At 47.8% G+C, this 40921-nt stretch carries 62 protein-coding genes, 1 tRNA gene and 1 pseudogene (1 of these 64 running past the window's edge); 3 read left to right on the top strand and 61 right to left on the bottom strand.

The window, feature by feature from the left end:
- Positions 1-206: 206 nt before the first annotated feature.
- The 3 genes from LQ247_RS20275 to LQ247_RS20265 all read right to left on the bottom strand — a co-directional run bounded on the left by LQ247_RS20275 (position 207) and on the right by LQ247_RS20265 (position 1965).
- Positions 207-1007 (bottom strand): hypothetical protein, encoded by an 801-nt coding sequence (locus LQ247_RS20275; protein WP_065643785.1) that lies wholly within the window; start codon positions 1005-1007, stop codon positions 207-209.
- Positions 1008-1094: 87 nt separating this feature from the next.
- Positions 1095-1583, bottom strand: a complete 489-nt coding sequence (locus LQ247_RS20270) for a hypothetical protein (protein ID WP_231006534.1) — start codon at positions 1581-1583, stop codon at positions 1095-1097.
- Positions 1576-1965 (bottom strand): sigma factor-like helix-turn-helix DNA-binding protein, encoded by a 390-nt coding sequence (locus LQ247_RS20265; RefSeq protein WP_231006533.1) that lies wholly within the window; start codon positions 1963-1965, stop codon positions 1576-1578. Before LQ247_RS20265 ends, LQ247_RS20270 begins: the two co-directional genes overlap by 8 nt.
- 178 nt (positions 1966-2143) lie before the next feature.
- On the opposite strand from LQ247_RS20265, the gene LQ247_RS20260 reads away from it, so the two are divergent.
- Positions 2144-2530: a hypothetical protein gene (locus LQ247_RS20260; protein WP_231006532.1), complete on the top strand. Its 387-nt coding sequence runs from the start codon at positions 2144-2146 to the stop codon at positions 2528-2530.
- Here the strand turns inward: LQ247_RS20260 and LQ247_RS20255 are convergent.
- The 27 genes and pseudogenes from LQ247_RS20255 to LQ247_RS20125 all read right to left on the bottom strand — a co-directional run bounded on the left by LQ247_RS20255 (position 2519) and on the right by LQ247_RS20125 (position 21764).
- Positions 2519-2905, bottom strand: a complete 387-nt coding sequence (locus LQ247_RS20255; RefSeq protein WP_231006531.1) for a hypothetical protein — start codon at positions 2903-2905, stop codon at positions 2519-2521. The genes LQ247_RS20260 and LQ247_RS20255 overlap by 12 nt on opposite strands.
- Positions 2906-3879: 974 nt before the next feature.
- Positions 3880-4038 (bottom strand): annotated as a pseudogene (locus LQ247_RS20250) (hypothetical protein); the annotation flags it as partial.
- Positions 4039-4233 carry a hypothetical protein gene (locus tag LQ247_RS20245; protein WP_231006530.1) on the bottom strand — a complete coding sequence of 65 codons (195 nt, stop codon included), beginning with the start codon at positions 4231-4233 and terminating at the stop codon, positions 4039-4041.
- A gap of 15 nt (positions 4234-4248) precedes the next feature.
- A complete protein-coding gene (locus LQ247_RS22235; RefSeq protein WP_231006529.1) occupies positions 4249-4827 on the bottom strand; it encodes a 3D domain-containing protein in 579 nt (192 codons plus the stop codon).
- The gene (gene thyX, locus LQ247_RS20235) at positions 4797-5582 is read right to left on the bottom strand and encodes an FAD-dependent thymidylate synthase (protein WP_231006528.1); all 786 of its coding nucleotides are present in this window, start codon (positions 5580-5582) and stop codon (positions 4797-4799) included. The genes LQ247_RS22235 and thyX overlap by 31 nt, the downstream gene beginning before the upstream one ends.
- A 23-nt stretch (positions 5583-5605) precedes the next feature.
- On the bottom strand, positions 5606-5794 hold the full coding sequence (locus LQ247_RS20230) for a hypothetical protein (RefSeq protein ID WP_231006527.1): 189 nt from the start codon (positions 5792-5794) through the stop codon (positions 5606-5608).
- Complete coding sequence (locus LQ247_RS20225; protein ID WP_231006526.1) at positions 5787-6320, bottom strand: dUTP diphosphatase; 534 nt, start codon at positions 6318-6320, stop codon at positions 5787-5789. Before LQ247_RS20225 ends, LQ247_RS20230 begins: the two co-directional genes overlap by 8 nt.
- A gap of 49 nt (positions 6321-6369) precedes the next feature.
- Complete coding sequence (gene nrdF, locus LQ247_RS20220) at positions 6370-7338, bottom strand: class 1b ribonucleoside-diphosphate reductase subunit beta (RefSeq protein ID WP_231006525.1); 969 nt, start codon at positions 7336-7338, stop codon at positions 6370-6372.
- Complete coding sequence (locus LQ247_RS20215) at positions 7339-7506, bottom strand: hypothetical protein (protein WP_231006524.1); 168 nt, start codon at positions 7504-7506, stop codon at positions 7339-7341.
- 19 nt (positions 7507-7525) lie between these two features.
- Positions 7526-9625 (bottom strand): class 1b ribonucleoside-diphosphate reductase subunit alpha, encoded by a 2100-nt coding sequence (gene nrdE, locus LQ247_RS20210; RefSeq protein WP_269146048.1) that lies wholly within the window; start codon positions 9623-9625, stop codon positions 7526-7528.
- A 6-nt stretch (positions 9626-9631) separates the two neighbouring features.
- Positions 9632-9994 (bottom strand): class Ib ribonucleoside-diphosphate reductase assembly flavoprotein NrdI, encoded by a 363-nt coding sequence (gene nrdI / locus LQ247_RS20205; protein WP_231006523.1) that lies wholly within the window; start codon positions 9992-9994, stop codon positions 9632-9634.
- 139 nt (positions 9995-10133) lie between these two features.
- On the bottom strand, positions 10134-10322 hold the full coding sequence (locus LQ247_RS20200) for a hypothetical protein (protein WP_231006522.1): 189 nt from the start codon (positions 10320-10322) through the stop codon (positions 10134-10136).
- Positions 10319-10519, bottom strand: coding sequence for a hypothetical protein (locus tag LQ247_RS20195; RefSeq protein WP_231006521.1), 201 nt, complete (start codon positions 10517-10519; stop codon positions 10319-10321). Before LQ247_RS20195 ends, LQ247_RS20200 begins: the two co-directional genes overlap by 4 nt.
- Positions 10516-10785 (bottom strand): hypothetical protein, encoded by a 270-nt coding sequence (locus LQ247_RS20190; protein WP_231006520.1) that lies wholly within the window; start codon positions 10783-10785, stop codon positions 10516-10518. The genes LQ247_RS20195 and LQ247_RS20190 overlap by 4 nt, the downstream gene beginning before the upstream one ends.
- A complete protein-coding gene (locus LQ247_RS20185; protein WP_026588483.1) occupies positions 10778-11008 on the bottom strand; it encodes a hypothetical protein in 231 nt (76 codons plus the stop codon). Before LQ247_RS20185 ends, LQ247_RS20190 begins: the two co-directional genes overlap by 8 nt.
- A 3-nt stretch (positions 11009-11011) precedes the next feature.
- Positions 11012-11377 carry a hypothetical protein gene (locus tag LQ247_RS20180; RefSeq protein WP_231006519.1) on the bottom strand — a complete coding sequence of 122 codons (366 nt, stop codon included), beginning with the start codon at positions 11375-11377 and terminating at the stop codon, positions 11012-11014.
- Positions 11378-11382: 5 nt separating this feature from the next.
- Positions 11383-11568, bottom strand: coding sequence for a hypothetical protein (locus LQ247_RS20175; RefSeq protein WP_231006518.1), 186 nt, complete (start codon positions 11566-11568; stop codon positions 11383-11385).
- Positions 11569-12093 carry a crossover junction endodeoxyribonuclease RuvC gene (locus LQ247_RS20170; protein WP_231006517.1) on the bottom strand — a complete coding sequence of 175 codons (525 nt, stop codon included), beginning with the start codon at positions 12091-12093 and terminating at the stop codon, positions 11569-11571.
- The gene (locus LQ247_RS20165; RefSeq protein ID WP_231006516.1) at positions 12086-13129 is read right to left on the bottom strand and encodes a hypothetical protein; all 1044 of its coding nucleotides are present in this window, start codon (positions 13127-13129) and stop codon (positions 12086-12088) included. The genes LQ247_RS20170 and LQ247_RS20165 overlap by 8 nt, the downstream gene beginning before the upstream one ends.
- Positions 13130-15961 carry a DNA polymerase gene (locus LQ247_RS20160; protein WP_231006515.1) on the bottom strand — a complete coding sequence of 944 codons (2832 nt, stop codon included), beginning with the start codon at positions 15959-15961 and terminating at the stop codon, positions 13130-13132. It lies immediately after the preceding gene.
- Positions 15962-16166: 205 nt separating this feature from the next.
- Positions 16167-17435, bottom strand: a complete 1269-nt coding sequence (locus LQ247_RS20155) for a hypothetical protein (RefSeq protein WP_231006514.1) — start codon at positions 17433-17435, stop codon at positions 16167-16169.
- A gap of 40 nt (positions 17436-17475) precedes the next feature.
- A complete protein-coding gene (locus LQ247_RS20150) occupies positions 17476-17907 on the bottom strand; it encodes a hypothetical protein (protein ID WP_231006513.1) in 432 nt (143 codons plus the stop codon).
- A 22-nt stretch (positions 17908-17929) separates the two neighbouring features.
- Positions 17930-18685 carry a single-stranded DNA-binding protein gene (locus LQ247_RS20145; RefSeq protein ID WP_231006512.1) on the bottom strand — a complete coding sequence of 252 codons (756 nt, stop codon included), beginning with the start codon at positions 18683-18685 and terminating at the stop codon, positions 17930-17932.
- Positions 18686-18933: 248 nt separating this feature from the next.
- Positions 18934-19458: a hypothetical protein gene (locus LQ247_RS20140; protein ID WP_231006511.1), complete on the bottom strand. Its 525-nt coding sequence runs from the start codon at positions 19456-19458 to the stop codon at positions 18934-18936.
- The gene (locus LQ247_RS20135) at positions 19455-19607 is read right to left on the bottom strand and encodes a hypothetical protein (RefSeq protein WP_165583474.1); all 153 of its coding nucleotides are present in this window, start codon (positions 19605-19607) and stop codon (positions 19455-19457) included. Before LQ247_RS20135 ends, LQ247_RS20140 begins: the two co-directional genes overlap by 4 nt.
- A 142-nt stretch (positions 19608-19749) precedes the next feature.
- Positions 19750-20277, bottom strand: coding sequence for a hypothetical protein (locus tag LQ247_RS20130; protein ID WP_231006510.1), 528 nt, complete (start codon positions 20275-20277; stop codon positions 19750-19752).
- A 302-nt stretch (positions 20278-20579) separates the two neighbouring features.
- On the bottom strand, positions 20580-21764 hold the full coding sequence (locus LQ247_RS20125) for an AimR family lysis-lysogeny pheromone receptor (protein ID WP_231006509.1): 1185 nt from the start codon (positions 21762-21764) through the stop codon (positions 20580-20582).
- Positions 21765-21859: 95 nt separating this feature from the next.
- On the opposite strand from LQ247_RS20125, the gene LQ247_RS20120 reads away from it, so the two are divergent.
- A complete protein-coding gene (locus LQ247_RS20120; RefSeq protein ID WP_224991028.1) occupies positions 21860-22069 on the top strand; it encodes a helix-turn-helix domain-containing protein in 210 nt (69 codons plus the stop codon).
- A 46-nt stretch (positions 22070-22115) separates the two neighbouring features.
- Entirely contained in the window at positions 22116-22343 is a 228-nt protein-coding gene (locus tag LQ247_RS20115; protein ID WP_029326998.1) for a helix-turn-helix transcriptional regulator, read from the top strand.
- Positions 22344-22366: 23 nt separating this feature from the next.
- Here the strand turns inward: LQ247_RS20115 and LQ247_RS22230 are convergent, their stop codons facing one another.
- The 31 genes from LQ247_RS22230 to sdhA all read right to left on the bottom strand — a co-directional run.
- Positions 22367-23380 carry a toprim domain-containing protein gene (locus LQ247_RS22230; protein ID WP_231006508.1) on the bottom strand — a complete coding sequence of 338 codons (1014 nt, stop codon included), beginning with the start codon at positions 23378-23380 and terminating at the stop codon, positions 22367-22369.
- 135 nt (positions 23381-23515) lie between these two features.
- Positions 23516-24901: a DnaB-like helicase C-terminal domain-containing protein gene (locus tag LQ247_RS20105; RefSeq protein WP_231006507.1), complete on the bottom strand. Its 1386-nt coding sequence runs from the start codon at positions 24899-24901 to the stop codon at positions 23516-23518.
- Positions 24898-25101 carry a hypothetical protein gene (locus LQ247_RS20100; RefSeq protein ID WP_231006506.1) on the bottom strand — a complete coding sequence of 68 codons (204 nt, stop codon included), beginning with the start codon at positions 25099-25101 and terminating at the stop codon, positions 24898-24900. Before LQ247_RS20100 ends, LQ247_RS20105 begins: the two co-directional genes overlap by 4 nt.
- Positions 25101-25337, bottom strand: a complete 237-nt coding sequence (locus tag LQ247_RS20095) for a hypothetical protein (RefSeq protein ID WP_231006505.1) — start codon at positions 25335-25337, stop codon at positions 25101-25103. Before LQ247_RS20095 ends, LQ247_RS20100 begins: the two co-directional genes overlap by 1 nt.
- On the bottom strand, positions 25334-25666 hold the full coding sequence (locus tag LQ247_RS20090; protein ID WP_231006504.1) for a hypothetical protein: 333 nt from the start codon (positions 25664-25666) through the stop codon (positions 25334-25336). The genes LQ247_RS20095 and LQ247_RS20090 overlap by 4 nt, the downstream gene beginning before the upstream one ends.
- Positions 25666-26166: a hypothetical protein gene (locus LQ247_RS20085; RefSeq protein WP_231006503.1), complete on the bottom strand. Its 501-nt coding sequence runs from the start codon at positions 26164-26166 to the stop codon at positions 25666-25668. Before LQ247_RS20085 ends, LQ247_RS20090 begins: the two co-directional genes overlap by 1 nt.
- On the bottom strand, positions 26163-26945 hold the full coding sequence (locus LQ247_RS20080; RefSeq protein WP_231006502.1) for a DNA replication protein: 783 nt from the start codon (positions 26943-26945) through the stop codon (positions 26163-26165). Before LQ247_RS20080 ends, LQ247_RS20085 begins: the two co-directional genes overlap by 4 nt.
- A gap of 13 nt (positions 26946-26958) precedes the next feature.
- A complete protein-coding gene (locus LQ247_RS20075; RefSeq protein WP_023856095.1) occupies positions 26959-27105 on the bottom strand; it encodes a hypothetical protein in 147 nt (48 codons plus the stop codon).
- Positions 27096-28103, bottom strand: coding sequence for a hypothetical protein (locus tag LQ247_RS20070; protein WP_231006501.1), 1008 nt, complete (start codon positions 28101-28103; stop codon positions 27096-27098). The genes LQ247_RS20075 and LQ247_RS20070 overlap by 10 nt, the downstream gene beginning before the upstream one ends.
- 14 nt (positions 28104-28117) lie before the next feature.
- Entirely contained in the window at positions 28118-28492 is a 375-nt protein-coding gene (locus LQ247_RS20065) for a hypothetical protein (RefSeq protein ID WP_231006500.1), read from the bottom strand.
- Positions 28476-28634: a hypothetical protein gene (locus LQ247_RS20060; RefSeq protein WP_231006499.1), complete on the bottom strand. Its 159-nt coding sequence runs from the start codon at positions 28632-28634 to the stop codon at positions 28476-28478. Before LQ247_RS20060 ends, LQ247_RS20065 begins: the two co-directional genes overlap by 17 nt.
- Positions 28631-29029: a hypothetical protein gene (locus tag LQ247_RS20055; RefSeq protein ID WP_231006498.1), complete on the bottom strand. Its 399-nt coding sequence runs from the start codon at positions 29027-29029 to the stop codon at positions 28631-28633. The genes LQ247_RS20060 and LQ247_RS20055 overlap by 4 nt, the downstream gene beginning before the upstream one ends.
- Positions 29030-29279: 250 nt before the next feature.
- Positions 29280-29456, bottom strand: a complete 177-nt coding sequence (locus LQ247_RS20050) for a hypothetical protein (protein ID WP_231006497.1) — start codon at positions 29454-29456, stop codon at positions 29280-29282.
- A complete protein-coding gene (locus LQ247_RS20045; RefSeq protein ID WP_231006496.1) occupies positions 29457-29630 on the bottom strand; it encodes a hypothetical protein in 174 nt (57 codons plus the stop codon). It lies immediately after the preceding gene.
- Positions 29627-29875 carry a hypothetical protein gene (locus LQ247_RS20040; RefSeq protein ID WP_231006495.1) on the bottom strand — a complete coding sequence of 83 codons (249 nt, stop codon included), beginning with the start codon at positions 29873-29875 and terminating at the stop codon, positions 29627-29629. The genes LQ247_RS20045 and LQ247_RS20040 overlap by 4 nt, the downstream gene beginning before the upstream one ends.
- Before the next feature lie 39 nt (positions 29876-29914).
- On the bottom strand, positions 29915-30244 hold the full coding sequence (locus tag LQ247_RS20035) for a hypothetical protein (protein ID WP_231006494.1): 330 nt from the start codon (positions 30242-30244) through the stop codon (positions 29915-29917).
- Complete coding sequence (locus LQ247_RS20030) at positions 30234-30398, bottom strand: hypothetical protein (protein ID WP_231006493.1); 165 nt, start codon at positions 30396-30398, stop codon at positions 30234-30236. Before LQ247_RS20030 ends, LQ247_RS20035 begins: the two co-directional genes overlap by 11 nt.
- Positions 30399-30608: 210 nt before the next feature.
- The gene (locus LQ247_RS20025) at positions 30609-31043 is read right to left on the bottom strand and encodes a helix-turn-helix domain-containing protein (protein ID WP_231006492.1); all 435 of its coding nucleotides are present in this window, start codon (positions 31041-31043) and stop codon (positions 30609-30611) included.
- 148 nt (positions 31044-31191) lie between these two features.
- Complete coding sequence (locus tag LQ247_RS20020; protein ID WP_231006491.1) at positions 31192-32244, bottom strand: tyrosine-type recombinase/integrase; 1053 nt, start codon at positions 32242-32244, stop codon at positions 31192-31194.
- A gap of 163 nt (positions 32245-32407) precedes the next feature.
- Positions 32408-32481 (bottom strand) — tRNA-Arg (locus tag LQ247_RS20015).
- Positions 32482-32600: 119 nt separating this feature from the next.
- Positions 32601-33122 carry a YfcE family phosphodiesterase gene (locus LQ247_RS20010; RefSeq protein WP_023855441.1) on the bottom strand — a complete coding sequence of 174 codons (522 nt, stop codon included), beginning with the start codon at positions 33120-33122 and terminating at the stop codon, positions 32601-32603.
- 16 nt (positions 33123-33138) lie between these two features.
- A complete protein-coding gene (locus LQ247_RS20005; RefSeq protein WP_020452485.1) occupies positions 33139-33729 on the bottom strand; it encodes an XTP/dITP diphosphatase in 591 nt (196 codons plus the stop codon).
- Between the two features lie 22 nt (positions 33730-33751).
- Positions 33752-34492, bottom strand: a complete 741-nt coding sequence (gene rph / locus LQ247_RS20000; protein WP_020452486.1) for a ribonuclease PH — start codon at positions 34490-34492, stop codon at positions 33752-33754.
- A 125-nt stretch (positions 34493-34617) separates the two neighbouring features.
- Positions 34618-35727: a GerMN domain-containing protein gene (locus LQ247_RS19995; RefSeq protein WP_023855442.1), complete on the bottom strand. Its 1110-nt coding sequence runs from the start codon at positions 35725-35727 to the stop codon at positions 34618-34620.
- 152 nt (positions 35728-35879) lie between these two features.
- Positions 35880-36698: a glutamate racemase gene (gene racE, locus LQ247_RS19990; RefSeq protein ID WP_020452488.1), complete on the bottom strand. Its 819-nt coding sequence runs from the start codon at positions 36696-36698 to the stop codon at positions 35880-35882.
- A gap of 7 nt (positions 36699-36705) precedes the next feature.
- The gene (locus tag LQ247_RS19985) at positions 36706-37149 is read right to left on the bottom strand and encodes a MarR family winged helix-turn-helix transcriptional regulator (protein WP_003184148.1); all 444 of its coding nucleotides are present in this window, start codon (positions 37147-37149) and stop codon (positions 36706-36708) included.
- A gap of 161 nt (positions 37150-37310) precedes the next feature.
- Positions 37311-37535 (bottom strand): spore germination transcription factor GerE, encoded by a 225-nt coding sequence (gene gerE / locus LQ247_RS19980; RefSeq protein WP_003184172.1) that lies wholly within the window; start codon positions 37533-37535, stop codon positions 37311-37313.
- A gap of 175 nt (positions 37536-37710) precedes the next feature.
- On the bottom strand, positions 37711-38409 hold the full coding sequence (locus LQ247_RS19975) for an SDR family NAD(P)-dependent oxidoreductase (RefSeq protein ID WP_231006490.1): 699 nt from the start codon (positions 38407-38409) through the stop codon (positions 37711-37713).
- 17 nt (positions 38410-38426) lie between these two features.
- A complete protein-coding gene (locus LQ247_RS19970; protein WP_231006489.1) occupies positions 38427-38897 on the bottom strand; it encodes an acyl-CoA thioesterase in 471 nt (156 codons plus the stop codon).
- A gap of 63 nt (positions 38898-38960) precedes the next feature.
- Positions 38961-39725: a succinate dehydrogenase iron-sulfur subunit gene (gene sdhB / locus LQ247_RS19965; RefSeq protein ID WP_020452491.1), complete on the bottom strand. Its 765-nt coding sequence runs from the start codon at positions 39723-39725 to the stop codon at positions 38961-38963.
- Positions 39722-40921 carry the 3' portion of a succinate dehydrogenase flavoprotein subunit gene (gene sdhA, locus LQ247_RS19960; RefSeq protein WP_020452492.1) on the bottom strand. The gene runs 564 nt beyond the window's last position, so the window shows 1200 of its 1764 coding nt (coding positions 565-1764); its start codon lies off the right edge, out of view; it ends in the stop codon at positions 39722-39724. The genes sdhB and sdhA overlap by 4 nt, the downstream gene beginning before the upstream one ends.

Raw genomic sequence — 40921 nt, 5'->3', positions numbered from 1 at the left:
TTTAAGATAGACGATATACAAAAAGAAATGAACAGCGTCTATTCATCGCTTCTCTACAGCTTTGAAGGAAAAGCGCAGCAGGCGCTTGCTCAGCGAATCAGCCAAAGTGCTCAGCAGCTTATTAACACAGAGCAGGACGGAGAGAGCTTTGTGAACGGATTTAAGACGAGATAGAGGCGCCAATTACGGCGCCCTTTTTCATTCATCTACGGCTTCTTAACGTTAAACATCGCAAGCAGCGTCTTGTCTGGCGTCTTGGACTGCCGATAAAACACGTTAGGATTGAACGTATATCGCTCCGGCTCGCCACCAACCTTTATTCGCGCGACAACGAATTCACCGTCGAATTTCATCTGCTTCAGGCGTCGGCCGAGCGTGTCCGGCGTTACTCCGATCGCTGCCGCAAGCTCTTTTTTATTGAACCAACGAATATACTTCGGATTCTTTTCGAAAGGATTCTCGCAAAGAGCGTTTGTTTCGTAGTGGACGAACGGCAGCATTCGGTAGATCAGGCCGATGTCTGTCGCTTTCACTTCGCTGTACACCTTCTTAATCTTCGCGGTATAGAGTTTGACGACGTACTGGCTACCGAAGTTACCTTTGAAATGATAGCGTTCGTTCACCGAGTATATGCCGCCTTCCTCCCGGATAATATCATGCGCAGTACAGGCGCTCAGGAAATCGTAAAACGTTCGCGGCTTTTTCGCGAGTTGTAGAACGGACATCATATCCGCCGTGGTCATCGGAGTTTTGTCGCGGCTGGATTTAACGAGAACACCGTTATAGTCAACGTAGCATTGTAGCAGCATCAGATAGCCGCACTGTGCCGTGGTGAGAGCGTCGTAGACTTCGTGAATATTAGACATATTCGCGTTGGAAAAGTCGCGCCTATCCGTCGTCTGCTTTTGCTGATCCCGGAAGGCTTCGTCCTGGTTCCGATGTCTAAGCGTGTAGTCTGTCGATAGATCTTCGCCTGTTTCTGCGTTAACTACTCGTAATCTTTTCAAAATATCGGCTCCTTTTTCGCAAAATAAAAGAGCGCGGATGTGGCGCCCTCATAACGTATAGACTGCAAAACGGGTAAAATAGGCTGTTTAGTGAATAATTTTTTCTCCTGTTGCAATATTGACTGTAAATTGTCCCGGCGTTTTTCCTTTCACGAAATCCGAATATTTTACTCGTCTCTCTTTATTTTTCGCTTTAGCGCGTCGGTCTATCTGAATACCTTCATAAGTTGAAAGGCGCCTTCGAGCCGGTTTTCCTTGATATTTTCCGAACTTATCGTATTCTTCGGCCATCTTCTCAGAAGTCTCACCGGATCTACGAGTTTTTTCCATACGCTCACTCATAATCGGATACTCATCGTTCTTCATTTTGTTTTTATTCGTGTCCGATAGTTCCTCATAAATTACAAGATTCGCCATGCGTTCTAGCGCGGTAGAATCCGGATGATCCCCGACGGCGTCAAAATAAGCGTCGGCCAGCGCAGTGATTTCCTCGATACGTTGGATTCGGTCAAGCTCTCCGGCCTTTGTTCGTCGTTGTAATTCCGTGATCATTTCGTGCAGTAGCGCCTTATCCATTAATTCGTCCTCCCGTCGAGTATCCTTCGTCATGTCCCGCCCAATAGTAGTAAATATCCGCAAGCTTATTCGCAGCAGCGTCGATATGTTTAAATACGGCATCCTGCCCGATCCCCATCCGTTTCCCCGCCTCGACTTGCGTCAGGTCTTCGAAATATACGAGCCGGATGGCCTCACGCTGCCTATCGGTCAGATCCGCAAGCTCAATCGCGTTGTGCAGATCGAGCAGCACTTCGGTAGCTTCGTATTCTCCGAGTCGTTTGCGGCTGACGAACTTCGGGTAATCGGAGAGCAGCGTTTTTACGCCCTCCGCACTGTCTAGCGCATAAGCCGCCTCAAATTCGCGATCCTTTCGGTGTAGATCGACTTTGACTGATCCCATTAAACCGCCTCCAATTTCGATGTTTTGTCCTTGCGCCTTAGGAATCGCTTTATCAAACGATATAGTTGCGAAAGAATTTTTTCGTTAATAACTTCGTTAACAATTCGCACATCTCTGTTGACTATCGGTAACTATTCCGTCTATACTGAACGTAAATACTTTCGTAAGGAGATTCGTTATGACACTTACGTGGATTTCAAACGACTTTGAGCGCAATACCAAAGCGTATATAACAATCGAAAAGCAACGACGTTTATTTATTTCGGCCGGTGCGCGGCGTGTCATCGGACTGCCTACGGACGGACCGTTTTATTTATCCGTCGCATATGACGCGGCAGAAAAGCGCATTGTTGTCGGCAAACCTGAACTCGTTAAGCAGCCGGACGCCAAACCGTTCAAGTTCGATAAGCGCGGCAATGTTTCGGCATGGCCGTTCTTGCGTAAAATCGGCATTGATTTCAATAAGCTTCCGCAACGATACTATTTGATCGGTGATGGTGAAGCGTCAAAACAACCGTACCTGGCCTATCCGAAAAATACATACGCGTTTCAGTTAGACGACTAGCTCCGCCATAATCGCGTCCAGCTTCTCGTACAACTCTTCCGGCTTGCCTGCGTTCTCAATTTCGTAATCAACTTCGAAACTGTTAACGGCAAGCTCAGTCGGGTGCTCCAAGTCGGCAAGGTCGAATTGATCGCCACGCTTCTTTGCGCGCTCAATACGAATATCTTCCGGCGCAGTAATTCGGATGATCGTAAATCCTTCTTTCCGTACACGGGCGTATTCGATCGGCTTTCTAACGTCAGTAATTAATACCTTTGCTTGTCGGCAGCATTGACGTTTAATATGGTCGTCAATCTGGCGAAATGTGTAGTCAACCCAAACAGACTCGGCTCCCGGAACCGGAAGAGTCGTGATGCCGTCGATAAAATCTCTCATTGGCTGGCGTGGTTTACTTTCGTCTTTCAATTCGGGAAACAGTTCGTAAAAGAACGACTTACCTTTTGCAGAGAACCTATACGGCTGAAAGTCGAACATAGTTACGATGTAATTTACTGCGATATCTTTTCCGGAAGCTAGGCGACCTGTTAGCGCGATCTTGATAGGCGACTTCATGAGCGTTCCCTCATTGCGTTAAGAAGTGCGGCAACCTCTTCGGCAGTGAACAAGCGCATGTCTGAGTCGTCTTCCAGGTGCGCCACCTTTCCGTCCGTTTCCTTTGCGGCATATTTCAGCGCCTCTAACTCTTCGCCGTGCCTCCGGTTGTCTTTGTGCAGCGTGTCGATTTCGTCTTTCATACGCTTCATTTCTTCGTACACATAACTGCCCATCTCCTCGTTTTCCGCGCGATCATGTTCGAATTTTTCCTCTAACGCAGCGATATCGTGACGAATGTCCGAATCGGCATTCCGCAGCTCAGCGATTCTTCCCGGCCCCATTTCGTTCCATCCGAGATCTTCCTTGATCCGTTTATTCTCGCGTTCCAATTCCGCAACACGCGTCGCTAGGTTAGCGATAACGTCGATCGGGTCGGAGGGCTGCGGTTCTTCTTCGGAGGATTCGGCCGGGACGAGGACACGATAGCATCCGTGCGAAAATCCGCATGTAATATCTCCGTCTGAATCTTCGTATTCAATTACGTCGACCATGCCAGCGCCCACACTAGTGACCTCCGTTACTGTTCCATCCGAATACAATTCGCTCAAATGAATAACCTTCTCGCCCACTTCCGCCTCTCGGTCGACCATTTCGTAGCGCTCCGTGCCGTCAGGTCCGTCAATGTGGACGATATTGGTCGGTTCGAGAACGCGGTATTCTCCGAGGTAGATAAGTCCGCCACAGTTCATACCGGATGTGGCTTCGCCGCATTCCACGAAACCCGATCCAGGAGGAGCTTCGCGGTCTACCGTAAAAATATCTCCGTTCTCGTAAATATCGCCCGGATACCTTTTGTCTACGATCACAATCTTCTCGCCTTCCTCCGCCTTCCTATCGACCTCTACGTATTCGCGCTTGATGCCGCCAAGTGATTCGTCAGCCAGTACGTGAATTTTTTCGTTAGTTTTCGTCATTTATTCGTCCTCCTCTAGCGCAACAACCCGCATAACCTTGCCGCGGTGATGTTTCGCGCCTCTTTTAGCACTCGCCAAACTGTCATACGCTTTAATACGTGGGGCCGTAGAACTTCCGCCACCTTTTGGATAATCGATCACATTGCCGTTTTCATCAACGGTTGCCAAAATGTATAATTCCGGAATTTCTTTCATCCGACCGCCCTCCCGTTATTTAATAACCCGCAATTCTACCGACTGCCGGCCGAACTGTAATGCGTCGGCTTCATTTGCGACCAACAGATCGAGTCGTGCGCCTTTAATCGCGCCTCCCGTGTCGATCGCCTTCGCCCGAAAGCTCGAACCGTCAGCGAGCCGGACTTCAACCGTAGAGCCAAGCGCAATCACAGACGGATCGACCGCTATGACGCGTGCGCCTTCGTAATAGATCGAATGGCTGACGTCGACTCCCGTTTTGGTGATTCCGGTGCAGCCTTCCGCACAGAATGCGGTATAAGCTGTCGCGGTGAAAGTCCGCCAGGCTGACGCTGTTTTCTTCGTTTGCGCCGGCTTCTTCAGCGCCTCGATTTCGTCCTCAAGCGCCTGTATCTTCGCGTCCTTTTTCGTTAGCTCTTTCGTTAATTCCTCGTTGCGCGATTCGGCCGATTGGATGGCGGCCTGCTCTGGCGTTATCCTTGGCGGTTCTGGCGTCTGATCTGCCGGACAATGGCCGGAGAATAGCTGCGCTGTTAGCGTGAAATTCGTTAGGATTCCGATGCTTACACCTCCTCGAAGAATTGCGCGGTCCACGGCTCTACATTAACGACTTCCTGGCGCAGGGCTTCCGCTAGATCAGCGATCTCCTTTTGCGCACCTTTGCCCGGCTTACGTTTCGAATAGAATTCGAGTAACGATCGTAGATTCGCAGTCATTACGAGATTAGTTGCGGCTGCTTGCGGGAGGACGGCGCGAGCATCTTCGGCGGCGACACCTGCACTCCTTAAAGCATCGTAATATTCTTGCGCAGATATCATCGCAGTTTCGAAGATTTCTTCCGCACTATGGTCAGTTACTCTCGATTCAGCAACGTTATAAAATGGCGTTTCCTTTTCGTTGTTTTTAACAGTATCGGGCATAACGAAATCAAAGCCGCCAGATCGATCGCCACTCCCCATCCGCACATAACGTTGTGACTGGACGCTGAAACTAAAGCCGACTCTGTGCCGTGTAAGTTGCGCCAATAACGCCCGGCTGACGCCTTCAATCGCAAAGGTGAACGTTATATGCTCAAGCGTCGACGTGTGTTTGGACGCGAAGATATGTCGGAACAATCGGTCGGCATCCGTTCCTGTACCGCCATCTGACGCTTTGGAGCCGAAGTACTTTTCGCCTTCCTTTGCGACGATTTCGGTCGGCTTGTTGGCGCTATAGCACGTTCTAATTGCGGTTAGGGCGATCGCTTGACCGTTTGTATAGATTACATCGCTGGATAGATTATCGTAATCAAATTTCCAACTCGTTTGCGTATGCGCGATTAACTGTACGCTCATTTTGGTTTCCGCCATTTAATCGTCCTCCTTAAAAATGGTTACTCTTCTTCTTCTTCGATCGTCCATCCGTTTAATCTTGCATACTTTAATTTTCTTGAATATCTACGCTTCCACTCGTCCCACCTTTTCGTTTCCCCGTGCGTAGCGAATGGATCTTGGTTTTTCTGTTTTAAGAGAATATCCCCAACCCATCTAGGAACTGCCGGTCTATAATTATTTTTACCCATGTACACGACTCACCCCGCTACTCCCAAAGCCGCCCGCTCCCCGATCGCTATCGCCCAACTCGGTTACTTCCGTAAATGCCGCCTGCTCGACCGGCTTAATTACGGCTTGGGCGATGCGATCTCCTTTGCGGATTTTATAAATAGCATTATTATTGAATACGTATAAGTTCGATGGAGCTCCGTCTATATGCAAGAGGGGGCAATTAATATCGACATCTACCTCTCTTCTTTTCGCAGTATTACGGGCAATGTTATCGACAATCACTCCGACCTCTCCACGATAGCCTGCGTCAACTGTACCGAGCTGAACGCGAAGCTTCGTCTTTAGCGTAATGCCGGAGCGTGGCCGGATCTGCATTTCGTAGCCTTCCGGAATCTCGAACGCTAGCCCCGTTTTGACTAGCGCAGTTTCTCCCGGCTCGATAATGACGTCTTCTGTCGCAACCAGGTCGAAGCAGGCGTCTGAGGCGTGAGCGTATTGCGGGATTTTTGCATCGGGTGATAGGCGTTTAATATTTACGTTCATACGAAAACCTCCTCGTTAATAACTGCGCATATACTTTCGTAATGGCAAATTAGTCGAAATAGAAATCGTCATCCTGAAGCGCTTCGACCGTCGCCTTCTTGTATCCGTTACCCTTTTGACTGAAGAAGTCCATCGATTTCGTCTTCGTACTCAGCCCGTTCAGCACGATCGGATTTACCGTTTCATCTTCGAAATACGGATCGAATCCAAGGTTAGCCAGCGCCTTGTTTCCGTTGTATCGCACGAACTTTTTAACGTCGTGAGTCAGGCCGATCTGATCGTACAGATCTTCGGTGTAGGCGGCCTCATTCTCGTAGAGTTCCGCAAGTAATTCGACAGCAAAGTCGCGCAATTCGATCTGTACGCCCGGTGACTGACGATTGTAAATTTCCTGCGCAAGCAATCCGACATAGACGCCGTGGATCGCCTCGTCGCGGATAATGAGATTAATGATCTCGCCGCTGTTCATCAGCTTCCCTTGACCGTAGAAATATAACGGATAATAAAAGCCGCTGTAGAATAGGAAGCTTTCGAGGTAGACCGACGCAACCATCGCCTTGTATAACGAAATGTCATCGCCTGCTTCAATCGCGTTATACAGTCCGCCAATGATTGCGGCTTTCCGCTGCAAGTAGCGATTCGTCTTCACCCATTCGAACAGTTCCGTGATTTTCTCCGTTGGTGCGAGCGTCATGAAGATGTTCGAATAGGATTTCGCATGGACTGCGTTCTCCATCATCGCCATGAAATTCAGGACGGCTTTGCGTTGGTGGCCGGATACCTGGGCGGCGATTAACGGCATACCTTCGTTCCCTTGCTCCGTATCGAGCAACGTTAGACCCGCGAGCACTTTCATGTACGTATCCTGCTCGTTAGCGCCGAGGTATTTCCACGTTAGAAGGTCGCCGTTTAGCGAAATCTCTTCCGGCAGCCAAAACTGCTTAACGTTCTGTTCGTAAAACATCTGCGTGAATCCGTCTTCGTGTTGCGACCAGTTGGCCGCTGTATATTGCGTCAATTATTCGTCCTCCTCGTCCATATCGATATATCCTTCTTCAGAAACGTTCAGTCCGTATTTTTCTGGAATAGATGTGAGGTCTTCAAGATCGACTAATTCGTAATCACCCAAAAATAAACAACGAACCGCATCATAAAGTTTGGTGATGTCCTTTTGTAGTTCCGTCATTAGTCCGCCTCCTCTTCGTTTAAATTACACACGACAGGCAGCCTTCTTGGCCGGTGTCTTTAGTCCGCGCATAATACAGCGTCTTAATTCCTTTGTGATGCGCGTAAAGGTCAATTCGGTTAAGATCGCGCGTAGTCATCGTATCCTTCAGGAACAGAGTAAACGAGATGCCCTGATCAATGTGCTGCTGAATTGTCGCGATCATATCGACGACTTTGAACATATCCATGTCGTACGCTTCCTTGTAGAAGAACCAGTTCTTCGCGCTAAGCCCCGGCATAGGATAATACGTCTTGGAATTTCCGTATGTCCGTTCCTCTATGCGCTCCATAATCGGCATGACTGACGCCGTAGCCGACTGCACATACGAAATAGATCCCGTCGGTGCAATCGCGAGTCTATACGAATGGTAGAGTCCGTATTTCATTACGTTGGCTTGTAGATCAACCCAATCCTCAATGTTAGGAATATTTACGCCGTCAAACAACGCAGACACTTTCTCGGTTTTAGGCTGAGTCCATTCGCCGAAGTATTTTTCGAAGTAGCTTCCGTCCGCATACGTCGATCTTTCGAACCCCTCAAACGTACTTCCGGTTTCTTCCGCCAGCTCCATCGACCGCACCAGCGACCAATAATTCACCAACGCGAAGAATACGTTAGCAAAGTCACACGCTTCTTCCGATTCATATGCGATGCCATTTTGTGCTAGATAGCCGTGTAAGTTCATCGCGCCAAGTCCAATCGAACGCATCTCACGGTTAGCTCTTGCGACGGCTGGCGCGTTTTTGATATTCGAAGTTTCCGAGACTCGCGTTAGAGCATCGACGGACAGCTTCACGATTTTTCCAAAGTCTCCGTTCTTCATTACGTTCGCAATGTTCAGCGATCCGAGATTACACGAAATGTCGAGGCCGATTGCGTCCGGTTCGCCGTAGTCGGTGTACTCCGAAACTTTGGACGCCTGAAGCACTTCGCTACAGAGATTCGAAAATTTAACCTTCGAAATGTGATTCAGCGCATGAGCCGCATTTACGTTATCTTCGAACATGATGTACGGATAGCCCGATTCGGATCGCAGAATCGCAAGCTTTTCGAGCAGCTGTCGCGGGTTGATTTTATCTTTCCGAACGTTCGGATTTTCGACGAGCTTGTCGTACATTTCTCCGATATCCATTTCGTCAAGATGCTCGCCATATTCCTTATAGACCGTATGCGGATAGAAAACGTACGCGTCCCGATCTTCGCGAGCTAGTTCGATAAACTTATCCGGAATGACTACGCCGATCGATAGCGTCTTAACCCGGACGTCTTCGTCTGCGCTGATCTTCTTCGTATCCAGGAACGCGTCAATGTCCGCATGGAATACGTTGAGATACGCTGCGCCGGCTCCCTGCCGCTGGCCCATCTGATCCGCATACCGGAACGCATTATCGAGCAGCTTCATGACGCCAACGACGCCCTTCGTCGAATTCTCAACGCCTTTAATCGACTCGCCTTTCGCCCTGATTTTCGATAGCGACAACGACACTCCGCCGCCAAGTTTCGAAAGCTGCATCGCCATATCTACCGCGCGACTGATATCGTTTAGAGAGTCGCCTACTTCGAGAAGGAAACACGATACTAATTCGCCCCGGCGTTTACGGCCCGCATTCAAGAACGTCGGTGTGGCCGGTTGATATTCCTGCCGGATCATCATTTCCGCAAACTCGACCGCCTTGGCTGCGTCTCCTTTCGCGAAGAATAGCGCACAGATGGCGATTCGGTCTTCGTAGCGTTCGAGGATCTTCTTCTTATCGTTCGTCTTGAGCGCGTAATCGTTGTAAAACTTGAACGCACTCATGAACGAAGGGAAACGGAACTTTTTCGCGTAGGCCGCTTTGTAGACCGCTTTGATTTCGTCGAACGTATACGGCTCGAAGACTTCGCGTTCGTAATAGTCGTTCTCGATCAGATAGTCGAGCTTTTCGCGCAGATCATGGAAAAACACCGTATTCTGATTCACGTGATCTATGAAATAACTGCGGACGGCTTCGGCATCCTTTTCGAATTGAAAGCCGCCGTTCTTACGTATCATAATTTCGTTATTAAGTTCGATATACTTCGCGTGCTTATTCGTCAATAGCTCTCACCCTTTCCGTAAATATTCGCTCACAAACTCGCGAACTTTAGCGACATCCTCCGCCGTGCCCGCAAGTTCGAACTTGTGAACGATCGGCACTCCGTATTCTTCCGCAATCAAGTCCGCAGCCTTTGCGAAGTTACTCCCCCAATTCTTGTTCCCCGACGCAGCCACGCCCGCCATTAAATCGCCATTGTCCGCGAGGAAGTCCCAAACGGTGCCGGCGACCTGGCCGAATCCGTAAGTTCCCGTTACCAATACGAACGGCTCCGTTAAGAGCATATCCGACTTGATTTCGACCGCAGGCAGGCCGGTTTTTGCCACGAATCGGCGGACGTTTCCGGCCAGCGAGTAGTAGGCGATTAGCATAACGACGCCACCAGCACTCCGATAGGAATTGCGAACATAACCATGACGGCTGCCTTTGCGAGCTTAGCTCTCGTGGTTTTAGCTTCGACTGTTAGAGCGATCCACGCAAAGTAGAGTAGGCACGCTATCGAAACGTATGTCATTCGGAATCATCTCCGTCTTCTAATTTCGATAGTTCGTACTGTAGTCCGTTGATTTCGTCCTCCGCCGCCTCGATCTTATCTTCGAGGTAACGAATGTCGTCGCGGAGGTCCTCGATTTCGTCCTCGTGCGTATCAATCTCGAACTCCAAATCCGCTATCATGTTTTCGATTTCTTCGCGTGTCATTCGATCGACTCCTTCCGTTTTAGTTCCGCCTCGATCTCGTCTTTTCGCGCCAGAATCCGGTCACGTTCGATTTCAAGTTCGGTTTTCTTCCGTTCATGACGGCTGATTGCGTAATCAACATCGGTAAGTTGTTCGTCAAGCCATCGCAAAGACTGCCGTAACTGTGCGGCCGGGGCGCCGTAGCATTCGTAGGTCATTGCGTTTCCTCCTCTACGTCCTTTTGAACGCGTTTATGTTCGCGGTATGCGGTGTAAAGTCGGTCAGCTAATCCGACGAGTACCGCAGTTACCATAAAAAACACTGCGATTGTAATTCCGACTTTAACGACTACTCCGATCGCCGGGACCGATAATAGCGCCGTCACGATGACAAAGCCAGTCAGACATCCCGCAGAAAACAATCCGAGTAACAAGGTGAGCGCAGCCAAGTACGCTAATGCTCCGATAAGTCGCTGTTTAAACATCCGAGCCGCCTCCTAATTCATCCTTGTATCGTTCGTGCAATGTGTCTGCGAGTTCCTTAGCGTACACAAGAAACGCATTGACAAAATCAGCCTCTTCCTGCGTTATTATTTCATTTTCTTTACCTTGCTTAGCTTGAATTTGGCGAGTTAAAGCAACCGCCGAATAAATAAAGCCATCAAATATCTCCTGTTTAAGAATCATCATGTTTCTGTGTTCTTCCACCGATCACTTCCCTCCTATCGTGTCGAGGATTTCTTTGATCGCGTAGTATTCCGGGTTGATTAGCGCTTTGATTCCCTCAGTGATCGCGTAAATACCGAACACTCCCGGAAGAATCACTAACAGACTGACAGCAAGCACTACGAAAAACCATTCGCAATCCCAATTACAATACCGCTCCCCGTATATCTTTATAGTCACCTTCGTAATTATGACTCCCGCAATAACTGCGATCATTAGAAAAACGAACCCGATAATCAAATCAGTCACACCACTAGCAAACGCCTGCTTAACGAGAACTCCGTACACATGATCGGCCGCGACTCCGAGCTTTGCCGCCAGCTTATCGATATACTCCATCGCTTTATCCATTCGAATCACTCCCCTGTAACGTTATCGTCAATCCGCTCAACAATTCGCGACACGTAGAAAACCTTATACCCTTCTCCGCGTAACTGATTGATCGCAATTTCCACGTTAACTTCCGAACCTACCCGGTGAATTGCCGCATCACTATACGAAAAACCTTCCGTTTTTCCTGCGATAACGAAAAATTCGTTCATCTATTCGTCCTCCTTCGGTTTAATAATCTTCTCGCGAATCAGATACGTAAGCGCCACCGCACAGGCATCGCTATGATCGTCTGTTGCGAATTTGTGGTCGTCAGGTAGTCCGAGCCATTCACGCACGCTCTCGGCAACTTGCGGCTTCTTTGCGTTTCCATTGCCGGTGACCGTCTTCTTAACGTTGGCCGGCGTTACGTGGACATCGACTTCGTATCCGTATCGGTGCAGCGCCCGTTCAACCGACGACCATGTTCCGTGAATCTTATTGTTCTGCGCATAGTTGCGGCTCGGCGGCCATATCTCCCGAACGATTACGTCTAACGGCTGATTATCGCGAACAAAAAGCAGCGTAAATGCTTCGATCTCCTCATAACGCAATGGTTGATCGGTTGATGCGGACGTTTTAAAATGGGCGGATTTTATGAGGCGAGCTTTTCCGCCCTTTGCTTCGATGATTGCGAATCCCGGCGATGTTAACGAAAGATCAAGGCCGAGGACTCGGATAGGCTTGGCGCTACTCATCCGCCCGCACTCTTTCGATAAATTCGAGCGCCTCAACGTACTGCCGTTTCGTAGATTCGTATACGTTCGATCTCCGTACCTGCGACACTTTTGCGCGAAGCTCCGCCAGTTCTTCGTCCGTCAGCGACTTCGCAATAGCCGTCTTGTATCCGTTAAACGTCCAGCCGTTCAGATCCAACGGTAAAGGCGTTCCCTCCTCGACAGATTTGCGGATCTCTACGAATCTATCGAATAGCTGCTCGACGTCTTCCTCCGTAATTTCGATACCGAACGCCCGCATATCCGGCGACTTTTCGAATTCCCCTTCCGGATACATCCACGACTTCTTAGACGCGTTTACGTAAAGGATGACGTATAGGTCGACGCCATACATCGGACCGTAGGCGACGCATTGCTTGACGTGCTTTTCTTCCGGCTGCCGCATCGAATGGAGGGACGTCTTTGCGGCAGTAGTCTGCTTCGATTTAATTTCGAGGCCAACGCGCAGCACCTCGCCGTCTTCCGTTACGTAGCGCATGATGCCATCGCACGTTCCGTAAAGGTTGAACGAGTATCCGCGATGTGTGACCGGATGATTCCTCTTCGCGAAATCCTCGAACATCGGCGTGCCGTCTTCGTTCTTTTCGAAGCTAAACGGACAGGGGCGTCCGGTCTTCTTCTCGAAATGTTTCTCCATGAAGAGAATGTCGCGTTGGATTACGTCGCCGATCGCTGTACCGATTCGAGTCCATCGTCCTTGATACGGAGGCTTTTTCGTTTCGTCCCTCGGAGATCCGATCGCTTTATGGTAAAGCTCGCGCGGGCAAGCGTTAGCAGATGACGGCGAGAAATACGGCTTCTTCGGAAATACTTTCGGAGCATTGGCGTACCATTTATGAATCTGCGCGTCCAGGGCGTTATCCCACGTCTCCGGCAGCGAATGCCATTCGTTCAGATATTCGACCAACTCATCCGCAATCTGCTGCGCGTATGTGGTCGGTTCTTTTATGTGTGTCCGCAGTGAATTTGCGGCTGATCTTCCGTTTGAATTCGTCAATTAATTGTCTCCCTTCGGCTTTCCGCTCTCAAAGTCCCAATCGTTCGGGCTATATTCATCCATCCAACACGGCTCGATTACTGTGTCGCAAGCCAACGGAAGAACTAGCGTGAATGTATTCGTCATAATGTCGTCTAATAAATCCGTTGCCTCTTTCGTTAACTGGTCGTTTGGTGTAGCGAACTTCAATTCGTCGTGTAATGTCAGCGGAAACTCCCAACCACGCTCAAGCACACATTCGTAGTAAGCACGGATCATACACATCTGAAGAATATTCGCGCCTGATCCCTGAATCGTATGGTTAAACGCAGCCCGCTCGCATCCGCCTGTAAATCGCATCAGATCCCAAAATTCAGATCGCTCTTCCCACCGCAATTTATTCGTTTTCTTGCCGAGCTCCGGATCGTTCTTGTCTTTGATACCGCACTTACGCATTAGCTGGCACAGCCGTTTGTATTTCTCGACGTACCCCGGAAAACGACGCTTCTGTTTGAAGATTGTCGCAGTCCATCCGTGCTTGCGTAGGTGAGCGAATGTGGCTTCGACCATCCCTTTGAACCCTGGCAATATTTCGTCAAAACGTGCATAGGCTTTTTTCGCAGATTCTTCGGTTATCCCACGTTTGATTGCGGTCTTAATAAACTGATCTTCTCCTTGCCCGTATCCCTTTGCCAGGAACATATCTTTCGTCAGTTTTCGATACGCCGGAACTTCATTCGGTGTACCCTTAACTGAGTCATAATACTTCTCTAGGCAAAGCTCACGGTCTACTTCGAACATAATGTAAGCAAACTCAACGTACGGATCGAGTCCTTTTCGATACATATCGGCGAATATCTCGTCGTCAAACTCGGTCGCCATTCTGTGCGCCTGAATCCGTGGTTCTATCGATGATAAGTCGGAGCCTAAGAACGTAAATCCTTCCGGCGGCTTGAACACCATTCTCACCCGTTGCCCTTTTTCGGTACGAACCGGGATGTTCTGGATGTTCCGGCCTTTTTCCGTCTTCTTTGGCGCCTCGACTAAAACACGCATGTGTTCGAGGAAGTTGTCGTCGTTAATGTCTGCTCGATATAAGTCGTTGTTCTTTCCGGTATATCCCTTCGAACTGTAGCGCCCAGTCGATACGGTTTGTAATTGCGTATGAAGGCGACCATCCGCGTCTTTCACGTAAGGAATCCGGTCGATAAACGTGCCTAATAACGTTGTCAACTCCGAGAATGTTGCTAACGGTTTGAGCCGCGCATCTTCCTTGAAATAGAGCGCTAGGACATCCTTACTGACAGCCCGCGTTTTCTTCTTATCGATAATCTTCGTTTTGTCCTCGATCCCGATTACGTCGTAAATTAAATACTGAAGGTGTTGGTCCGAATCGAGATTGAATTCGTGAATGTAATCCGGTGCGTTTTGCGGAATGGCTGGCGCAAGAGGCTCCGTCTTGTACTTTCGGATACGCTCTTTTAATTGCGCATATTTCTTCGTTGTCGGATTCGCCCTCTTGATCTCCGCCTCACACTTCGCAAGCATCTCCTGTTGTTTTGCGATCTGCTTTTCGCGGTTTTCTTGCCACGCTTTGATCTTGTCGCCTTTTAAGTGCATCGACATTTTATAGAGGAAGTCGTTGTCGATACCGTATGCTTGGTGAATGTCATCTATCGCTTTTTGCAACTGCGGCTCATATTCATTTTTCAATCGCAAGAGTTCATCGTCGTCAATTACGAATCCAGTTCGCTCGATCGTCGTGTTGACCTCATATAGATACTGCCGGATCTCAAAGTACGGATAATATAAGTCGTCAATCTTCAGCATCATATCGATCTGCCAGCGCGTAAGGAGCCAGCCTTTCTCAACGTCCTTTATCGCGTATATGCCGACGATCTCGGGCGAGTACACCATCGGAGAACCTTTCCCGAAAAGGTCCTCGAATGTGAAATCGTCTAAGTGGTCCGCCCCGATGTACTTTTTGTACTTCGTGACGAGTTCTTTCAAGCCCATCGAAGGCTCATGCTCGTTCATAAGCTGCGCGGCATCTAACGAGTCATATCGGAACCCCTTCGGCTCCAATCCGTCATTCAGAAACATCGAATAGTCGAAGGGCGTATTATGGAACGATTTGATATGGCGCGCGTCTTCGATAAAAGCTCGACAGATATCCAACGCAGCAGATCGCGAGCATTGTTCGTCGTCAGTCAAGTGTCCGTAAGCAACGTAATAGCCTTCGTTAAGACACGGTAGCCAAAACGAATATCCGCCTGACATATCGATGCGTGTATCTGTCCCGGAAGTCTCCGTATCCCATTCGGTGAACGACATCGCGAGAGGAATTTCGATTCCACGCTCGGCTAACTTCCGCCGGATGTGCGTATTGTTAAATAGATCGAACACTTTCCGAAACCACGGATCGAGCTGCTGCGCTTGGACTTCCTGACGCAATCGTTCGATCATAGGCGCCAGGTCTTCATCTTTGGTGATGACGAAGTAGTTATCCGGCTTTGTCTTTAGCGTCTCCTGAATGCGTTCGTGTCGCTTGGCTTCGTTTTCCTTCGCGAGTATCTGACGGCCAAGTCCGCACGCTTCAGTTTTCGTAAACTTTCCGGATTTAGTACGGACTAAGCTTCCGTCCTTAAACGACCGGAGAGCTGCGTTAAATTCCCGCTTTTCTTTATCGTTAAATTTGCACGTCCTGGCGAGACGATCGAACGCTTCCTCTAACGTCTCCTCTCGCTTTGCGCTTTGCTTCCGCTTGGCTGTTTCGGCAACTTTTTCGTTTGTAACTTCGTTATTCTTTGGCGTCAACGCGCTCAGATTCAACCGCAGATTTCCGAGTTCCATTCGCATCCTCCTTCCGCTTACGACGTCATAAATCTTCGCGACTTACGTACTTCCGCTTGTATTCCGTCTCATTATCCGCATACCAAACCGACCAGCAAGCGTTGTCGCAAAAGTACCGGTCGAAGAGCGAATCGTATGTTGCGGATCGCCCTTCGTTCAATACCCGGCTACATGCGACACAGATGGCGGCAGGTTTTGCGTCCACTTACTCGTCGTCCTTTCGATCGAACCGCGCTTCGACTGGCGCGATTAGTTCGATGCTTGACTGATTTTCTGTGCAATTTCCGTGGTTCTGAGTAGCGACTTTTACGCGACCGTCCTCGCCGACAGCCACAACCTCGCAAATTTCCCGATCATCTAAATACCGAACCATATCGCCTCTCTTATACTCGTCAACCTCGCGTCCGATTGCGGCCCATTTTTCGATCTCTGCGTCATCTTCTTCCGTTAGGAGTTCGAGTTGGGCAGGCGTTGCACAACCGCGGCCCCGATCATGTTCAATCTGAATTTTCTTTTCGGTAATACCCCATAGGAAGTCGTTATCACATACGGAATAGACTTTTCCGTTTTCGAAACCTAATAACGGATATACGCCACCGCCCGACTTCAACCGAACTTTAGCGCCTTTCTTAAACTTTGCGCGAGCTGCCGCGTCTTTTGCTTCGGTAACTTCTTCGTCAGTCGCACGAACTAATGCGAACTCACGCGCCCACGCCGTATCGCCTACGTGCTTACCGGTAATGAACCTCACTTTAAAAGGAACGCTCAACTTGTCGTCGACCAAAACCTCTACGTAGTCCCCTACGCATTCATTGGTACTAATCGGATCGTCATCACTAGTCGTTTGATCTTCGACCACCTTCGCATAATCACCGACCTTCAAGCGTTCAGGCTTCGGCTCGGCGGCGCTGACTTTGCGGTAGACTTCGAATACTCCGGCATAGTACGTATCAAAACGGTCACCATCATTGGCTACAATATGCGGATCTCCGTAATCATCTACACGACAGATTTCGTAATACTTCCCTGCGGTTAGATATCTGTTCTGAGCTTCGTCAAACTTAACGAAATCGCCCGCCCTCGCCTCGCTCTTGGCAATCCGTACGTACTCCGTCTCAGCTTCGCCTTTTAACGCAGCAACGTCGGATTTTAATGCCGCGATATCCTTTTCGTTTGTACTGACGCGATCTTCTAATGACGGCTGGGATGCGGAGGCTTTGCGGAAGAATGAAAAAGTTCTTTGTCGTACGCCCATTAGATCTCCGTCGTCATCGATATAACTCAGTACCCTACCATAGGTAATCGGATAAAAATGACCTAGCGATACGAATGACGTTGGTTCTGAAATCCTTAATCCAATATCACCCGGTTTCCCCTCGCCTTCCACGCGCCCATACTCTATGCCATCATACGAAACCTTCGTAATTTCACCGTTCACCATATCTAGAGTTTTAACACCTTCTAATTTCGCCATCGAATCGTCCTCCTTTTATTGACCGTCCGACCCGGTAAGGTCAAACCGCCTCCGCTTCGTTATTTTCCGCAAAATCTTCCCGCATGAAATTCAGATCCATTTCGACCCAACGCTTGCCTTCCCGTTCTGACGGCCCCCAATAGTCCGTAATGCCGCGATTGTCGATCATCCAGACGCGAGGGAATTCCCCCTCACCGATCAGCACACCGATGAAGAAGTCGACGTCTTCTGGCGTATAAGGATGACCGTCTCCTTTGCGCCCGTTTACCGTTAAGAAACCGCGATCTTCTCTACGGTCCCGGATCGTCTTAACCTGGAACGTTTTCCATTCGCCAGTTCCCGGATCTCTTGCGCTGATATCGAAGGATTCTTCTGTCTCCGATTTTGATACCGCCTGCCACCCGCTAGCCATTAAAGCCGCGCGGGCGATCAGTTCGGAATACTTGCCGATAGTTTCCTTGAGATGCGCCATTCAATCGTCCTCCTTCGTTTTATTAAAACGGTAGATCATCGTCACTGATTTCGTTAGATTTTTCGTTATTAGATTCCGCTAATGGCGGCAGAACGGATTTCTTGACGCCCTCTTTCGCTTCGTGAAGAATCTTAACGATGTCTTCTTCATCACGGAAGTTCGCAAGTTCTTCGTATTTATAGTCGATCCCGATAAACGCTTTTGCCTCTTCGAGAACGTCGTCAGGCAGATCGCCAGTTTCCAACGAATAAGTCTTGTCGGACTGCTTAAAGTGTACCGCTTGGCCTACGAGTGTATAATCCGGCTGGATTTTCTTAACCGGCTTCTCCGCTTTATCAAAATCCGCCATCAGGCTGTTTGCGTGGAATTCCGCAATGTCTATAACGCGATAAGTTTTGTATGTCGGATCGTACACCGGTATCATAAAGAACATTTTTCGTTTTGCTCCCGCTTTGCATGAAATGCACTCGTTTTTCCCAGCCGTAAAATACTTTTTCAATTCGTCAACGCCGACTGTAGTGCGGGGAGAATGTAGGCACGTATGCTTTCGGAATTTGTGATCGTAGCCCTTTCCGGTGTACTCTTTGTTTTCGTGTACGAAATAGACGTACCACTCATCGTACGGCGCAAGCATAACCAACGTACGTCCTTCTTTGTTGATCTCCCCGTGACTTCCGACACGGACATAACGCGTAACGCCTTCCGGGAATTCGCTTTCGCCGTTAGCCGCCTTATCACGTTCTTCTTCGCGCTCTTTCAAAATGTCTCTAATGCTCATTCGATTTCCCCCTACGTTTTAATTTTGAGGCTTTTCGCCCTCGCAAAATGCCGGTATCTGCGTCCGAAACGCCGCCAGCGCGAAGCCGTAGCGACGCGACTCTGTTACTTAACGGCCGCCCCGACATTCTCCGAGCGCCGGGCCGCAATGTCCGCCGCCCTTACTCGCCTTCTTCGCGATTAACTTCGTAAATAAGTCCGCCAATTACAAGCGCGGCAATCACCGCAAATATTTCGAACAACCATGCGTTAGACATAGGCGGCAACTCCTCTCGCTGTACGCGTCAGTTCGCGTCTTATTTCGTGCGATTCCGCCGGCAATTCGTCAATACGCATACGAACCGCATTAATTCGAGATTGCAACGCCAGTTTCGTCGGTAATGACCGGGCGCGCGAAAGGCGGCCTTCTAAATGTACGATTTCTTCTTCGAGTTCATCGCGAAACTTATCGATCCTAGCCACCTCTTCCGTAATTTGTTGCGACATTTTCGTAATTTCTTCCGCAATGAAATTCGTCACTTTACGCCGAATTCGATTGATGTAGCTTTTATTCGGTGGGATTACGGTTTTAACAACGTCTTTATCTACCGCAAGCATGAACGTTGCTCCACGATGGGAATACATCCGAGCATCTTCTCCGTTGTCGTCCGGACCGATGCCGCAGTAAACAGCTTTCGATAACATCCAGGACGCCCATGCTTCCGGCGTTTGCTTGCCGATCTTAAAGCGTTTGGTAATATTGAGCTTCGCGTGGTGGGATAACGTTGCTTTCATCCGACGCGCACCGCCTTAATCGATTGCGGTCGGTAGTAGTCCGCCGGATCTTCATCGACCGGCCATGCGCCTTGATATAAAATTTCGGTTAATTTGCGCGGATCTAGCGCAGGATACGTATTGGAATCGGTAATTTTGGGGATATTCATAGTACGTTCGCCTCCATATTATTTAGGTAAAACGTACTAGATCGGAAGGTGTGTTCGTATACTGTTCGCTTGTCTTTTGCCAACAGATTGTATATGATGAGGGTGTAGCGATGCCTTCCGGGCTAGTTACGTTTATAGAAAATTACGCTGTTAATTGGGTTTGGCAGCGTGATCGGAATCGTTGGATGAAGATTCGGTGACACCGTGCATTTCCTCCAAAACGTTGCGCCAACAACGTGGAAATGTCAGAGTCATTTGTGCATCCGCGAATCCATGCTTCTAGGATAGTTCTTTTTCTTGGGTCGTCCTGCGCCAACAGGGCGATCTTCTCTTTTAATAAAACCTCACCTTCGACGTTCGCCAAAACGTCTTCAGGTTCCCATACGCTATCGTTTTCATACATTGACTCGATTGAAATCGATTCCTTAACCTTCCTCCTGTCTAAAAACCGATTTCTCACTTCTCGTATAATCCTCTGAATTAGTGCCTTTTTTTCTCTTCCGTTATCTTTGTATCGGTCAAGAGCAGCTCCTATATAGTGGTAACACTCTTGTTCAAAAGAGGTAACATCTACCACCTTGTGTGCGATCTTCCGAGACTCATTAAGAACAAATGGGATTGCTCCGCTTTCAACAACTAATTCAAACCTATTAAATTGTGAGTTTTCCACCTATCTTTTCCTCCTTTTCTTTACACTTATACAACGTGCTCGTAACAGCTGTTTTTGCAACACAATCTCAAAAAAATTTCATTTATTTGTTGTTATGTCCTCTATATGAAAATCTTAGCATATTAGTTTTAGTGTATGTTCGGAATTGGGTGAACTCAAAAAAACTATTTTTTACCCAATTTTCTAAATTTTATAACTAAAAAAGCCACCAAACGGTGGCGACGGATAATCATTACCCTCCTACTTTTATGCCTGCAACTTTTACATCTTCATTTACCTGTTGTTTGTCTGTTGCAACTGCATCATGAGGCAAAACTGCAAGAATCGCTCCTAAAACTAATCCCATCAATAAAACTTTCTTCATATAAAACCTCTCCTTTTTTTTCAAATTTAAATGATTTAAGTTCTGATGCTTGTCTTCTGTCGATCCCGAGGGAAGGCAATACGTCAGCGATTAGTGAAGCAAAGAAAAAGTTCATTTTTTTAAAAAAGTGCCCGTATCCTCTATATATCTTATCTATAGACCGAGCTTTTACGTAATCAAAGAATACTATAAAATCGTCATCACCTCCTAAAAGCATCTGTTTACTTAATAAAGATGTATTTGGAATATCCCCACTCTTTTTAAAGTGGAAATAAATCTCCGCAAGTGTTAAATTATGTTCAGCTTCCTTGGTTATCAGACTCTCTCCTGTCTTTCTAGCTGCCTCGACGCTTTTTCTAAGAAAATGCAAACAAAGCTCCTCTTGGTTTTCTGCTAAATGAGAGATTCCGAGGTAGTAATAACCATCTGACTCGTGTTTATCATTTAATTGCGTTTTTATCATAACATTTGCATGGTGGCGACAAAGATCAAGTTCATTAAGGTGAAGGTATGCTGGCGCAAGAACTTCAGACAATCGGTAAGCGTAGCACTCTTTAAAGAACATCTTTCTAACGCTCTTCATCCTGGATAACTCACGACTAATTCGTTCAGCTTCCTTGGTAATCTCAAAATAATCCTTCGTATAGTACATAGAGACACACTGATATATTTGCTTCAAGAGGGAGATCTCTTTACACCCCGAAGTCTTGAGATTCTCAATTTTCGAAATCATCTCTTTAAATGATATTTCGTCAGTCATGAAATCGAGGATAATGGAATAAGCGCTAATATAAGATTTAAGATAAGGATCTGTTTTATTTTCGGAAATAAGACGACTCAACAAATTTGCGTCTCTTTTTATGGCAGAATATTCAAAAGCCTGTTTTATGGCTTCTGTTGTATTTAACTGCAAGCACCAGTCGCGCATTTTTTCGTGGTACTTTTCTTTAAAGAAATACCTCGCTAGCTTAATAAGTTGTCTAAACCCTATTCTGTCTTCATTTTCTAAATCATATAAACAATCTCGATTAATACCTGTTTCTAAGGAAATACATGGTATACTTAACCCCAGAGACTCTCTTTGATAGGTGAACTCATCTCTTATAGAACGCAACCTCGACACCCCTTTTATGTGATTTACGTTTTGTTATATCTATAGTATACTACAAATGCACACTTTTGTGTGCGTAAAATTTTTGAAAAAAAGGAGATTTTTTTATGATTAGTTATGAGCCTCTGAGGTCATACCTTAAAGAACGTGGACAAACTACAGGAATACTAAGGGACAAGGTAATCCACCGCAACTTGGTAACTAAAATTAACGATGATAAATATGTTAGTTTGGCAACGATTGAAGCCATATGCCTTTATTTAGGAGTACCTATTGAGAAGGTCATTAAAATAGTTCCTGATAACGTAGAAAAATAACGATATTTAAGCTATAATTTCCCCGTAAAGCAAAAGCTTTGCGGAGGTGTTTATTACGGTTAAGTATCGTCGAGGTAAATGTTTACTTCGCGACCGACTCCGTGAAGCTGGAATGAACCAAGCGCAGCTCGCCGATAGGGCTGGCGTTGAAGAATCGCACGTATCCGGTTATGTACACGGAACAAAACGGATGAACCTGGATACCGCGAAAACTTTTTCGGTAATTCTAAACTGCCGCATGGACGACCTGTACGAATGGATCGTCGAAGAATAACCGGTAGTCGGTCGCTGACGGGATTAAGTGTCGCCCGTCAACGAAAAACTTACCTGTTTAGGTAACTCCACCCGCCACTTCTTAACGTCCTCCGCACGCTCATACACCGACTTCAACTCCGCTCTCCCCTCCGCAAGCAAAAATTCATTCGCATCCTTCCCTTCCGTAATATATCCGTGTGCCAGTCCGACTTTCCCGTATAAATAACGCTCGACCTCCGCCCGCAACTTCTCGCCGGCCTTATCGTTATCCGTCACGATGGTTACGTGTTCGATCGGAGACTGGACGATAATGTCCGCCTTCATTTGGTTAAACGAAGATCCTCCGGTTCCGATCGCCGGCACTCCCGCCGTCATCCACGATTGCGCATCGATCTCCGCCTCGCATAAGACAACGCGTGTCAGCCGCCTGTCATATACGACATTCATTCCGTAAACAAGGTCCCGTATCGGCCATCCGCCTTTGACGTACCAGAACGCCTTGCCCCGGGTTGACCGATACTTTACGTTGGCGAGCCGGCCGTTAGGCAGCCGCCAGGGCAACGCAACCGCACCGCCAACCATTCCGACGCCCATTAGACGCTGGACAGCCGGCATGATTCCGCGCTTGTTTAAATAATCGTTAGGCCCCGCAACCACGCCGCCGAGAATCGATTCGCTTAATGGTTCGCGATTCTTTGCGATCTTCAGCTTCGGCAGCCTGAGCGTTAATTTACCGTCTTCTGATTCCGGCGCATACGCATCGATGAGGTATTCGATCGTCTCCTCTTCGGTTTCTTCGCGCAAGAACGCCAGCAACTTAACGAAGCCACCCCGTGCATACTCTGCGTCATAATAGCCGCTATCGCCCCAATAGCCGGCCTTTGCGGATGCCGTGTCGTCAAGATATACGTAAAAACTTGGCGTCCGGTCATATCGGAAAGGGCTTGCGGCCAGGAGTCGCTCATCCGTCCAAGTCGGTCGCGTCCATTCGAATTGTTCGAGTTCATATCGGATGTCAATGTCGACCTGACGGCCATTTAACGTTAAAATCGGCACTTTCGTATCACTCCTTTCGTCCTAATTAGGCCGGATTGTTCTATATATTACGCCCCGATTTCGAAAAATTCCATCGTATTTTGTCGAAAGAATAGCGGTAAATGTTGACAATGTTATCCGTTATATTCCAACTCCTTAAAAGTCGAACTGATCCGCTGACCCTTCGGCTCCTCCTAGTTGTTTGATGACGCCAAACTGCGGCAGATAAACGATCTCAGCGCTCTTCCCTTCGCCTCCATCCCGTCCTTTGTTCAGACCGATCAGGCCTCGACCTTCCTCTGCGTTCGTATCCACCGCAATCAATAGCGCAGCATCTTCGAGTAGAGCTTTCGTTTTCTTGACGTCTTTACGCTGCGGCAACTTTAATTCGGAATCTGCGTCTTTCCCTTCGCCTTCTTCCGCTTGCGTCAACGCAAAGACAGTCGTTTTTGTTTGGCCGGCTAGACGACGGAGTTTTTTCGATGTTTCGGCCGCGTCTCCACCCGCAGTCTTTGACGTGTTCTTTTCGTAATCTAAATAGTAAAACGGATCGATTAGCACGACGTCAGCTTTCGTTTCGAGTATATCCGCCTTCAGATCGCGGAGTTTCCGAGAGCCGAAGTCTTCGTCGTCTACTGCGCGAACAATGATGTTCCCCGGAATCAATTCGTTCATTTTATCGAGGAACTCCATAAAACCGGCTTCGAATTCGTCGGATAACTTGCCCTGGCGAACATCTCGCGAGTTAAAGCCGCCAGGTCCTGCGTAATCGATTCCGAGTTCCATATCGACGTCTTCTAACGGATTGTTGTCGATCCCAAACTCTCCCGAAATGGAAACGTAAAGCCGGACGAGAACCTCATACCATCCCATCTCCATCGACCAGATTAGAACGTTCGCCCCCTGCATCGCGCAATTAATCGCTTCCTCCAACGCTATGGCCGATTTTCCCCGACCGGGCTTCCCATAAATAACGTATACGTTCGACGAAACATAGCCGCCCATCGCCCGGTTTATGAAGTCGAATTTGCTTCGCCAGATCCGGAATGACTCGCCAGCCTTGCGGTTTTCGTATTCGGCTTTAAATTTGTCGATATCTTTTTTGATGTCGGTACCGACCGAACTACGAACGTTTGTTCTCATTTTAAATCTTTCGGCTTGCTCCGTCAACCAAGAAAAAAATTCCTCCGGATTGTCTTGCGCACTCTCCCATCGTTTTATAAATTCGGATTCCTCTCCGTCTCCTCTACCGTTAACAATTTCGGAAAAGTCCCGCAAAGACGCGTAATTTTTCAATTTCTTCGCAATAAAATCGTAACTAGCTTCGATACCAAAATTCGGCTCGAAATCCGGCACCTCGTGCGTTACCATTTCGGCTGTCGGCGCCTGGCCTCCGTGTTTCTCCGCATATTCCGTGATGTATCGGAGTGCCTTGCGTTCGCCTTCCGTCGGCAGATCCTCGGCGGTAATATTAAAGCGCAGCAGCGCGTTCGGATCGTTCTGTTCGATTACTTTCGATAGCATTAAAACACCGTAGTTCATCCGCGATCCCTCCTCACTCTCTTAACGTAAATCACTCGGACGCCTCTTTTCGCCTGCTCTGCGATTTCGATTCGAATACGGAAGAAGTCGGCGGCTTTGCCGAACAGGTCCGAAACGGAATCCGCAGCGACACCGATGTAGTAGAACGCCCAATCTAGCGCAGCAAACGTCCACTTTAGCGGATAGAGTAAGCGGTACATTATTCTGGCTCACCCGTTCGCTCATAAAGCTTTAAAGATTCATCTGTTTCTTTTTTCTCGTCGCTTATCTCGTACTCAAAGGCCTTTTTATACTCATTTGCAACCTTCAAAGTTCGTCTCACCAGCTCACGCAAGTTTGCTTTATTATATTTTTCACTAATTAATAATTCGTTTAATTCATCATCAGTCAAAGTCATTAAATAATTTACTTCATCAATTATTTTTTCGGACATCATCGCTCGACCTCCAACTCATAGAGCCGCTGAAAAGATTGGATAACGCGTGCACCTGACTCATAAAGTTCGATGGCGGGTGCGTCGAGTTTGAACGCGGGCTTATCGTCAATCAAAATAACCTTATTTCCGTTTTCATCTACCTTAATCTGAGCGCGTTCCTTAGCTTCATCAAATGTTAAGCCGAAATGATCAGTCGCCTTTTGAAATTCCGAATCCATCCATCCTTGAACTTTTTTAGAAAATTCATTAAATAGTGCGCCATCACTCTTTCTCTCATTTTCAATATCCTTGAAATACTGTTTAAGTCTCGGACTTAGTTTATAAGTCACTACCGCTCGACCTCCCGCTTTAATTTCGCCTTCGCCTCATCCTGCTTCGCCTTGTATTCTTCGTCGCCGTACATCGCTTCCAGACGCTTGTAATCGTTATATTCATCGAGCATCTCATCGATTTTCTTCGTCTTGTCTTTCGCCATTTCACTCCCCGCCTTTTCTAGTTCTTCGCTAAGCTTAGCCATGGTATCGGCACTCGGCAATTCCGGAAGAAATTCCGCAAAGTGAAACGCCGTTCCCTCCGGCTCCGGATAGTTTTCGTAATCAACTCCGTCAAGATATTCGTCAACAAACTGACTGCGGCAGACTAGGCGGATGTCGTTCGAATCAGCGAGAATCCATTCGCCGTGAATTGCGTCTGCCAGATCGAATTCAACGTAATTAGAAACGCCGGTATCGTCCTCTTCTTCGACTTTCCTTCGCGCTTCTACGAAGAAAATGCGGTCTGGATATCCGTCTACTGCGACTAGGTCTCCGAAAGCGATGTCCGTTTTCATCTCCGCAGCCCCCTTTTCGATTCACCTTCGAATCCGTGCACTATACATAAATCGCGAATTCTATCGTAAATGCGGTGCTCGCCAAACACGCTCGGCAAACGTTCAATCGAAATGTTGCTCGTATAAATTGTCGGAAGTTGATTCGTCACTCTCGCGTTAATTATGCCGTGTAAATCACCGCGAAATCCGTCCGTAACGTTCCGTACACCAATGTCGTCCAGAACCGCAAAGGGCGCCGTCTTAGCCGCTTCTAGCGCGCGGTAGTAACGGGTGGCGGCGGGCTCTGCGACCGAGTCCGGAACACGCGGCCGATTGAATTCGTTATAATCGTCTTGCCATTCGTTCACATCGAGGAAATAGGCGGGACGTAGTGACGGCGTTAAACCTCTCCGCAAAGATCCGCTGTAATGGACGCGCAGCCATTCGTTAAGGATTGCCGCCGCTGTCGTCGTCTTGCCGGTTCCGGAGTTCGCGCTGTAGAGATACAACGACTTGATCCGATCAGCCGGTTCGATGTAGCCTTCCGTCTGCTCAAATTGGCGATCGAACGTCTTGACGTAATTCTCCATCGATTTATATACCGCAGGCTGATCCGCTCTTGCTGGCGAATTGGCGAGCGTTGTCAGACGATATTCTCGCGGTAATCCTGCCGCCGCTGATCGGCCGCCGTTGCCTGTCGCTCCATGTAGTGCGATGAAGTGCGTGCATTGGCGGGTACAGGCGGACGTGCCGGCCGCTTTGCATCCGTTAGCCAGGACGCAGTTTCTTTCGTTAGTCAATCACGATCACCTCCTACTTTTCTCGGATAATAAACTCCGCTCTAATTTCTTCAAAATTAACTAATATCTTTCCGCGTACAGGCGCATAACCTTTTCGTGTGAGCCACTGCGCCATAGCTTCGATCATTTCGTCTTTATTCATCGTATACTTTAAAGCCATTCGCCCACCTCCGTACGGCTGTCATCGATGATTTTTAATGTACGTTTAGGCGCCCAAGTGTTGTTATGATCGTACACCCGGTCGTCTTCTATCTTAACCACGAGATATTCATCGATCACTTCGCCATTATGAATTAGCTTTACAGCGTCTCCCACACGAACCTCAGTCGGCTGCGGTGCGTTCAGATATTCGTCAGGTACTTCGAGTCCAAGTGCGCGATGGAGAGCGATAGCCTTTCCGATATGTTCGTTGAAGCAGTCTTCCGGTGCGGCCTTGGCGATTCCTCTATCGCGTACGTATCCTTCCCCGAGTGACTTCCTCAATGCGACGACGGTTCTTTTTTCGGAGTTTACGATAAAGTCGTGTCTATATCCGATGTCTCTGTTGTATAAATCCGATACGTCCCTCTTCGCCTGCTCAACGATTTCATCCCGGCGTTCTTGTGCGGTCTTTTCCTGTGACCGCATATATGTCGCATCCATGTCCGCATCGAATTTTCCTTGCTTATAACCTTCGCCATAAGAGCGCAGTCTGATCGCCCTCATAACCGCTTCTCCATGCTCGATTAGTTCATTGTATCCCATTGCGTCCAAATCGATCTCCACTTCGTCATCCTCCTCGTTTTTAACTTCGTTATTTACGATGACTTCGTATTCTGAAGTCCAGAATACAAACCCTGCGTCAGTTACAATGTGTTCGTTATTATCGCTCGACGCACTTACGCATTTATGAACCTTGTGAATTTGTCCGTTGTTATACGTACCCAATTCAGCATTAACAATCAGAATTCGCTCGCCAACTTTGGCCGGACGCTTTTCTGTGAAGATAAGTTCGGCGTCTTCTTTTCGTATTACTGCTAAACTACCGTCTTTTTCTCTTGTTTTGTACGTAAAATCACCTTCTCTTTCGAACTCAAACATCCGACCGATCTTATTTATATACCAATACGAAGGTTCTCCCGCCTTCAAAATCCGCACATACTTTTTCGTTTTAGTCATCGCAATCCCTCCGTTTAATAAAAGTCGTCGCCGATTTCCGCCTGCTGCTCCCGCCTTTGTTGCGCTGCTTCTTCGGCCTTGATTTCCGCAGCCACCCGCTGTATTTTCGTACCCTTATACGTTTTCATCCAACCGAAACTGACGCCCGGCCATTCTGCCGTCGGCCTGTATTCCGCAAAGCACAGATCGATGAAGCGCTTCGTTACTTCCGGCCCGTATTCGCCTGGCTTCCGCTTCGTTCCGACCCAACTTCCGAGCATTCCCGCTTCGGCCTTCCATCCGCGCATCGGAACGTAAGGAATGCCATACAGCCGCTCATGCTCCGCTTTTAAATACGATTGAAAGTCGCGCGTATTCCATTTAGATACCGGTTTATCTGTCGTCGGCATTTTCGTCACCCATTTCGTTAATCTTGCGCAAAGCTTCAATTTCGCGAATAAGCGTCCATACATGCGGATACAGTTCTTCAGATACGCCGAGTCTCAGTTTCGTCATTGACGTATTAAATTCGATCGATGTCGGTCTCATCACGCATTCACCCCTTCGATTTTGATTCCGAGACGATTTAACGTACACTTAATAATGCGACGGTACTCCTCATTTCGAAAAGACATTTCCGCCGGATACATTCGAGGGCCACACTCGAAACTATCGTAAAACTCTCGCACACTCTCCTCCGGTGTCTTTTCGACTTCATATCCGTTGATTAATGCGGCTGCGAGCGTCATTAGGTCGAGGTCATTCAAACACGAGAACATACCCGCCCAAGGATCGTCTACTTCTGTTAGAACGTTCGCGTGGTCAATTAGAAAGCGATTATATAGCTTCGGACCTAAATCTAACCCTTGACGGACATAGCACTTGAGGCCTTCTTCGATCGCCCTCGCCTGCTCCTTCGTAATTACCGGCTTTTTAATTTCGCTCATCTATTCGTCCTCCTCTAACGCTTCGAGTTCGCCTTTCGTTAGTTTTTTGTTCACCAGTCGTTCACTCCTTCAATCTGTAGACCAAGACAATTTAATGTTTCGATAACTGCCTCTTGACGCATCGTAATTATGTGCTCTTCCGCTGGATTATCGATAACAGCGTACTTCATTCGCAGCTCCTCGAGACTTCTATAATACTTACGCAACCGAACAACTTGTGCTCTCGTAATTACTGGGTTTTGAGCCGTTCTCATTGTTCCTCCTCCCCCTTTTCGATGATGTCTTCCGCAAGCATCTGTACAAAGCACAGCTCGCCTTCTATATTCACATAAAAAACATTAGTCTTAATGGTATAGCCTTTCTGTGAAAAGTGATTACGAAGAATTTCAGCAATTTCCCCACTGTTTAGCATGATCTCATAACTCATCTATTCGTCCTCCTTCGCGAAAATATCGTACGCATATAATTGAATATCGAAACGAACAATGCCGTTGTCGTCCGAATATATCTGAGAACCCTTGACGTTAAATCCTTTTTGCGCAAAGTGATCCCGGAGTATTTTCCGAATCTCGTCGTCAATCATCGTAATTGTAACGTTCATCGTTCGCCCTCCTTTAATTCGCTCATTAGCAGTCCGTGCAGTACGGTGATGATATGTCGCTGATCAGCCGTAAGGTTATCCGGAAGTTTCATCGGAATCACGCCCGGTTCTGACGGCTGTCGCTCAGATCTGACGTAGAGGTCAGCCGTTAGTTCTTCCGCTTCCTCGATCGTGTGTTTCAACTGCTCGTTTTCCGCAATCAATTCGGCTACAGTACAGCGTAGGTCTGCGATTTCGTCCGTCATTTTAACGCCTCCATTCCGTGTATTTTCGCCATTCCGGCGTCAGCCCTTACGATTACCCTCGACCGTCAGCAAAGCCGCTAATTCCCCGCGAAATTCCCGTATAATTCGTGCGAGATCTTCCAGCGTCTTGGCGTCCGATAATTTAATCCGCCGATCCATGACGAACATGATTGCGCGATCAATCGATGAGAAGTACGCGACCTCTCGCCAACGTGCGATTGGTGACGGATCAAGGTCGGGATTTTCGGCAATCCGCTTCGGCCAGTTCGGCGCTTTCGTTGGATCGGTGAAATAGCGTTCATTTACGATGATATTGCGTTCGTCTGACGTGAGTTTGTAATCGGGGGAAATCGGGATTTCAATCGGCATGGTTTTCGTCATCTCCTTCGTAAATTAGTCGCTTAACTTTAACGCGTAGTTCTGAAACAGAAACCGACAGCTCATCTTGTACCAGCGCGCAAGTTTCCGGACGTAAGTCATTTAAAGCTTCGTATAGAACAGCGAGCTCGTATTTCGTAAACATACCGCACATCCTTTCGTTTATTAATAAGACCTAGCAATCGTTCGCTTTCGCTCACTCTTGCAGATGTTTTTAATCGCGATATATCTTTTATTAATAATATCCGCGCGAATGTACATGAGCGCTATTATTTATCTAGTTCTTAATGGCTCTAGTTAAAAGATGGTTCTAGTTAGTGTGATGTCTAGCCATATATGGCTCAGCCATGTGTGGTTACTCGTCACGTGGCTCCGGCAACTCCTCCGTGTCCCCGTCAAAAATCGCAAGTTGGCTGATCGGCATGATCGTGTATCGCGCGTTCTCCCACCGCTGAGTTTTCGGATCTCTCGTCTTCTGCTTAACGACCAATGGACGTCCTTGCCAACGATAATCACAAAGAGCCTTAATACGTTTGTTTGCGGCCTCTCTGCGTACATTTAGCGCCCTAGCTATCTGATCCTGCGTTGGATAGCATTCGCCCTTTTCGTTCATGAACGATGAGAGGACACATAACGTCTGCCAACGATCGGCTCCGATGTCCGCAATCAACCCTTTCTTGACGGCATCGACGTACATTTTAACGAATATGCGCGTTTCGGACTTGCCGGACGTTAGATTATATTCGGACTGCGATTCGACTGAGACAAGTCGTTGATGTTCGTTTGTCATGCGGATACCTCCTTACACTAATACAACGTGCATAACATAGTCGTTTTTGCAACACTCGATTCAAAAAATTTTCGCCTTCACTTATAGTTGCGTATAAACTTTCCGGATCGGACAGCGTTTTAGGCGAAAAAAAATAACCGCTGAAAAATCAGCGGCGTAAGTATCTCCTGACTGGGGAGTGTTTATTATGTTGTGCCTTCACGTCCTCATTGCTCATTTGAACATATTTACGCGTAGTTTTGATATCCGCATGATCTAGGATTAGCTGAAGAGTAAAAATATCTCCGCCATTTAAAATATAGTTGCGGGCGAATGTGTGGCGAAACATATTCGGAAAAACTTTCTCAAGTCCTAAGCTTTTCTTCATACGATTAAGACGTTTTCTGAAAGCCCCTGAGGTAAATGGCTGTCCGTACGCATTTATGAAAACATACTCTTGCGGTCCAAAATACTGACAACTCTCTTCATATAGGGCCTTAACCATTTTCGCAACTTCTCTCGTTATCGGTATTTCACGGTCTCGTCTATTCTTCGCAACTTCAGACGGCACAACCACTACTAGGCGCGTAAAATCAAATTGAGAAATCTTTACCGTCGTTCCTTCTTCCGGGCGCAGTCCTGTGTCCAACATCAAGTACATAAGCACCTTATCTCGCCACTGAGCAAACTGTCGGTCATCTAACGAATCCAGTATTTTAGTAAGCGCATCGTCCCGAAAACCTTCGACCTCTTTTTTGCTGTCGTCGCGCACCTGCCCGATGTTCTCCATCGCATTTATAGGCGTAATGGATTCAGCGTACCAAAAGCGACACATCGTTTTCAAAGTCCGCAGCCGCATATTAATCGTATTGACCGCCAACCCTTTCCGTGCAATCTCATTTCGGTACTCAGCGCCTTTATACGGCTTCCTTTCTTTACGTAAGTAGTTCACGTACTCGCGGATAATATTCGCCGTCAGCGCCCCAATATCGTCGAGCACCTCCGGATAATTGTCCGAGAGATATTCCGATAAGTAACCTATGTGGCTTCGGTAGTCGGCGATCGTTCTCTCCCGGACTCCTTCCGCCTCCTTTGCGAGAATAAAAATATCGAGGGCCTCTTCGATAGAATACGTCCGTTCTGGCGGCCGTGGGACTCCGTCAGTCCGTGGGACAGATCGAGTAGCCGTAGGTCGCCTTTCCGTTATAAATTTCCGTGCCATTGTAAAATTCCGCCTCCTTAAATCGTTCGGTCGAGCGTCATTTGTCCAACGTACAGCCTAACGGAAGTCTTACGTACACACGAAAAAACCGGTATGTCAACGTTTATGTCACCGTTTGATTCAACGGAGATAAATCGTAACATACCGGTATTTAATGGGCTGACGTCCCAGGAGAGATTCGAACTCCCGACCGACGGCTTAGAAGGCCGTTGCTCTATCCTGCTGAGCTACTGGGACATGATGTTGTTTTGTTTCGCTTTAACTATCAGCGACAAGATTTATTATATGCGGATCGGGACATAAAGTCAACAACTTTTTAGAATTTTTTTCTTCACGAGGAAGAAAAAAATTCTTCCTCATGAATGTGCTGGCAGTTGGATATGGTTCGTCAGGCTTTCGACTTCCCGGCCGTCCAAGTCGTAAAAGCGGACCGTTGCATTGTCTTTGTCAATGTTCAGTATAGCATAAGTTTTTTCTTTCCGCACCCGCGGAAGGCGGATGCTGCCGGGGTTGATCAGCAGTTTTCCGTCCATCAGTTCACTTCCCGCGATGTGGGAATGGCCGAAACAGATGATGTCGGCGCCGAGTTCTTCAGCGCGGTAGTATACATTTAAAAGCGACTGTTTAATGCCGTATAAATGCCCGTGTGTGAAAAAAAGCTTTTTTGATCCGACGGGAACGACAATTTCGTCTTTAAACTCCCCGTAAAAATCGCAGTTTCCTTTTACCGTTAAGTAAGAGGAAAGCGCGGGATGGGAAGGATCCAATTCGGAATCCCCGCAATGGATGATGAGATCTGTTTCCTTCCCGTGCCGCTCAGCGATCATTTCCAGTTCGTCTTCAAGGCCGTGGCTGTCGCTGACAATCAGAACCTTCATGATCGGCCCTCCTCCTTTACGCTTGGTCCAATAGAGCGGACAGTTTTTTCAGTGCTTCCGCTCTGTGGCTGATTTTGTTCTTTTCGCCGCTTGAGAGCTCGGCCATCGTTTGATCTTTGTCTTTGACGAGAAAAACCGGGTCGTAGCCGAAGCCGTTTGTGCCGCGCGGTTCTTCGGTAATGTATCCTTCCACAGAACCTTCGACCGTTTTCGTTTCCTGTCCTGGAATGCATAATGCGAGCGCGCATCTGAACCTCGCGGAGCGGTCTTCTTTTTCCACCCCTTCAAGCTCTTTCAATAGCTTTTTCAGGTTGGCGAGATCGTTTTTCTCTTCTCCTGCATAGCGGGCCGAGTATACGCCGGGGCTGCCGCCGAGGTAGTCGACAGACAGGCCTGAGTCATCGGCAATTACGATTTTGCCGGTTTCTTTCGAAATCGTTTCCGCTTTAATCACCGCGTTTTCTTCAAACGTCTGCCCGGTTTCTTCGATTTCGGGCGTATAGCCGATGTCCAGTAGAGATTTGACATCGTAGCCTCTTGGTTCGAGCATCGCTTTGAATTCCCTGACTTTTCCTTCGTTTTTCGTGGCAATGATGACTTCTTTCATCGTGTATCAAGCCTTTCTCATGTTATTGTTGAATGGCTGATGCAACGTCGCCGAGCACTTCTTTCTGCTTTTCGATGAGTTCGGCGATCCCTTTTTCAGCCAGTTCTAAAAGCCCGTCCAATTCACTTCTTGAGAATGTCGCTTCCTCTCCTGTTCCCTGAAGTTCGACAAAGCGGCCTTCGCCTGTCATGACGACGTTCATATCCACCTCTGCCGCAGAATCTTCCTGGTAGTTCAAATCAAGGATTAATCCTTTTTCCTTATCGATTCCCACTGAAGTGGCAGCCAAAAAGTCAGTGATCGGCATCGCCTTCAGCGTGCCTTTTTCGACAAGTCTTCCGACGGCAAGCGCCATGGCCGTAAATGCTCCGGTGATCGACGCAGTTCTCGTGCCTCCGTCAGCCTGAATGACGTCGCAGTCGATCCAGATCGTCCGCTCACCGAGCTTTTCCAAATCAACGACCGCCCGCAAAGCTCGTCCGATCAGCCGTTGAATTTCCATCGTCCGCCCGGAGATTTTCCCTTTTGACGATTCCCTGATCGTCCTTTGGTTCGTGGCCCGCGGCAGCATGCTGTATTCCGCGGTGATCCAGCCCTTCCCTTCTCCTCTCAAAAAGGGCGGTACGCGGTCTTCCACAGACGCGTTGCATATCACCTTTGTCCCGCCGACTGTGATCAGGACCGATCCCTCGGGATGCGTAATGAAGTCGAGGTCCATTGTGACAGGGCGCAGTTCATTGTTTTCTCTTCCATCGTATCTCATTTTTTACCTCCGATTGTATGTACATAAACCTTTCACAATCATTCTGCTCTTCCAAAAAGCTGAATAAAGAAAGAGGCAGCTTTAATCGCTTACCTCTTTTTTTATAGTATATCAAAAATCTCTGCTTAAAAACTACCTGTGTTCACCTTGCTCGGTCTTGAAACCGGCTTGGAAAGCTTTTCTCCTTTTTCATTGACGAGCTCGGATTTTCCGTTCACAGTAACCGACACACTTTTCACATCAGGCAGTTCGGTTAATGTCAGCACAATACTATTTAACACTTCATCCGATATCACTTTCTTCTCGCCGTCGGCGCTCCCGTAGATCGCTTCGTTAAAATCGAGAGTCACATGGCCGTCTTCAATCTTCGGCTCGTTTTCAAGCTTGACATCGCCCTGGAAATCGGAAAGCAGGCCGCTTTTATTGCCCGGTCCTTCCGTCAGCTCTTTAATCGCCGCCGTCACCTGGTCTTTTTCTTTTGCAGACGTCCGTTTCGTTACAGGAACATAGTATGTGCCTTTGTCCGATTCAGCCAAATAATAGACGGTGACCGGCTGTGTCGCTGTTATATCGGTCACACCGGCCGTATCGAGGTTGATGCCGTCCTCGCGGCTGAGTTCTTCTGAAATCGGCGTGCCGTTAACAGGCATTTCTTTCAAATCATGGCCGTTCATGCGGATCTTCACTTTATCAATCGAGTTAAACTGTGTTAACGTCCATGTAATCGCCTGTACGATTTTTTGCTCGTCTTCAGCTTTATAGTTTTTAAATTCATTTGAAAAGTCAGCGATCGCTGTTCCGTCTTCTTTAATATCAACATTGACCGCTGTATCCGCCGGCAGCACGGCTCTGAATCCGTTTGGCATGATGTTTGAAACAGGGCCGCCTTCAACGAGGTATTCAAGCGCTTGTTTAGCCGTACCTTCCTGCTTTGGCAGCGGCAGCGTCTGCGCTGTCACATAGCCGTTCTTATCAATGAGATAAAGCTCTCTCATGACCGTATCGCTCGTTTGAGCCGCTTTATCGTCGCTTGTCGTTTTGCTGCCTTTGTCTTCTGTTTTATCTTTGGTTTTGTCTGTTTTGTCTTGCTCCTTCTCCTCTTTTACATATGTGATGTCCTGCGGCGGATCTATCTCCTCTGAGGCTTGATCTGACTGAAATATTCCGCACCCGGAAAGAAGCAGCGCGGAGGCCGTAACCGAAACCGCGATTCCTTTCATTCCTTTTTTCAGCATACTTTTCCCTCCTAAGGCAGTTTGTACTATTATGTATACGAGCCCGTTTTTGAATTAGACCGCTTTTTAAAAAAATCCCTCTGAATACAAAAAACCTTTTCTTTTAAAGAAAAGGCTCATGAAAAAAGCTGCCGTTTGCTTGTGCGGCAGCTTTATTTTATAGCGGTTTCCTGAAGAGAAATGCTTTCCACATTTTTCACTTCGTATCCAAACCAATCATTTGCAATTTTTGTGAAGCGGGCGCGCTCCCCGGTTGTTAAAAACAAGTGTTCCGGCGGTTCACCCGTTTTGCTTAATAAACCGTTGTATGACAAGATCGTGCTGACTTCCCTGGCCGTTTCATCTCCGGAGGAAATGATGTTGACGCGCTCTCCCATATAGCGCTGAATCGGCTCTTTTAAAATCGGATAATGCGTGCATCCGAGAATCAGTGTATCGATTGATGAATCCCTGAGCGGGTGCAGTGACGACCTGACGATTTCATCAGCCGTCTCATCCAAAAATTTACCGCTTTCCACAAACGGGACAAACATCGGGCAAGCCAGATTTTCTACCGTTAAATCTCCGTTCAGCGAAAGAAGCGCTTCTTCATATGCGCCGCTTTTGATCGTGTTTTCTGTTCCGATCACGCCGATCCGCTGGTTCTCCGTCACTTTAATCGCGGTTCTGGCTCCGGGCTGCACAACGCCGATGACCGGGATCGCGACTTCTCTGCTGATTTCTTCAAGTGCGATGGCCGTCGCTGTATTGCAGGCGATCACGAGCATTTTAATATGGTGGCGGGATAACAAATAATTTGTCATTTCCCATGTATATGACAGGACTTCTTTTCTGTCCCGGGGTCCGTACGGACACCTTTTCGTATCTCCAAGATATATAATTTTTTCTTTCGGCAGCTGCCTCATGATTTCTTTTGCAACGGTTAAACCGCCGACTCCCGAATCGATGACTCCTATCGGTTGATCCAACAAAATCGCCTCATTTTCTGTTCATTTCCTGCTGAAGTTTAATTAATAATTTTTCAAATGCGGCTGTTTCTTCCTCGGAAAACGCCTCTAACATGTCTTCCAAATAGTCCTGCCTTTTTTGAATGACCTCCTGGATGATCCGCTCTCCTTCCGAGAGAAGATGAATGCGGACTACGCGCCTGTCGGACGGATCTTTCACCCGTTCAACGAGGTTGTTTTTCTCCATTCGGTCAATTAAATCCGTCGTGGTGCTGCACGCCAGGTACATCTTTTGTGATAACTCGCCGATCGTCATATCCCCGTATTCATACAGCCATTGAAGACCGACAAACTGGGGAGGGGTAATCGTATATTGGGTGAGAATTTCTCTTCCTTTTTGTTTGATGATGCCCGCAATATGGCGGAGTGATTTTTCAATATCCGCTATGTGATTCAAAGAAGCATTCGAATTCATTTTCTCTACCTCGCTCGACTCGTTGTTTTGTTTTCAAAACACTTGAGTCTATTTTCCTTCTTTTCTACACAAATTGCAAGACTTCAACATGAATATACAAATTGCACCTCAAAACAAATAACCGGTTCCCTTCTTGTTACAAGAAGGAACACCGGCTCAATTTAGAGCTCTAGCTCACCCATTCGAAGAAGTTCAACAACAGCTTGCGAACGGCCTTTCACTCCCAATTTTTGCATCGCATTGGAAATGTGATTACGTACAGTCTTTTCACTTATAAAGAGCTCGCTTGCGATTTCCTTTGTTGTCTTGTCTTGAACGAGCAATTCGAACACTTCTCTTTCTCTTTTTGTTAGCAGCGGCTTTGATTGAAACTCTTTCTCCTTCAAGTATTGTAACCCTCCTTGCTAAGGTGAGAGCTGATCTGAAACGAATGGGTTTCGATATAGTCGTGATATCATATGAAACATACGCAAGGTCGGTGACGTTTCTGACGGAGAAAAGGGTTCCCTCAAACACCTATTTTTCAGATCATGACACAGGCATCGTTTCAGGGTTGAACTTCTAAGGAAGACATTTTAAAATCCAGGCGATCAGCCGCCATCTTTTCGTAATATATGCGTGCGTTTTCTTTTTCTGCACAGCACTGATGATTTGTGCAGCCGCTTTTTCGGGCGAAGCCGTCCAAAACAGGTGATCACCTTTTGCAAGAGCCGTGTCCACAAAGCCCGGCTGAATTTCGGTGACCACGATTTCATCATACCCAAGTTTTTTCACTTTTTGACGGAGCCCTTTTAAGTAATTAGAAACGAATGCTTTTGAAGCGGCGTAGGTGACGGCCCCTCCGTTTCCTCTCAGCGCGGCAATGGATGAAATGCCGACTAAATGCCCTTTCCTATTTTTGATAAAATGCTCCATCAACACGTTCGAGCAGGACACAAATCCTGTCATATTGACATCGATCGTTTCCTTTTCTTTGCTCCAATCCATTTCGCTTTCCAAATATCCAACACCTGAACAGATGAAGACTGCATCTGCCCAATTCATCTCATCAAGCAGTTCTTTCAACAGTATAGGCGAGCGTTCGCTGTCGGCTGTATCGATCTTTTTAATGTATGAAGGTCCAGGGAGGTCGTCGCGCAATTCGGCTAGCAGTTCATACCTTCTTGCAGCAAGACCGACCTCAACTCCTGCGGCTGACAGCTGCTTGGCAAGCGCCTTGCCAATTCCGGAACTCGCACCGATGATCATCGCTTTTTTCATTTTCCTCTCCCTGTCAATTATTTCTCAGGTAATGAGTGATTGCCAAGCAGTTTTGCTTTTTGTTCATCTGTCCATTTCACCGGTTTACCCGTATCTTTCGCAATTTGCACCATAACCGCCACCCCTGTAAAGCAAAGGTCACCTTCCCCATTTTTCGCCGCATAGTGGAGGGTGAGGGAAGCGTTGCCGACAGATGCTGTTTTGACGCCGATTTTCAAATGTTCATGAAGCATGACCTGCTGAAAATAATCGCATTGCTGGCTCGCCACGACGGGAATGGCCGCGCTCTTCCCGTCTGAAAGGCGGTCCATGACGCCCAGGTGCTTGAAATAGGAAATCCTCGATTCCTCGAAATAGACAAACGGTGTGACATTGTTCATATGACCGAACATGTCCGTTTCTGAAAAACGGACGGATACTTCATCAAAAAAAGAAAATGACTGACACCATGTGTCAAACGGTTCTTCAATATATCCCGGCAGCTTCATTGTTTTTCATCCCCTTTGGTCATAAAAACACCTCTTCGGCTTGAAGAGGTGCGTTTTTTCGTGTTATTCCGTGTTGTCGCTTCCGAAGAAGTTTTTAAACGCCTGAACGGTCGTATCCCTGTTTAATGCAGCGATTGAGGTTGTGAGCGGGATGCCTTTCGGACATGACTGCACGCAGTTTTGCGAATTTCCGCATTCGGCCAGTCCGCCGTCTCCCATAATCGCTTCAAGTCGTTCCGATTTGTTCATCGCGCCTGTCGGATGGCTATTGAATAAGCGGACTTGCGAGAGCGGTGCAGGTCCCATAAAGTTTGTTTTATCGTTCACGTTTGGACAAGCTTCAAGACATACGCCGCAAGTCATGCATTTTGACAGCTCATACGCCCACTGGCGTCTTCTTTCCGGCATTCTCGGTCCCGGTCCGAGGTCATATGTGCCGTCGATCGGTACCCATGCTTTGACTTTCTTCAATGAATCAAACATGCGGCTCCGGTCCACTTGAAGGTCGCGGACAACCGGGAATGTTTTCATCGGTTCAAGGCGGATCGGCTGCTCAAGCTGGTCGATCAGGGCTGTACAGGACTGTCTCGGCTTGCCGTTGATCACCATCGAGCAAGCGCCGCACACTTCCTCGAGACAGTTCATATCCCAAGCAATCGGCGACGTTTTTTCCCCTTTCGTATTAACCGGGTTCCTTCTGATTTCCATCAAAGCGGAAATGACGTTCATATTCGGACGGTATGGAATTTCAAACTCTTCCTGGTAAGGACTAGAATCCGATGTATCCTGACGAGTGATGATAAACTTGATTGTCTTATTTTCACTCATGATTTCGCCACCTTTTTCTTCGAGTAATCCCGTTTACGCGGTGCGATTAATGAAACATCGACATCCTCATAATGGAATTTCGGGGCTTCAAAATCGCCTGCATGTTTCGCCATTGTTGTTTTCAGCCATTCCTCGTCATTACGTTCAGGGAAATCCGGTTTATAATGGGCGCCGCGGCTCTCATTCCGGTTGTATGCACCGAGCGTGATCACCCGTGCCAATTGCAGCATGTTGTGCAGCTGGCGTGTGAATACGGCGCCCTGGTTGCTCCATTTTGCCGTATCGTTGATATTGATGTTTTGGTAGCGCTCGGCAAGCTCTTGGATTTTTTCATCCGTTTTCAGCAGCTTGTCATTGTGGCGCACAACCGTCACGTTATCTGTCATCCATTCGCCGAGCTCTTTATGAAGGACATATGCATTTTCATTGCCGTCCATTTTCATAATGTCAGCCCACTTTTCTTCTTCCTTTTTGACGCAGCTGTCGAAAACGGAAGAAGACAGATCTTCTGCGGATGTTTCAAGACCTTGAATATATTCAACGGCTTTCGGACCTGCCACCATGCCGCCGTAAATGGCTGACAAGAGCGAGTTCGCGCCCAGGCGGTTTCCGCCGTGCATTGAATAATCGCATTCTCCTGCGGCAAACAGTCCTGGAATGTTGGTCATCTGATTGTAGTCGACCCAGAGTCCGCCCATTGAGTAGTGGACTGCAGGGAAAATCTTCATCGGCAGCTTGCGCGGATCGTCACCCATGAATTTTTCATAGATTTCAATGATTCCGCCCAACTTGATGTCCAATTCCTTCGGATCTTTGTGGGAAAGATCGAGATATACCATGTTTTCGCCGTTGATGCCGAGCTTTTGTCTGACGCATACATCAAATATTTCACGCGTCGCAATATCCCGCGGCACAAGGTTTCCGTATGCCGGATATTTCTCTTCGAGGAAATACCAAGGCTTGCCGTCTTTATACGTCCAGACTCGTCCGCCTTCACCGCGCGCCGATTCGCTCATCAGACGGAGCTTGTCGTCTCCCGGAATGGCGGTCGGGTGAATCTGGATGAATTCTCCGTTCGCATAGTAAGCGCCCTGCTGGTAAACGATCGAAGCGGCTGATCCGGTATTGATCATCGAGTTCGTCGATTTTCCAAAGATGATGCCCGGTCCCCCGGTCGCCATGATGACTGCGTCTGA

The sequence above is a fragment of the Bacillus sp. BS3(2021) genome (assembly GCF_021043345.1).
In the GTDB taxonomy this organism is placed as follows: Bacteria; Bacillota; Bacilli; order Bacillales; family Bacillaceae; genus Bacillus; species Bacillus paralicheniformis.
Note: the sequence above shows the minus strand (reverse complement) of the source record. Positions and strands in the feature narration are given on the sequence as shown.

Bases quoted from the DNA above. Each gene is read 5' to 3' on its own strand.
- LQ247_RS20270 (WP_231006534.1), bottom strand. From the start codon at position 1,583: ATGGATAAGGCGCTACTGCACGAAATGATCACGGAATTACAACGACGA.
- LQ247_RS20265 (WP_231006533.1), bottom strand. From the start codon at position 1,965: ATGGGATCAGTCAAAGTCGATCTACACCGAAAGGATCGCGAATTTGAG.
- LQ247_RS20260 (WP_231006532.1), top strand. From the start codon at position 2,144: ATGACACTTACGTGGATTTCAAACGACTTTGAGCGCAATACCAAAGCG.
- LQ247_RS20255 (WP_231006531.1), bottom strand. From the start codon at position 2,905: ATGAGAGATTTTATCGACGGCATCACGACTCTTCCGGTTCCGGGAGCC.
- LQ247_RS20245 (WP_231006530.1), bottom strand. From the start codon at position 4,233: ATGAAAGAAATTCCGGAATTATACATTTTGGCAACCGTTGATGAAAAC.
- thyX (WP_231006528.1), bottom strand. From the start codon at position 5,582: ATGGCGGAAACCAAAATGAGCGTACAGTTAATCGCGCATACGCAAACG.
- LQ247_RS20230 (WP_231006527.1), bottom strand. From the start codon at position 5,794: ATGGGTAAAAATAATTATAGACCGGCAGTTCCTAGATGGGTTGGGGAT.
- LQ247_RS20225 (WP_231006526.1), bottom strand. From the start codon at position 6,320: ATGAACGTAAATATTAAACGCCTATCACCCGATGCAAAAATCCCGCAA.
- LQ247_RS20215 (WP_231006524.1), bottom strand. From the start codon at position 7,506: ATGACGGAACTACAAAAGGACATCACCAAACTTTATGATGCGGTTCGT.
- nrdI (WP_231006523.1), bottom strand. From the start codon at position 9,994: ATGCTAATCGCCTACTACTCGCTGGCCGGAAACGTCCGCCGATTCGTG.
- LQ247_RS20200 (WP_231006522.1), bottom strand. From the start codon at position 10,322: ATGACACGCGAAGAAATCGAAAACATGATAGCGGATTTGGAGTTCGAG.
- LQ247_RS20195 (WP_231006521.1), bottom strand. From the start codon at position 10,519: ATGACCTACGAATGCTACGGCGCCCCGGCCGCACAGTTACGGCAGTCT.
- LQ247_RS20190 (WP_231006520.1), bottom strand. From the start codon at position 10,785: ATGTTTAAACAGCGACTTATCGGAGCATTAGCGTACTTGGCTGCGCTC.
- LQ247_RS20180 (WP_231006519.1), bottom strand. From the start codon at position 11,377: ATGGATAAAGCGATGGAGTATATCGATAAGCTGGCGGCAAAGCTCGGA.
- LQ247_RS20175 (WP_231006518.1), bottom strand. From the start codon at position 11,568: ATGAACGAATTTTTCGTTATCGCAGGAAAAACGGAAGGTTTTTCGTAT.
- LQ247_RS20170 (WP_231006517.1), bottom strand. From the start codon at position 12,093: ATGAGTAGCGCCAAGCCTATCCGAGTCCTCGGCCTTGATCTTTCGTTA.
- LQ247_RS20160 (WP_231006515.1), bottom strand. From the start codon at position 15,961: ATGGAACTCGGAAATCTGCGGTTGAATCTGAGCGCGTTGACGCCAAAG.
- LQ247_RS20155 (WP_231006514.1), bottom strand. From the start codon at position 17,435: ATGGCGAAATTAGAAGGTGTTAAAACTCTAGATATGGTGAACGGTGAA.
- LQ247_RS20150 (WP_231006513.1), bottom strand. From the start codon at position 17,907: ATGGCGCATCTCAAGGAAACTATCGGCAAGTATTCCGAACTGATCGCC.
- LQ247_RS20145 (WP_231006512.1), bottom strand. From the start codon at position 18,685: ATGAGCATTAGAGACATTTTGAAAGAGCGCGAAGAAGAACGTGATAAG.
- LQ247_RS20140 (WP_231006511.1), bottom strand. From the start codon at position 19,458: ATGAAAGCAACGTTATCCCACCACGCGAAGCTCAATATTACCAAACGC.
- LQ247_RS20135 (WP_165583474.1), bottom strand. From the start codon at position 19,607: ATGAATATCCCCAAAATTACCGATTCCAATACGTATCCTGCGCTAGAT.
- LQ247_RS20120 (WP_224991028.1), top strand. From the start codon at position 21,860: ATGATTAGTTATGAGCCTCTGAGGTCATACCTTAAAGAACGTGGACAA.
- LQ247_RS20105 (WP_231006507.1), bottom strand. From the start codon at position 24,901: ATGAACTACGGTGTTTTAATGCTATCGAAAGTAATCGAACAGAACGAT.
- LQ247_RS20100 (WP_231006506.1), bottom strand. From the start codon at position 25,101: ATGTACCGCTTACTCTATCCGCTAAAGTGGACGTTTGCTGCGCTAGAT.
- LQ247_RS20095 (WP_231006505.1), bottom strand. From the start codon at position 25,337: ATGATGTCCGAAAAAATAATTGATGAAGTAAATTATTTAATGACTTTG.
- LQ247_RS20085 (WP_231006503.1), bottom strand. From the start codon at position 26,166: ATGAAAACGGACATCGCTTTCGGAGACCTAGTCGCAGTAGACGGATAT.
- LQ247_RS20075 (WP_023856095.1), bottom strand. From the start codon at position 27,105: ATGGCTTTAAAGTATACGATGAATAAAGACGAAATGATCGAAGCTATG.
- LQ247_RS20070 (WP_231006501.1), bottom strand. From the start codon at position 28,103: ATGACTAAAACGAAAAAGTATGTGCGGATTTTGAAGGCGGGAGAACCT.
- LQ247_RS20065 (WP_231006500.1), bottom strand. From the start codon at position 28,492: ATGCCGACGACAGATAAACCGGTATCTAAATGGAATACGCGCGACTTT.
- LQ247_RS20055 (WP_231006498.1), bottom strand. From the start codon at position 29,029: ATGAGCGAAATTAAAAAGCCGGTAATTACGAAGGAGCAGGCGAGGGCG.
- LQ247_RS20050 (WP_231006497.1), bottom strand. From the start codon at position 29,456: ATGAGTTATGAGATCATGCTAAACAGTGGGGAAATTGCTGAAATTCTT.
- LQ247_RS20045 (WP_231006496.1), bottom strand. From the start codon at position 29,630: ATGAACGTTACAATTACGATGATTGACGACGAGATTCGGAAAATACTC.
- LQ247_RS20040 (WP_231006495.1), bottom strand. From the start codon at position 29,875: ATGACGGACGAAATCGCAGACCTACGCTGTACTGTAGCCGAATTGATT.
- LQ247_RS20035 (WP_231006494.1), bottom strand. From the start codon at position 30,244: ATGCCGATTGAAATCCCGATTTCCCCCGATTACAAACTCACGTCAGAC.
- LQ247_RS20030 (WP_231006493.1), bottom strand. From the start codon at position 30,398: ATGTTTACGAAATACGAGCTCGCTGTTCTATACGAAGCTTTAAATGAC.
- LQ247_RS20025 (WP_231006492.1), bottom strand. From the start codon at position 31,043: ATGACAAACGAACATCAACGACTTGTCTCAGTCGAATCGCAGTCCGAA.
- LQ247_RS20020 (WP_231006491.1), bottom strand. From the start codon at position 32,244: ATGGCACGGAAATTTATAACGGAAAGGCGACCTACGGCTACTCGATCT.
- LQ247_RS20010 (WP_023855441.1), bottom strand. From the start codon at position 33,122: ATGAAGGTTCTGATTGTCAGCGACAGCCACGGCCTTGAAGACGAACTG.
- LQ247_RS20005 (WP_020452485.1), bottom strand. From the start codon at position 33,729: ATGAAAGAAGTCATCATTGCCACGAAAAACGAAGGAAAAGTCAGGGAA.
- rph (WP_020452486.1), bottom strand. From the start codon at position 34,492: ATGAGATACGATGGAAGAGAAAACAATGAACTGCGCCCTGTCACAATG.
- LQ247_RS19995 (WP_023855442.1), bottom strand. From the start codon at position 35,727: ATGCTGAAAAAAGGAATGAAAGGAATCGCGGTTTCGGTTACGGCCTCC.
- LQ247_RS19985 (WP_003184148.1), bottom strand. From the start codon at position 37,149: ATGAATTCGAATGCTTCTTTGAATCACATAGCGGATATTGAAAAATCA.
- LQ247_RS19975 (WP_231006490.1), bottom strand. From the start codon at position 38,409: ATGAAAAAAGCGATGATCATCGGTGCGAGTTCCGGAATTGGCAAGGCG.
- LQ247_RS19970 (WP_231006489.1), bottom strand. From the start codon at position 38,897: ATGAAGCTGCCGGGATATATTGAAGAACCGTTTGACACATGGTGTCAG.
- sdhB (WP_020452491.1), bottom strand. From the start codon at position 39,725: ATGAGTGAAAATAAGACAATCAAGTTTATCATCACTCGTCAGGATACA.